At 39.2% G+C, this 57,671-nt stretch carries 51 protein-coding genes (1 of these 51 running past the window's edge); 24 read left to right on the forward strand and 27 right to left on the reverse strand.

Going from position 1 to position 57,671, the window contains the following annotated elements:
- Positions 1-131: 131 nt before the first annotated feature.
- Positions 132-1,469: an amidohydrolase family protein gene (locus ABXZ32_RS11895; RefSeq protein WP_354618898.1), complete on the forward strand. Its 1,338-nt coding sequence runs from the start codon at positions 132-134 to the stop codon at positions 1,467-1,469.
- Positions 1,469-2,119: a PAQR family membrane homeostasis protein TrhA gene (trhA, locus tag ABXZ32_RS11900; RefSeq protein WP_354618899.1), complete on the forward strand. Its 651-nt coding sequence runs from the start codon at positions 1,469-1,471 to the stop codon at positions 2,117-2,119. The genes ABXZ32_RS11895 and trhA overlap by 1 nt, the downstream gene beginning before the upstream one ends.
- On the opposite strand, the gene ABXZ32_RS11905 is transcribed toward trhA, so the two are convergent.
- The gene (locus tag ABXZ32_RS11905) at positions 2,116-2,544 is read right to left on the reverse strand and encodes a DUF4268 domain-containing protein (protein ID WP_354618900.1); all 429 of its coding nucleotides are present in this window, start codon (positions 2,542-2,544) and stop codon (positions 2,116-2,118) included. The genes trhA and ABXZ32_RS11905 overlap by 4 nt on opposite strands.
- On the reverse strand, positions 2,545-3,216 hold the full coding sequence (locus tag ABXZ32_RS11910; RefSeq protein ID WP_354618902.1) for a ZIP family metal transporter: 672 nt from the start codon (positions 3,214-3,216) through the stop codon (positions 2,545-2,547).
- A gap of 89 nt (positions 3,217-3,305) precedes the next feature.
- On the opposite strand from ABXZ32_RS11910, the gene ABXZ32_RS11915 reads away from it, so the two are divergent.
- Together ABXZ32_RS11915 and ABXZ32_RS11920 are read left to right on the forward strand one after the other, a co-directional pair.
- Complete coding sequence (locus ABXZ32_RS11915) at positions 3,306-4,469, forward strand: THUMP domain-containing class I SAM-dependent RNA methyltransferase (protein ID WP_354618903.1); 1,164 nt, start codon at positions 3,306-3,308, stop codon at positions 4,467-4,469.
- A gap of 3 nt (positions 4,470-4,472) precedes the next feature.
- Positions 4,473-4,703, forward strand: coding sequence for a hypothetical protein (locus tag ABXZ32_RS11920; RefSeq protein WP_354618904.1), 231 nt, complete (start codon positions 4,473-4,475; stop codon positions 4,701-4,703).
- A gap of 1 nt (position 4,704) precedes the next feature.
- Here the strand turns inward: ABXZ32_RS11920 and ABXZ32_RS11925 are convergent, their stop codons facing one another.
- Genes ABXZ32_RS11925 through rlmD form a run of 3 tightly spaced genes read right to left on the reverse strand, consistent with a single transcriptional unit; the run spans position 4,705 to position 7,382 of the window.
- Positions 4,705-5,451, reverse strand: a complete 747-nt coding sequence (locus ABXZ32_RS11925; protein ID WP_354618905.1) for a DUF6048 family protein — start codon at positions 5,449-5,451, stop codon at positions 4,705-4,707.
- The gene (locus tag ABXZ32_RS11930) at positions 5,432-5,938 is read right to left on the reverse strand and encodes a DUF6452 family protein (protein ID WP_354618906.1); all 507 of its coding nucleotides are present in this window, start codon (positions 5,936-5,938) and stop codon (positions 5,432-5,434) included. The genes ABXZ32_RS11925 and ABXZ32_RS11930 overlap by 20 nt, the downstream gene beginning before the upstream one ends.
- A gap of 31 nt (positions 5,939-5,969) precedes the next feature.
- Positions 5,970-7,382, reverse strand: a complete 1,413-nt coding sequence (gene rlmD / locus ABXZ32_RS11935; protein WP_354618907.1) for a 23S rRNA (uracil(1939)-C(5))-methyltransferase RlmD — start codon at positions 7,380-7,382, stop codon at positions 5,970-5,972.
- 404 nt (positions 7,383-7,786) lie between these two features.
- Between rlmD and rocD the strand changes: the two genes are divergently transcribed.
- Positions 7,787-9,073, forward strand: coding sequence for an ornithine--oxo-acid transaminase (gene rocD / locus ABXZ32_RS11940; protein WP_354618908.1), 1,287 nt, complete (start codon positions 7,787-7,789; stop codon positions 9,071-9,073).
- Positions 9,074-9,183: 110 nt separating this feature from the next.
- Here rocD and ABXZ32_RS11945 read toward each other — a convergent pair whose 3' ends face one another.
- The 3 genes from ABXZ32_RS11945 to ABXZ32_RS11955 form a co-directional block, all read right to left on the reverse strand.
- The gene (locus ABXZ32_RS11945) at positions 9,184-10,515 is read right to left on the reverse strand and encodes a carboxypeptidase-like regulatory domain-containing protein (protein WP_354618909.1); all 1,332 of its coding nucleotides are present in this window, start codon (positions 10,513-10,515) and stop codon (positions 9,184-9,186) included.
- Positions 10,516-10,713: 198 nt separating this feature from the next.
- Entirely contained in the window at positions 10,714-11,280 is a 567-nt protein-coding gene (locus ABXZ32_RS11950) for a PepSY domain-containing protein (RefSeq protein WP_354618910.1), read from the reverse strand.
- Between the two features lie 38 nt (positions 11,281-11,318).
- Positions 11,319-13,766: a M14 family zinc carboxypeptidase gene (locus ABXZ32_RS11955; protein ID WP_354618911.1), complete on the reverse strand. Its 2,448-nt coding sequence runs from the start codon at positions 13,764-13,766 to the stop codon at positions 11,319-11,321.
- Positions 13,767-13,893: 127 nt separating this feature from the next.
- On the opposite strand from ABXZ32_RS11955, the gene bshC reads away from it, so the two are divergent.
- On the forward strand, positions 13,894-15,498 hold the full coding sequence (bshC, locus tag ABXZ32_RS11960; protein ID WP_354618912.1) for a bacillithiol biosynthesis cysteine-adding enzyme BshC: 1,605 nt from the start codon (positions 13,894-13,896) through the stop codon (positions 15,496-15,498).
- Positions 15,499-15,537: 39 nt separating this feature from the next.
- On the opposite strand, the gene ABXZ32_RS11965 is transcribed toward bshC, so the two are convergent.
- Positions 15,538-16,083: a pyridoxamine 5'-phosphate oxidase family protein gene (locus tag ABXZ32_RS11965; RefSeq protein WP_354618913.1), complete on the reverse strand. Its 546-nt coding sequence runs from the start codon at positions 16,081-16,083 to the stop codon at positions 15,538-15,540.
- Positions 16,084-16,348: 265 nt separating this feature from the next.
- Between ABXZ32_RS11965 and ABXZ32_RS11970 the strand changes: the two genes are divergently transcribed.
- The 3 genes from ABXZ32_RS11970 to ABXZ32_RS11980 all read left to right on the forward strand — a co-directional run bounded on the left by ABXZ32_RS11970 (position 16,349) and on the right by ABXZ32_RS11980 (position 21,483).
- A complete protein-coding gene (locus ABXZ32_RS11970; protein WP_354619071.1) occupies positions 16,349-17,719 on the forward strand; it encodes a pyridoxal phosphate-dependent decarboxylase family protein in 1,371 nt (456 codons plus the stop codon).
- 75 nt (positions 17,720-17,794) lie between these two features.
- Positions 17,795-19,327, forward strand: coding sequence for a glutamine-hydrolyzing GMP synthase (guaA, locus tag ABXZ32_RS11975; RefSeq protein WP_354618914.1), 1,533 nt, complete (start codon positions 17,795-17,797; stop codon positions 19,325-19,327).
- Between the two features lie 2 nt (positions 19,328-19,329).
- Positions 19,330-21,483 carry a LysM peptidoglycan-binding domain-containing protein gene (locus ABXZ32_RS11980; protein WP_354618915.1) on the forward strand — a complete coding sequence of 718 codons (2,154 nt, stop codon included), beginning with the start codon at positions 19,330-19,332 and terminating at the stop codon, positions 21,481-21,483.
- Between the two features lie 105 nt (positions 21,484-21,588).
- Here the strand turns inward: ABXZ32_RS11980 and ABXZ32_RS11985 are convergent, their stop codons facing one another.
- Positions 21,589-22,455: a hydroxypyruvate isomerase family protein gene (locus ABXZ32_RS11985; RefSeq protein WP_354618916.1), complete on the reverse strand. Its 867-nt coding sequence runs from the start codon at positions 22,453-22,455 to the stop codon at positions 21,589-21,591.
- A 50-nt stretch (positions 22,456-22,505) separates the two neighbouring features.
- Here ABXZ32_RS11985 and ABXZ32_RS11990 point away from each other — a divergent pair, with 50 nt between their 5' ends.
- The 6 genes from ABXZ32_RS11990 (at position 22,506) to ABXZ32_RS12015 (ending at position 30,936) form a co-directional block, all read left to right on the forward strand.
- A complete protein-coding gene (locus ABXZ32_RS11990) occupies positions 22,506-22,742 on the forward strand; it encodes a DUF3820 family protein (protein WP_354618917.1) in 237 nt (78 codons plus the stop codon).
- Between the two features lie 60 nt (positions 22,743-22,802).
- The gene (locus ABXZ32_RS11995) at positions 22,803-24,419 is read left to right on the forward strand and encodes a CTP synthase (RefSeq protein ID WP_354618918.1); all 1,617 of its coding nucleotides are present in this window, start codon (positions 22,803-22,805) and stop codon (positions 24,417-24,419) included.
- Between the two features lie 109 nt (positions 24,420-24,528).
- Positions 24,529-26,379: a membrane protein insertase YidC gene (yidC, locus tag ABXZ32_RS12000; protein ID WP_354618919.1), complete on the forward strand. Its 1,851-nt coding sequence runs from the start codon at positions 24,529-24,531 to the stop codon at positions 26,377-26,379.
- Positions 26,380-27,153: 774 nt separating this feature from the next.
- On the forward strand, positions 27,154-28,344 hold the full coding sequence (gene mnmA / locus ABXZ32_RS12005) for a tRNA 2-thiouridine(34) synthase MnmA (protein ID WP_408017160.1): 1,191 nt from the start codon (positions 27,154-27,156) through the stop codon (positions 28,342-28,344).
- A gap of 1 nt (position 28,345) precedes the next feature.
- Entirely contained in the window at positions 28,346-29,995 is a 1,650-nt protein-coding gene (locus ABXZ32_RS12010) for a S8 family serine peptidase (protein WP_354618921.1), read from the forward strand.
- Positions 29,995-30,936: an NAD(P)H-dependent flavin oxidoreductase gene (locus tag ABXZ32_RS12015; protein WP_354618922.1), complete on the forward strand. Its 942-nt coding sequence runs from the start codon at positions 29,995-29,997 to the stop codon at positions 30,934-30,936. The genes ABXZ32_RS12010 and ABXZ32_RS12015 overlap by 1 nt, the downstream gene beginning before the upstream one ends.
- A gap of 25 nt (positions 30,937-30,961) precedes the next feature.
- On the opposite strand, the gene ABXZ32_RS12020 is transcribed toward ABXZ32_RS12015, so the two are convergent.
- From ABXZ32_RS12020 to ABXZ32_RS12030, 3 genes are all read right to left on the reverse strand, one after another.
- On the reverse strand, positions 30,962-31,615 hold the full coding sequence (locus tag ABXZ32_RS12020; RefSeq protein ID WP_354618923.1) for an SCO family protein: 654 nt from the start codon (positions 31,613-31,615) through the stop codon (positions 30,962-30,964).
- A gap of 67 nt (positions 31,616-31,682) precedes the next feature.
- Positions 31,683-33,413, reverse strand: a complete 1,731-nt coding sequence (locus ABXZ32_RS12025; protein ID WP_354618924.1) for a hypothetical protein — start codon at positions 33,411-33,413, stop codon at positions 31,683-31,685.
- Positions 33,414-33,698: 285 nt separating this feature from the next.
- Positions 33,699-35,012, reverse strand: a complete 1,314-nt coding sequence (locus ABXZ32_RS12030; protein ID WP_354618926.1) for a Zn-dependent hydrolase — start codon at positions 35,010-35,012, stop codon at positions 33,699-33,701.
- A 171-nt stretch (positions 35,013-35,183) separates the two neighbouring features.
- Between ABXZ32_RS12030 and ABXZ32_RS12035 the strand changes: the two genes are divergently transcribed.
- The gene (locus ABXZ32_RS12035) at positions 35,184-36,227 is read left to right on the forward strand and encodes a GMP reductase (protein WP_354618927.1); all 1,044 of its coding nucleotides are present in this window, start codon (positions 35,184-35,186) and stop codon (positions 36,225-36,227) included.
- A gap of 95 nt (positions 36,228-36,322) precedes the next feature.
- On the opposite strand, the gene ABXZ32_RS12040 is transcribed toward ABXZ32_RS12035, so the two are convergent.
- The 4 genes from ABXZ32_RS12040 to ABXZ32_RS12055 all read right to left on the reverse strand — a co-directional run bounded on the left by ABXZ32_RS12040 (position 36,323) and on the right by ABXZ32_RS12055 (position 40,515).
- Positions 36,323-37,942 (reverse strand): ATP-binding protein, encoded by a 1,620-nt coding sequence (locus ABXZ32_RS12040; protein WP_354618928.1) that lies wholly within the window; start codon positions 37,940-37,942, stop codon positions 36,323-36,325.
- A gap of 206 nt (positions 37,943-38,148) precedes the next feature.
- Complete coding sequence (gene miaE / locus ABXZ32_RS12045; protein WP_062053284.1) at positions 38,149-38,730, reverse strand: tRNA-(ms[2]io[6]A)-hydroxylase; 582 nt, start codon at positions 38,728-38,730, stop codon at positions 38,149-38,151.
- 99 nt (positions 38,731-38,829) lie between these two features.
- Positions 38,830-39,225 (reverse strand): hypothetical protein, encoded by a 396-nt coding sequence (locus ABXZ32_RS12050; protein ID WP_354618929.1) that lies wholly within the window; start codon positions 39,223-39,225, stop codon positions 38,830-38,832.
- Between the two features lie 51 nt (positions 39,226-39,276).
- A complete protein-coding gene (locus ABXZ32_RS12055; RefSeq protein WP_354618930.1) occupies positions 39,277-40,515 on the reverse strand; it encodes a pyridoxal phosphate-dependent aminotransferase in 1,239 nt (412 codons plus the stop codon).
- 284 nt (positions 40,516-40,799) lie between these two features.
- Between ABXZ32_RS12055 and ABXZ32_RS12060 the strand changes: the two genes are divergently transcribed.
- Positions 40,800-41,408: a trimeric intracellular cation channel family protein gene (locus tag ABXZ32_RS12060; protein ID WP_354618931.1), complete on the forward strand. Its 609-nt coding sequence runs from the start codon at positions 40,800-40,802 to the stop codon at positions 41,406-41,408.
- On the opposite strand, the gene ABXZ32_RS12065 is transcribed toward ABXZ32_RS12060, so the two are convergent.
- Positions 41,401-42,114 carry a peptidylprolyl isomerase gene (locus ABXZ32_RS12065; protein ID WP_354618932.1) on the reverse strand — a complete coding sequence of 238 codons (714 nt, stop codon included), beginning with the start codon at positions 42,112-42,114 and terminating at the stop codon, positions 41,401-41,403. The genes ABXZ32_RS12060 and ABXZ32_RS12065 overlap by 8 nt on opposite strands.
- Between ABXZ32_RS12065 and ABXZ32_RS12070 the strand changes: the two genes are divergently transcribed.
- Complete coding sequence (locus ABXZ32_RS12070) at positions 42,113-42,754, forward strand: NUDIX hydrolase (RefSeq protein WP_354618933.1); 642 nt, start codon at positions 42,113-42,115, stop codon at positions 42,752-42,754. The genes ABXZ32_RS12065 and ABXZ32_RS12070 overlap by 2 nt on opposite strands.
- 38 nt (positions 42,755-42,792) lie before the next feature.
- A complete protein-coding gene (locus ABXZ32_RS12075) occupies positions 42,793-43,596 on the forward strand; it encodes a lysophospholipid acyltransferase family protein (RefSeq protein ID WP_354618934.1) in 804 nt (267 codons plus the stop codon).
- Here ABXZ32_RS12075 and ABXZ32_RS12080 read toward each other — a convergent pair.
- From ABXZ32_RS12080 to ABXZ32_RS12090, 3 genes are all read right to left on the reverse strand, one after another.
- A complete protein-coding gene (locus ABXZ32_RS12080) occupies positions 43,593-44,240 on the reverse strand; it encodes a hypothetical protein (RefSeq protein WP_354618935.1) in 648 nt (215 codons plus the stop codon). The two genes, ABXZ32_RS12075 and ABXZ32_RS12080, sit on opposite strands and share 4 nt — an antisense overlap.
- A 1-nt stretch (position 44,241) precedes the next feature.
- A complete protein-coding gene (locus tag ABXZ32_RS12085; protein WP_354618936.1) occupies positions 44,242-44,736 on the reverse strand; it encodes an RNA polymerase sigma factor in 495 nt (164 codons plus the stop codon).
- A 109-nt stretch (positions 44,737-44,845) separates the two neighbouring features.
- Positions 44,846-46,273 carry an amidohydrolase gene (locus ABXZ32_RS12090; RefSeq protein ID WP_354618937.1) on the reverse strand — a complete coding sequence of 476 codons (1,428 nt, stop codon included), beginning with the start codon at positions 46,271-46,273 and terminating at the stop codon, positions 44,846-44,848.
- Positions 46,274-46,376: 103 nt separating this feature from the next.
- Between ABXZ32_RS12090 and ABXZ32_RS12095 the strand changes: the two genes are divergently transcribed.
- Positions 46,377-47,669, forward strand: a complete 1,293-nt coding sequence (locus ABXZ32_RS12095; protein ID WP_354619072.1) for an NAD(P)/FAD-dependent oxidoreductase — start codon at positions 46,377-46,379, stop codon at positions 47,667-47,669.
- A gap of 16 nt (positions 47,670-47,685) precedes the next feature.
- Here the strand turns inward: ABXZ32_RS12095 and xerD are convergent, their stop codons facing one another.
- Positions 47,686-48,624: a site-specific tyrosine recombinase XerD gene (gene xerD / locus ABXZ32_RS12100; RefSeq protein ID WP_354618938.1), complete on the reverse strand. Its 939-nt coding sequence runs from the start codon at positions 48,622-48,624 to the stop codon at positions 47,686-47,688.
- A 169-nt stretch (positions 48,625-48,793) separates the two neighbouring features.
- On the opposite strand from xerD, the gene ABXZ32_RS12105 reads away from it, so the two are divergent.
- A complete protein-coding gene (locus ABXZ32_RS12105; RefSeq protein WP_354618939.1) occupies positions 48,794-49,327 on the forward strand; it encodes a DUF3575 domain-containing protein in 534 nt (177 codons plus the stop codon).
- 379 nt (positions 49,328-49,706) lie between these two features.
- Complete coding sequence (gene aroQ / locus ABXZ32_RS12110; protein WP_354618940.1) at positions 49,707-50,126, forward strand: type II 3-dehydroquinate dehydratase; 420 nt, start codon at positions 49,707-49,709, stop codon at positions 50,124-50,126.
- Here the strand turns inward: aroQ and ABXZ32_RS12115 are convergent.
- From ABXZ32_RS12115 to ABXZ32_RS12135, 5 genes are all read right to left on the reverse strand, one after another.
- Positions 50,118-50,399 (reverse strand): DUF3817 domain-containing protein, encoded by a 282-nt coding sequence (locus tag ABXZ32_RS12115; RefSeq protein ID WP_354618941.1) that lies wholly within the window; start codon positions 50,397-50,399, stop codon positions 50,118-50,120. The genes aroQ and ABXZ32_RS12115 overlap by 9 nt on opposite strands.
- Before the next feature lie 83 nt (positions 50,400-50,482).
- Entirely contained in the window at positions 50,483-51,874 is a 1,392-nt protein-coding gene (gene lpdA / locus ABXZ32_RS12120) for a dihydrolipoyl dehydrogenase (protein ID WP_354618942.1), read from the reverse strand.
- A gap of 252 nt (positions 51,875-52,126) precedes the next feature.
- The gene (gene msrB, locus ABXZ32_RS12125; protein ID WP_354618943.1) at positions 52,127-52,531 is read right to left on the reverse strand and encodes a peptide-methionine (R)-S-oxide reductase MsrB; all 405 of its coding nucleotides are present in this window, start codon (positions 52,529-52,531) and stop codon (positions 52,127-52,129) included.
- Between the two features lie 103 nt (positions 52,532-52,634).
- The gene (gene msrB / locus ABXZ32_RS12130) at positions 52,635-53,126 is read right to left on the reverse strand and encodes a peptide-methionine (R)-S-oxide reductase MsrB (protein WP_354618944.1); all 492 of its coding nucleotides are present in this window, start codon (positions 53,124-53,126) and stop codon (positions 52,635-52,637) included.
- 172 nt (positions 53,127-53,298) lie between these two features.
- Positions 53,299-53,853 (reverse strand): collagen-like triple helix repeat-containing protein, encoded by a 555-nt coding sequence (locus ABXZ32_RS12135; RefSeq protein ID WP_354618945.1) that lies wholly within the window; start codon positions 53,851-53,853, stop codon positions 53,299-53,301.
- Between the two features lie 184 nt (positions 53,854-54,037).
- Between ABXZ32_RS12135 and glgB the strand changes: the two genes are divergently transcribed.
- Both glgB and ABXZ32_RS12145 read left to right on the forward strand, forming a co-directional pair.
- Positions 54,038-55,933 carry a 1,4-alpha-glucan branching protein GlgB gene (gene glgB, locus ABXZ32_RS12140; protein WP_354618946.1) on the forward strand — a complete coding sequence of 632 codons (1,896 nt, stop codon included), beginning with the start codon at positions 54,038-54,040 and terminating at the stop codon, positions 55,931-55,933.
- A 100-nt stretch (positions 55,934-56,033) separates the two neighbouring features.
- Positions 56,034-57,671, forward strand: partial view of a glycoside hydrolase family 31 protein gene (locus ABXZ32_RS12145; RefSeq protein ID WP_354618947.1) — the 5' portion only. Its footprint extends 762 nt past the window's final position; 1,638 of the gene's 2,400 nt are visible here — the first part of the coding sequence; the start codon lies at positions 56,034-56,036; its stop codon lies beyond the right edge, outside the window.

A 57,671-nucleotide genomic window follows, 5' to 3' on the forward strand; every position in this document is an offset into this window, starting at 1 on the left:
TCGCCGCCTTTTTTTGAAGAACCCTTCATCTAACGATGAGGGGTTTTTTTATGCCTTAAAGTGAAATACCATCACATTTGTGGTCGGGATTTTTTTTTGTTCTATATTTAGGTGTAACAATATCATACCCAATGAACAGAAAATTATCCTCCTTCCTTCTTATTTTCACCTCCCTTTTATCCCTAGCACAAGAAAACCAATTAAAAGCCTTGGTAGGAGGCACCCTAATTGATGGTTTTGGCTCAGATCCCATAAAAAATAGCGTGGTAATCATCGAAGGGGAAAAAATAATCACCGTGGGTACCATAACAGATACCCCAATTCCTTCCAATGCGGAGGTGATATCTACGGAAGGCATGACAGTTCTTCCTGGATTATGGGATATGCACGTGCACACCATGATCAACGGACATGCAGATTACGATTATTGGGACAAAACATATCCTCCTTTACTTAAAGATGTGATCATGCCCTCTAGTGCCCATCAATTATTAATGGCCGGTGTTACCAGTGCGAGAGACTTAGGAGGCCCGTTGGAAGAAAGCATAGCCGTGAGGGATGCCATAAACAAAGGAGAAATCCCAGGTGCTACCCTCTATGTGTCAGGTCCCTTTATACAACATCAACCCTACCCAGGGACAGAAGATTTTAGATGGGGAGTGACAAGTCCGGAGGATGGCAGGGCGAAGATCAGAAAGCTTGCCAAAGCAGGAGTAGACATGGTTAAATTAATAGATCACGACCAAATGACCATGGCAGTGCTACAAGCAATTGTGGACGAAGCACATAAAAATAAATTAAAGGTAGTGGCACACGGTCACAGGCCCAATGAAATTAGAAGAGGATTGCAAGTAGGGGTTGATTGTTTTGAGCATACGGGCTTGTCCTCCGCACCGGAATATCCTGCAGATATAATGGAACAGATCAAGGAAAGGACCGCACAAATGAATTTAGGTCCGTTATTTTGGTGTCCCACAGTTGAAGGGCTGTACAATTATGAATATGTGAGAGACCATCCTGAAAAGTTGGACAATGATTCCTGGCATTTGGGATTGCCCGATAGTGTCATTGTTGACATCAAAAACAGCATCACCCACCCAGATCGCTTGCCCTATTTTCAATTAACACCCATTAGAAAGCCTACTTTGAAAACGAAGATCAAGCAACTTATGGATGCTGGTGTCGTGTTAATGATTGGCACGGATAGTGGTATCCCTATGAAATTTCACAGCCAATCTACATGGAACGAATTGGATGTTTGGGTAAATGAGTTTGGGATAGATCCCATGTACGCCATTAGGGCAGCAACGTATTGGCCTGCACTATGGATGGGGGTGGCAGATGAAGTGGGTACCATCACCCCTGGTAAATATGCAGATATCATTGCCGTTGACGGGGATGTATTGCGCTACATTAGTTTACTTCAAGATGTGGATATGGTCATTAAGCATGGGAAACGTTATAAATAGTGGGGAGTAGTAATGACACCATAAACAATCGGTCTATTGAAAAAGTGGAAAGGCTACACGCCTATTCCCACGCATTGGGTATTTTTCTTGGTATTTTAGGCGCCTTTTTGCTTCTGTTGAAAAACAATGGCAAAACCAAGTATGCAACTGTTGCTATTCTTATCTATAGTTTCACAGTGATCTTATTGTTTTCAGCTTCTACGTTCTATCACTATTTCTCCAATTTGGAACTCAAAAGAAGGTTGCGGATCGTAGACCATGTAAGTATATATTTTTTAATTGCTGGGACCTATACTCCTGTGGCGTTGATATCCTTAATTAATGGAAATGGCTTTCTTATTTTTTATACGGTTTGGGGGATAGCTCTTGTCGGTACCCTCTTTAAGGTATTTTATACAGGTAAATTTGAAATACTCTCCTTGATCCTGTATTTGGCCATGGGCTGGCTAATTGTTCTGGATTACCCTAATTTATTGGAGAATACCACCCAATTGGGTATAGATCTACTCATGTTGGGCGGCGCATTTTATACCATTGGAATTTTGTTTTACGCCATCAGAAAAATACCCTATAATCACCTTATATGGCACTTTTTTGTATTGGGCGGTGCCATAAGCCATTGGCTGTTTATTTATTTGGATGTGGTTTAACTAATTAGAATGTCTTTGTACTCTTCAAAAAAAGCTTCAAATTGTAGCATATGTTCATTTAAAAAAACCATGGTCTCTTGCCAACTATTCTTGTTGTGAATAGAAACCCCCTCTAGAACCACATAGATTCTTGATATTTCCTTTTGATTTTCCAAGACATAGGAATCATTGAATATAGCTCCCGGTAGATATTCTTCAATCAGAATGGATTTTAAGGAAAGTAGCTTCTCCCATAATTCTATCCTTTTTTCTAAATCATGGTGATCTAAATCCAAAGAAACCATGGCAGTTTTGGTGTCAAAATGGAATTTAAAGGCGAAATCTTTAACTGTTGTATTGTATAGGATCCATTTTCTAGGAAAGGATTTTCCAAAGGAAATCCAAAAGTCTTCCCGTAGTTTTCGCGATGCTTCCTTACTGAACATTTATAAGAGATAGGCTATGGCGATCCCAAAGATGATCACCACTAATTTTCGTAAATTAAACTTATGCCCCTCCGAACTTTCAAAGAGGATGACGGTGGAGATATGCAGAAACACTCCAATAACCACAGCTGTAATAGGCGCATAGTACTGTTGTATGAACGGCATATTGGCCGCCAATAGACTTCCCAATGGGGTCATTATGGCAAACAACACTATAAAAAATACGGCATTGCGCAGTTTAATCTTCGAATTGATAAAAAATATACTTAGAATAATGGCAATGGGAACTTTGTGCACCAAGATGCCATAAAGTATTGTTTGGTGTTTCTCAATGGGGATTCCTTCCAATAGCGAATGAAGGGAGAGACTGATGAATAACAGCCAAGGAAAGTTTGTTTTTTCAGTATCCAAATGAACATGCCCGTGTTCTGCACCCTTGGAGAAAAACTCCAGGAAGATCTGAAATAAAATTCCAAGCATCACACAGAGGCCAATTGTCTTTGGGTCAGAATTTGCGTAGACTTCAGGAAACAATTCAAATACCGTAAGGGCCAACAGAAAGGCCCCACTAAATGCCAAAACTAATTTGAAGGCTTCCTTGTTTTTTGGTTTTACCATTAGAACAAAGGCAAAACTTAATAATACCGCTAGAATGGGTAATAAATAGATCATGTAAAATTGGTTAATGCTCGGTACTATTTAAATGTACTGTGTAATTGGGGTAAAATTAATGTATTTTTGCGGTATTCTTTAAAGTAAGTATGGACAATAATTTTAAAATGGTAGCCAAAACCTTATTTGGTTTTGAGGAGATATTAGCAAAGGAATTGCGTAATCTAGGCGCAGCAAATGTAGAGGAAGGAGTTAGAAGTGTTTCTTTTGAAGGCGATAAAGGTTTTATGTACAAAGCCAACCTTTGTTTAAGGACCGCAATAAAAATTGTGAAGCCGGTTCATTCTTTTAGTGTAGTTGATGAGAACGACCTGTACAAGAAAATATATCGAATGGATTGGAGTGAATACCTTTCGGCGGACACTACTTTTGCCATTGATACCACGATCAATTCAGAGAATTTCACACACTCCCTTTATGTTTCACAAAAAGTTAAGGATGCTATTGTGGATAAATTTAGGGACACCGATGGTCGTAGGCCAGATGTGGATATAAAATTCCCGGATGTTCGTCTGAATATTCACATACAAAAGGAGCACTGTAATGTTTCCTTGGATACCTCAGGAAGATCCCTACACCAAAGGGGATATCGTACGGCCACCAATATAGCCCCGATAAATGAAGTTTTGGCTGCGGGATTACTGCTTTTAAGTGGTTGGGACGGACAATGTGATTTTCTTGACCCTATGTGTGGGAGTGGTACTTTTTTAACGGAAGCCGCCATGATTGCCTGTAACATTCCAGCAAATATTAATAGAAAGGAATTTGCCTTTGAAAAATGGTCAGATTTTGACGAAGAGCTTTTTGAAAAGATAGTGGATGTCAGTCTAAATAAGACAAGAGAGTTCCATTTTAAGATCGTTGGGTATGATAAGGCACCTTCGGCTGTGGCCAAGGCAAAGGATAACGTAAAGAATGCCAACTTATCGGAGTACATTACTATTGATAGAATGAACTTTTTTGAGACGGATAAGTTTACTGAAAAGCACTTACATATGGTGTTCAACCCTCCGTATGGAGAGCGATTGGATATTGAAATGGAAAGTTTCTATGCTTCCATAGGAGATACCCTGAAACAAAAATATCCAGGAACTGATGCATGGTTTATAACTTCCAATTTGGAGGCGTTAAAGTTTGTAGGATTGAGGCCATCAAGAAAAATAAAGGTTTTCAATAGTCATTTGGAATCAAAGCTGGTGAAGTACGTCATGTATGAAGGAAGTAAAAAAGCCAAATTCAATCAACCTTCCTAATTTATGAAACCAAAGTATAAGGCCTTTCTTTTCAATTTTATTGGGTTTGCCGTCCTTTTTGTAATTATCAGGTCTATCATGTGGTTTCTATTGTCTAGCGATAGTATTGTTTTGGCAATAGTAGCAGCTGTATTGGCTTCTGTCCTGTCGCCAAAATTTGCGGTCACCAGAACTAAAGAGGGAGAAAAACTGTTTATGAAGTGGGTGTTTATAAAAGGGGTGAAAGAGGTTTGATCTATTTTTTAACTTCTTTCTTTGCCGACTTTTTTACCTTTTTGTAAAGCGGGATAAAATAGGAAATGGAATAGTTGTAACTGGCACCAAAGTTACTGCCATCGGTAACCTTATTGAATCCCGGTATCCACAGGGTTGGAAATTCATCGGATTGTTTTTGGGTAACCAAAAAGCCCAAACGGACACTGGCTCCCAAGTAAATGTTGGCAAATAACTCCACCTTTGTGCCAAATACCAGTTCTAACCATGATGCATTTAAACCACTGAATTCTCGACCGGGCAATTGGCCATCGGCAAAACCGTCTGGGTTCCAATATCTATTACTGTCAAATACGGAGTAATCGTTCAAAGTTTGGCTAAATGTGCTTACAGCATACCTGCCACCCAAAAAGATTGTATTGTCCATCCCATACCAATTCTGGTAGGTATTGTAATCTACCCCTGCTTTTATATAACTACCTGAGGAAGTGAAATTGTATAAATCTTCTTGTTTGGTGCGGTCTTCATTACCTAGCTCTGCTGCTAGGAATAGTTTTTGGGTTAGTCTGTAATCTCCCACGAGTTCCAGTCCCGTATAGTCATCATTGTAAAAAGACAGTGCCAATTTACTGAGGTCAGCCCCTACACGTAGGCCATAAGTCTCTTTTTTAACTATGGTGTCCTTTGGTTGTAGGTCAATGGATTTGCTCTGAGAGTACCCTACAATGCAGCCCATAAGGAAGAAAATACTAATGAAATATCTTAACATGGGCTGTAGCTTGATCGTTAATAGTGGTTTGGACTATCTCTATTCCTTTTATCCAGTTGTCAGTATCTGTAGTGAGCGCTCCATTTAGGCTATCGTAATTTGCTATAAAACCACAGGCACGCGACACGAAAACTTCCTTGGTTTCATAATTGAAGGTGACAACATCTGCATTTCCAGTTTCCTCATTTGAGCTATTGGTGGCGGAATTTGATATTAATACGAATGAGGTGGTTGGACTATTGATCCGTAAAGGTATTTCTATTAGATCCTGGTCGGTTCTGTCTGCCACCGTATTAACGGTAAACTCTTGATCCATACCGGCAACTCTTAATTTGGACACTTTTTTGGCCGTAGTGGTATCATTGACATCGTAAAAACCTATAACCAAGAGTGGGGTATCCCCATCTACGCAAATATCATCTTTCTCACAGGCGGAAAAAGAAATGATTATCAGTAAAATAGCGCCAATGGCCAGTATTTTTTTCATGAACAAAATTGAATAGTTCTACAACCAGTGGTTAGGTTCTTTTTTCCAAAAGTACAACATTTTCCACATGGTGTGTTTGTGGAAACATATCTACAGGTTGTAATTTGGTGATTTTGTATAGGTCTTTCATTAATTCCAGATCCCTTGCCTGTGTGGCACTGTTACAACTTACATAAACCACCTTTTTGGGGGCAATATTCAAAATTTGTTGTACCACATCCTTATGCATTCCATCCCTTGGGGGATCCGTGATTATCACATCTGGTTTTCCGTTAACAGCAATAAACCCTGCGTTGAAGATATTTTTCATGTCCCCTGCAAAAAAGGCAACATTTTCTATGTTGTTTAGTTTGGCATTGGCTTTTGCATCTTCAATGGCCACTGGAACTGCCTCTATTCCTACTACTTTCTTGGCTTGCTTTGCCACAAATTGGGCAATTGTCCCGGTACCGGTGTATAGATCATATACCAGTTCGTCTCCTGTAAGTCCAGCAAAATCCCTAGTGATCTTATAAAGTTCGTATGCCTGGTCCGAATTTGTTTGATAAAAGGATTTCGCGTTTATCTTAAACTTTAACCCTTCCATTTCTTCAAAAATATGATCACGTCCGGCATAACATTCAATCTTTTGATCGTAGATCGTATCATTTTGCTTTTGGTTGATCACGTATAACAATGAAGTGATCTCAGGAAAAGATTCTTTCATGAAATCCATCAAAAGTGTTCGTTGTTCCTTGTTATCTTCAAAGAATTGAACCAATACCATGATTTCACCATTGGAGGAGGTTCTGATCATTAACGTGCGCAATAATCCTTCTTGATTTCTGGGATTAAAAAAAGGAAGCTCGTGTTTATTTGCAAAATCCTTGACAGCCAAGCGTATGGCGTTGGAAGGATCTGCCTGTAAATGACATTTTTTGATGTCCAAAATTTTGTCCCACATGCCTGGTATATGAAAGCCCAGCGCATTTCTGTCCTCTATTTCGTCTTTTGAATTAATTTCATCATAGGTAAGCCATCGGCTATCCGAGAAAGAAAATTCCATCTTGTTCCTGTAAAAATATTGTTTTTCGGAACCTAGGATTGGGGTAATTGTCGGTAATTCTAAATGCCCTATGCGTATTAAGTTATTTTCAACTTCCTTTTGTTTGTAGAACAATTGGTGCTCATAGGCCATATCTTGCCATTTGCAGCCACCGCAAACCCCAAAGTGCTGGCATTCAGGTTTTGTTCTCTTATCGGATAAGGTGTGGAATTTTATTGCGGTACCTTCAAAATAAGCCTTTCTCTTTTTGGTGGTCTGTACATCAACTACATCCCCTGGAACTGTATTGGTTAGGAATATTACCCGTCCGTCCGGGGCCTTGCCTATTGTTTTTCCCTTCGCCCCTGCATCTATTACCTGTACATTTTCGAAGATCTGTCTTTTGTTCTTTTTGCGCATGTGGCAAAAGTAAAATCTTTTTGCAGAACTATAAAGACCTCAGGCCTAAAATCTATCTAAAGATTTGGTTGTATTCATATTCTAAGTGACATAGTTTAGGCTAGAATTTATCCTATTGATTTTTGAATTTACTTTAAATCACAAATACTCGCCTTAATATGAATTTTTTAGAATATTTTTTTTGGAATTTAAATTGGAGGGCTGGTTTTTCCTCAAGGCATAAATCTATTTACATTAAAATGGGCTATGGACCAATTCGCCTTATAAATTAAGGGGTTTGGGATATAACAAAGCGTTAATAAACTTTATAATCCCCATAATTATTTGTAATTTGCAGCCACTTCATAGGATGATTTCTCTCCTTAAGCAGGAATCATATTAGTTTTATTTAAAAAGTAGAAATCATGTCAGTTTTAGAACGATTAACTTCTGAGGATGCCATAGCATTGGAGAATGAGTACGGAGCACACAATTACCATCCATTACCTGTTGTATTAAGCAGGGGTGAAGGTGTTTATGTGTGGGATGTTGAGGGTAAGAAATATTACGATTTCCTCTCGGCCTATTCCGCGGTAAACCAAGGGCATTGCCATCCGAAAATTGTTGGAGCCATGGTAAAACAGGCGCAAACGTTAACATTAACATCAAGGGCATTTTATAATGATATGCTCGGGAAGTTTGAGAAATACGCATCGGAAACCTTTGGATTCGATAAATTGTTACCCATGAACACAGGTGCCGAGGCGGTAGAAACTGCGCTGAAGATTTGTAGAAAGTGGGCTTATGAGAAAAAAGGGATCCCTGAAAATGAAGCTGAAATAGTTGTTTGTGAGAACAATTTTCACGGCCGTACCACTACAATCATCTCTTTTTCCAACGATGAAGTAGCAAGAAAACATTTTGGCCCTTACACTCAAGGATTCATCAAAATAGAGTATGATAATCTACAGGCCTTGGAAACAGTCTTGAAAAGCAATAAAAATATTGCAGGATTCCTCGTGGAACCAATTCAGGGAGAAGCAGGAGTTTTTGTGCCTTCTGAGGGATATCTTGCCAAGGCAAAGGCCTTGTGTGAGGAACACAATGTTCTTTTTATTGCCGATGAAGTTCAGACTGGTATAGCGAGAACGGGAAGGTTATTGGCCACATGTGGTAACTGTAGTTGTGCTGATAAGCACTGTAGTGGAACACCAGAAGTAAAACCAGATATTCTAATTTTGGGAAAAGCTCTTTCTGGAGGTGCCTACCCCGTCTCAGGAGTATTGGCAAATGATAATATTATGGGGGTTATTAGACCTGGTAACCATGGAAGTACATTTGGTGGTAACCCAGTAGCAGCTGCTGTAGGGATGGCTGCATTGGAAGTTGTAAAAGATGAGAAGTTAGCACAAAATGCATTTGATCTTGGTGAGTTGTTCCGTGAAGAATTGAACAAATTCATTCCAAATTGCTCTTTGGTAAATGCTGTACGAGGAAAAGGTCTATTGAATGCCATTCTGATCAATGATACAGAAGACAGTTCAACCGCATGGGACATTTGTATGGCCTTAAAAGAAAACGGACTTTTGGCAAAACCAACACATGGTAACATCATCCGTTTTGCACCGCCTTTGGTTATGACCAAGGAACAGTTACTGGATTGTGTATCCATTATAACCACTACCTTGACAAATTTTGAAAGTGAATTATAAGCAATAAGGAATTAAAAAGCCGCTGTTCTTTGGATCAGCGGCTTTTTTTATTTTTAAAACTGAGATTTAATTGAAGCTAAGGGAATCGACCCAAACTCTTGCAAACGCCATTAAAAAGCTGAAGTAAGATCTCCTCTTGACCTAGATCTTTTTAATTGTCGTTGTATTTTCTTAATAGCCGATTCGATCGATTTTTCAGGTTCTATAATATTGTACTCCCCCCAAAATTCCGGATCGGAAAAGCCACTGGCCTCATCACTTAAGATAATACGGGACTTCATTTTTTCCCTTGCCTTCAAATTGGCCTTTTCTGTATTTAGTTCCCAGTCGGTTATGGCCATTTCTGCAGTCATACTATACACAGAATTAAAAAAACGGTCGTCCCAATTAATTTTAAATTCCAGCAATACATTACTATAGCCGTAATACCACCTTCCATCTTTTTCTCTATAATCTACCCTGTAAGCCACATCGGTTGGCCATACTTTGGCATTGGCAGGCTTTTTACGGACAAATAATTTAGAGGCCTTGTCCGGGTCGGTAATATTTAAGGAATAAATGGCACTGGTGAGAATTTTATTTTCAGAATCTATGTACAGTTTCCCTTTGTACAAAGGTTCGTAAATATAATTGTGTTGTTCAAAATTAACCACATAGATCAATCGGTCATTTACCCTGGTGGACTGATCGAAACTAAAAGAATATTTGGAAATATCCTCATCGGTGAATATATATTCGGGATATTTCATAATATCCACATACAACGTATTAAAAGGCCCACCTTCCAATTTAAGGGCAACCGTATCCAATTTACTGTAATCCGTGCTCTTGCGGGCTTTGTATAGTTGTATTGCATCTCTTTTGGGTGTATTGTATGGTGCCTTATAAATGGTGACCACCGCTTCTGAAAGGGATACATTTTTTCTTCTCTTCTTTATGGTCTCCCTGTAAAACGCCGTCATGATGGTTGGATCATTAAAATAGTTGTCTCCTTTTTTGGCCAATGTTTCACGCACCAATCCTTCTGCACTTTTAGGAACAGTTAGGTTTACCTCAGATAATTCAATGCTGGCAATGTCCAATAGAATCTCATTATTTTCGGGTCGTAGCTCATTCAATGAAACTATTTTAGTTTTATAACCTAAGAAAGAGATGCTGATATTGCCTTGTACGGTGTTTTTGGGGATTTTTAGTGAGAATGTACCCTCTGTGTTAGTAACGGTGCTGATATTGGTCCCTTCCAAAGTAAGTGTAGCAAAAACCAAAGGTTTTTTAGAGTCGCTATCCAAGATTTCCCCACTATACGAATTGTAATTTATCTCCTGTTCCTCTTCTTGGAAATAAAAAGAAGCATAGGAATTATCGTGGATTCCAATAAAGGACAATACCAATAATGCCGTTATTAGGTGTTTTCTTATAAATATGAAGTTACATCGTAACATAAGAGCAATTTTTTTTATAAGCAGTACTTCTCTGGAAATGAGAAGCATACTCACTCTAAGTTAACGAAAATTGACCTAATTTACTATTATTTCAGTCGATTTCTATACAGTTATAGACTATAGTATCTACGGTTATATAGATTTGTGAAATGCTGCGCCTTAATTTTAATATTGAAGAAAAAAGTAATGAGATATCTGTTAATTCTTCCGCATACGTTTAGGACCGTACCACAGCCAAAAACCGGTAGTGGTAAAAAGAAAAAGGGCCACGCCCATAATTGAGGTATACACTAGTTTAAATTGTCCACTTTGAGTCCCAAAATAATAGTCGAGCAGGGAGCCATCGTGCAATTTTTCTATGTAGTCACCACGTCGTTTTTCTATTAGCAGTAAATTTCCAGTGGTACCATCCAATTGGACACCCCAAAAATCATCTACAAAGGTAAATTTGACTATGCCCTTGTCCTTTCTAATTTCCATTCGGTCTACCTCTACATTTGGATTCGCTGAAATGGAATCACTATAGACTTTTAATGCCTTTTGGTGCAGCATATCTAAAGGTTGCCAATCTGCCAAATTGGTAGAAACTCCTTTTTGGGTCTCGGCCAAGATATAGCCACCACTATTTTTTTTCCATCCCAGTAGGATGCCAGAGATGGAGATTATAAAGAAAAAGGAAAAAAGCAAAGCGCCCATCGTCCGATGCACTTTTCTGAAAATCCTTAATATTCGAGCTTGTTGTTGTCTTTTAGTAGGATTGGACATGTATATTTATAAAGAATTTAAAGGAATTTGGGTTGGTATTAGTTCACCATAAATAAGGCATTCACAAAAAAGAGTTTACCATTTTCCCAAAACCCTCTGAACAAAGGGTTGTCTACCATATATACAACTTGACCACGACCGACGTTCTCCACACCAAAAATTAAGGTTTTCCCAATTTTCTTCTGTGCTTCGCTTCCTGCGAATCCGGCAACGGGTACAGTATCCTTATCTAGATGAACCACGGTTCCCTTATCTAAGTATTCATAAGCATCATCCCCTAATTTTAAGGAAAAATACGTGTCTTTATAACCATACGCTAAAGGATGTGTTGTGTCTACTTTGGTTTTGAAAATAGCACCTGTAATTGCGTTTTTAATACCTTCTCTTTCAGAAATATCATAGGATTCCAAGGATAGAGTAGTGTCTTTTTTCATTTCCCTTGCTTTTATTCCAAAGCCCTTTTCTCCATCAATACCATTGATAGCTCCTCCCATAGCGATAAGCTTTCCTCCACTTTTAACCCAGTCCTTTAAACGTTGTAACTGATCATCATCAAACGAACTTCCGTACCAACCGTCGGGCAATACCAAAACATCATATTTTGAAAGATCCACTTGTTTCCAATAATCACTATACAGAATAGAAACAGGATAATTAAGTTGTTGCTCAAAAAAGTGCCAAATTTCCCCAAACTGTAAGGTACTTGTAGGTTCCCCAGAGAGTACTGCTATTTTTGTATCGGTTACCATCTGTACTGATGAAGAGCCAAAATCCTTACCACCATCTACAAAACCTGTTGTGGTAGCAGTTAAGGTCTTATGATTTTTTTTAGCTGATGCCTCCAAAAGTCCTAGGAACCCTTTCTTTTTCTTATTGTCCGCATTGGTGATGATCAAGCTTCCCCTATCGTATTTTTTACCACTTAGGGTAAAGGGTTTATCTGTATATCGTACGCGTATTCCTTCTTTTAAAAGTTCTGCCATAAAACGTGCGTCGTCCATACTGTTCCAATCGGTTATATAGGCATACGCTTGAGGATCAAGTGGCGTGACTGTATTTTTTTCCGTGGTAGATGTACTGTTAGCCACTAAACTTTCGGAAGCAATTGCGTCCAATCCATAGGCATAGGGCAAGGACCAGGCGGTAATGTCGTAGGTCAAGGAATCGCTTAATTTTGCATTGGGCTCAAATAACACTTTGACCAAAGTTCCTTTTGTTTGATTGGTGGAGATAACCAAGCTGTTTGATGATGTTTTTGAGGTTCCTGATTTTCCCGAGGCATAATCAAAACCTTTAACAGAAGAGCCGTTGCCAGAACCGTAAACTATTTGATGTTGGTCTAAAAGTGTTGTAAGTGCCCTTATTTTATCTGCGTCTCCATTAAGGACATAACTCTTGTACTTGTAATTCTTGGGCTGGTAAAATTTCCTGAATTCATCGTTTAATTTCTGGGAGTTTCCGGCAGCTACTTCAACTGTAGAAATCCCTGTGGTAAAGTGGTGATCAATTCTGTCCTTTAGAGTAAGGGTATCTCCAATACCGGTGATTATTCCCAATCCTGCTCGTCCACTGCCTCCTTGTTCGTAGGTCATTCCAATGGAACCATTGTACATAGGATAAGTGTCCCCATAACTGGGGTATAAGAGGTCAAATACTTCCTTAGTGAAGTAGAACCAGCCTTTGGCATCAAAGTATTTTGCATGGTTCTTGCCTATGGTGACCTGAAAATCTCTTTGAAAATCGGTGATCACTTCATGAAATGGTTCTGCGGCCGGTGCAAAATAATATGGATTGTTCACCCCTTGTTCGTGGAAGTCCACATGAACATGTGGAAGCCATTGGTTGTACATTTTTAAACGCTGTTGGCTTTCTACTTGTGTTAGCCATGCCCAATCGCGGTTTAGGTCGAACATATAGTGGTTAGCTCTACCACTCAACCAACCCTCACGGTGTTCTTTGCTATTAGGGTCTACGTTGTTGGGCGTATTTTTATTTTCGTTATACCAGTTGACATAGCGATCACGGCCGTCGGGATTGATACAGGGATCCATGATCACAACCGTATTTTCCAAATAGTCCGCTTTATTGGTCAAAAGCTCGTAAATGGTTTGCATGGAGGCTTCGGTACTTACGCTCTCATTGCCATGCACGTTATAACTCAACCAAACAATGGCTTTTGAAGCATTTCCTGTACCTGTGGTACTTTTTAGATGGTCCTCCCTGATGCTCTCCAGGTTATTAATATTGGCAGCGGAGGAAACATAGGCCAGTATCAAAGGTCTACGCTCATTTGTTTTGCCATAAGAGGTTAGTTGTACACGATCAGCCGCAGCTTCAGCCAGATATTCGTAATAATCCACTACCTCATGATGACGGGTGAATTGAGTTCCCAATTCGTATCCCAAAAATTCCGATGGGGATTTAATTTCTTGGGAGATATTGGAGATGGAATATAAAAAACAGGCAAGGAGTAATATTTGCTTCATATTGGGAAGAGTGGTTTGTTATTTTCCAAATCTAACAATAACTCTACAATTTGTAAACAACTTAACGTATTTTTAGGAACTCAAAATTTCAATAATTTTAACTTTACCCAGATTTTAAGCTGCCTCTATGAAAAGCGACTGTATACCTTTTAAAAAAACAGGTTATTTTTCCAATTTGATATGTGATTACTTGGACCAAAAGGAAAGTCTGCAGCCTTTTTATAATAGATTCCCAAACCTAGGTGATTTTAAAGACCAAATATTGGAGAAACAGGCCAATTTTCCAAAGGAAAATAGGGTAGTGCTTCATGGTGCCATAAAGGAGCAGTATGCCAGTATCGGTATTTCTAGATCAACAGAATTGCATTTAGAATTATTAAAGGACAATTCTACCTTCACCGTTGTAACCGGACATCAATTAAATCTTTTTACCGGTCCGCTTTACTTTTTATATAAGATTATTTCAACTATTAACCTAACACAGCAACTAAAGGAAGCATATCCCAATTACAATTTTGTGCCTGTTTATTGGATGGCCACTGAAGATCATGATTTTGACGAGATCAACTACTTTAATTTCAAGGGTAAAAAATTACAATGGAACAAAGAGGCATCGGGAGCCGTAGGCCACCTAAATACAGATGGTCTGGATGATGTATATGATATGTTATCCATGGAAATTGGAATAGGTCAAAATGCAGAAGAGTTAAAGACCTTATTCAAGAGGTCTTATTTGGAACACGATAACCTTACAGATGCAACACGATTTTTGGCCAATGAGCTTTTCGGAGATTATGGATTGGTCATTATAGATGGCGATAATAGGGAGCTCAAAAAATTACTGGTGCCCTATGCGAAAAAAGACATTCTTGAAAATGTATCATACAAGGCTGTTCTTAATACTGCACAAAGTTTAGAGCAGTTACCGGAGAATTACGGTATTCAGGTAAACCCGAGGGAAATCAATTATTTCTATTTAAAAGATGGACTTAGGGAACGTATCATTGAAAAGGACGGATTGTATTACATTAATGATACTGATTTAAGTTTTACCGAAAAGGAGCTGTTGGAAGAACTGCATAGTTACCCAGAGCGTTTTTCTCCCAATGTGATTTCCAGACCCTTGTATCAAGAAATTATTTTACCCAATCTATGTTATATAGGGGGAGGCGGAGAGCTGGCCTATTGGTTGGAATTGAAATCCTCCTTTGAAGAAATGGGTATAACTTTTCCAATCTTGCTATTGAGAAACTCAGCCTTGATCATAACACAAAAACAAGATGACAAATTAACCAAGCTAAATTTGGATATCGCTGATCTGTTTTTAAAGCAAAGTAGTTTTATCAATAAAAAGATCAGGACCATATCTAATATCGATATAGACTTTTCACCACAAAGACAACATTTGCAAGAGCAGTTTCAAGGACTTTATAGTCTTGCAGAACAAACCGACAAATCTTTTTTAGGGGCTGTGAAGGCACAAGAGGTAAAACAGCTCAAAGGTCTTGACAATTTAGAAAAGCGACTTTTAAAGGCCCAAAAAAGAAAGTTAAAAGATCATGTAGTACGTATGACGGAAATACAGAATGAGTTGTTTCCCAATAAATCGCTACAAGAACGCAATTTGAATTTTTCGGAACTTTATTTGGAGTACGGGAAAGAACTGATTCCCACCCTGATGAGTGCTTTAAAACCACTGTCTGGAGAATTTGCCATACTGACATTAGATTAATTGTTTAACGTGTAGGTGCAAATTTTATGGGATTGAATTTTAAGGCACCAAAAATTGTCCTTCCCAATCCGAATCTTCCTTGGAGTATCGGACCCTAATATGATTGGGTCTTTTTAGTTTTAAATATTCTATTTTGAAAGGATGGATCTCCACCACGCAAAAATGATTCTCATCATTTAAATATTCAATGATATCAGGATTTTTGATTTCCTTTCCTGGTGCTTCAGAGGTAGTGTAATCTCTTTTAGATTCTTCAGGTACCGCATCCCAGAGTAATTTTTTACTTTTAACGTCATTGTTCACTATGGCTAAACCTTCAATCCGTAATTGCATTAGTTTTTCCGGATGATAAAAAAGTAAGCTTACTTTTTTGTTTTCTTTTATATGCGTAACTTTTTTTGAACGTTTATCGGTGAAAAACGTGAGCATCAATTCATCAGTGGCCTTGCGAAGAACAATAGTCCGTAACCTGGCTATATTGTCTAATCCTACCGTAGCTAGAGTACAGTATCGGAAAGGATGCCCTGTTTCGGTTGCTCCTTTTCGCAGTTCTTCCTTAAGTTCGTTAAAAAAAGTCGATTTCATGTGCCTTATTTTCTCTAATAAAGATAAAAAATAAAAGAACAGGGTAGGGTATTTTGTTTATAAGTTGTTTAGTGTATAAACAGTGCATAAAGCATAAGTTTCAAATAATAGTAGTTAGGTTAGTTTTCCCAATGGAGATTGGGATCGATTTAAAAGCTCGGGGTGGTTTCCGGGCTTTTTTTTGTTTGGGATTGAAGTAAATCAGGGTCTCCTTCCGCTTAAAAAGTGGCTCAAAACATTACCTTTGCCAAAAGACCTAGGCCAAATGCACAATATAGATATACAACTGGTGGAAATGACGTTGGATGTCATGAAATATGTCATCAACAGAATAACTAAAACAGCTCCAGAATTGGGGCAACCCAAAAAAGAAGAGGAACTGAGAAGTTTGGTGGGGGAAACCATTACTTCAGCTGGTATAGGTGGAGAAAAAGCCTTTGATCTTTTCAAAGATGTTCTTATAAAGGCAACAGTCCCTATTGACCACCCCAGACATTTGGCATTTGTACCGGCATCCCCCACAAGAGCTGCTATTATGTTTGATTTGGTCACATCCGCTTCCAGTATCCATGGGGCCTATTGGATGGAAGGGGCAGGAGGTATTTTCTGTGAAAATGAGGCCATGAAATGGTTGGTATCCTTAACCGGACTTCCAGAACCGGCCTTTGGGGTATTTACAAGTGGCGGTACAGCAGCTAATTTGTCGGCCATGGTAACGGCACGTGAGAACTGGAGAAAGAACAAGGACAATCTTAATGAAAAAGCCCTTATAATTACTTCCAGTGGGGCACATTCCTCCATAAAGTCCATGGCAAAGGTGATAGATGCAGATGTTATTTTGGTGGAAACCGAAGACAGTATGTCTGCAGAAATGTTGTCCAACGCTTTAAAGGAGCTTACCCCTCACCAAAGAAAAAGACTGTTCGCCATTGTTGCCACCGGGGGCACTACCAATGCAGGCATAATAGATGACCTAGATGGGATTGCCACGATTTGTGAGCAGGAAAATATTTGGTTTCATGTTGATGCTGCCTATGGGGGTGGAGCTTTGGCCTCTAAATTGGCCAGACCCCTTTTTAAAGGGATAGAACGTGCCAACAGTATTACCATAGATCCCCATAAATGGCTGTTCTCGCCATACGACTGTGGGGCAATACTTTATAAAAACCCAGAATTGGCAAAAGAGGCACACTCCCAGGAAGGGTCCTATTTGGACATTTTCAAGGATGAAGGAGCACACGGATTCAATCCTTCTGATTACCAGATCCAATTGACCCGAAGGGTAAGGGGACTGCCCTTGTGGTTTTCCTTGGCCATGCACGGAACCGATAAGTACGAATGGGCCGTTCAACAAGGCATAGAACTTGCTAACCTTGCAGGAAGGATCATTCAAGATAACCCTATAGTGGAACTGGTAAGGGAGCCTAGTCTATCTTGTGTGCTTTACAGAAGAAAGGGTTGGTCGCCAGACGATTACAGAAATTGGACCTATAAAAACCATAGGGACGGTTTTGCTTTGGTTACGCCTACAAAATGGAAGCATCAAGGCGCTTATGAAACCGTTGCCCGTTTCTGTTTTATAAATCCAGATACGACCGAATCGGATATAAGGGCTATTTTAGATTCTATGAAATAGTCCTAATAAAGAAAATTACTAAAAAATTATTGCCCTCTAAACTTTCCATTTTTCAATTTAATACTATTTTTGCCCATGCAAAATAACGTCCTCATTTTAGATTTTGGTTCTCAGTACACACAACTCATCGCAAGAAGGGTTAGGGAACTTAATATTTTCTGCGAAATTAAACCTTACAACCATTTACCTGAAGATCTTTCAGAATACAAAGCGGTAATCCTATCTGGATCTCCTTTTTCTGTTAGGGCTGAAGATGCTCCTCATCCGGACTTATCTCAAATTAGAGGTAAAAAGCCACTTTTGGGTGTGTGTTATGGGGCGCAATATTTGGCGCATTTTAATGGTGGCAGTGTGGAAGGATCCAACACCAGAGAGTATGGTAGGGCCAAATTGTCCTATGTGAAGGAAAACGAACCGTTTTTTGATAAAATCTCCATCGGAAGTCAAGTTTGGATGAGCCATGCTGATTCTATTAAGGAACTTCCTGAGAATACAACAAGATTGGCAAGTACGCACGATGTGGAAAATGCTGCTTATAAGTTTAATGGAGAGGATTCTTATGCCATACAGTTTCATCCTGAAGTCTACCATACAACAGATGGCAAGCAGTTATTAGAGAATTTTCTTGTACATATTGCTGGAGTTGCACAGACATGGACACCTGATGCTTTTGTGGAGACAACCGTAACGGAACTGAAAAGAAAAATAGGTCAGGATAAAGTAATATTGGGACTTTCAGGAGGAGTAGATTCTACTGTGGCGGCCATTTTATTGCACAAGGCCATTGGAAAGCATTTACACTGCATCTTCGTGAATAACGGGCTTTTGAGAAAAAACGAATTCGAGGATGTTTTGCACCAGTATAAGGATATGGGGCTTAATGTTAAAGGAGTAGATGCTTCGGCACGCTTTTTGGATGCTTTGGCTGGAGAGAGTGATCCAGAGAAAAAAAGGAAAGCGATCGGAAGGGTCTTTATTGAGGTTTTTGATGATGAATCACATTTGGTCGAAGATGCTAAATGGTTGGCACAAGGAACCATTTATCCGGATGTTATAGAATCGGTTTCGGCAACCGGAGGACCGTCGGCAACTATAAAAAGTCATCATAACGTAGGTGGTCTGCCCGATTTTATGAAATTAAATGTAGTGGAGCCATTACGAATGTTGTTCAAGGATGAGGTTCGTAGAGTGGGTGCCAGTATGGGAATAGATAAGACATTATTAGGAAGACATCCCTTCCCTGGCCCTGGATTGGCAATAAGAATCCTAGGGGATATTACCCCGGAAAAAGTTGCTATTCTACAAGAAGTTGATGCTATTTTTATCAATGGGTTAAAAGAATGGGGACTTTATGACAAGGTGTGGCAGGCCGGAGCTATGCTTTTACCCGTAAATAGTGTAGGGGTAATGGGAGATGAAAGGACTTACGAAAAATGTGTAGCTTTAAGAGCTGTGGAAAGTACAGATGGAATGACGGCAGATTGGGTTAATTTACCTTATGAGTTCTTGCAGAAAACGTCTAATGATATTATTAATAAGGTGAAGGGGGTAAATAGAGTAGTTTATGATATAAGCTCTAAGCCACCTGCAACCATAGAATGGGAATAGGAATGAACAGTACACGTTTTAAAATACTTATTACAGGCTTCTTTATGCTGTTTTTATGTTTACACATGAATGCACAGCAATTTGTAACCCATGCGGTAAAGAAGGGTGAAACATTAGAGAGTATTGCAAAACAATACAGGGTTACCCCATTCAACATCTTAAAGTACAACAAGGAAATTGTTCAAGGAAAGCCCCTGATAGCTAATACTGTATTGGTAATTCCAATGGAGGCCAAGTCTACTAACGCTAATGTTCCTGTGGTAAAAAGCAAGGTAAATGTAGTGGTCAAGGAAGAAAAAGTGGCCCAAGAAAACCCGATTGGTTTTACCAGTTATAGGGTAAAACGAAAAGATGCACTCTATGGAATTGCCAAGAGATTCAACATTTCCATAGAAGATATTAAGCGATATAATAAAGAATTATACTCCGGAAATCTCAAGAAAGGGATGAATCTGCGGATTCCTAAGTTTAGACGCGTGAGTCCTGAGGACGTTGCCAAAAGCAACGATGATTTTGAAATGTACACCGTAAAGCCCAAAGAAACTAGGTGGAGCATAGCAAATACGTATGGGATTACAATAGATGAACTTCTGGAACTAAACCCTGATCTTTCAAAGTCCAATAACTACCTAATGGAGGGGCAGCAATTGAAGTTGCCAAAAATTAAAGGGAGCACAGTAGATAATCAGAAAATTCAATTATATAACTCTTATGTTATCACGCCAAAACAGACATTTTATAATCTGGAAAAACAGTTTGGAGTTACGGAAGAAGAAATCAAATCGTTAAATCCCGAAGTAAAAGTTCGAGGTCTACAGGAAGGGATGATCATTCGCTTGCCCAAAAAAGATACGGCCCCCATAGACGTGGTTAATACAGATAAATATGTTTTCTACGAGGTGAAGTCGCAAGAAACTGAATTTAGGTTAACCAGAAAGCTTAATGTTACTTATGCAGAACTTTTGGCCTTAAATCCAGAACTCAGTGATGGCTTAAAAGCAGGGATGATTCTTAAAATCCCAAAAGCAAAGGCTCAAGATCTAGAGATAAAAAACTCCTTGGTGCTTGATAGGTTCAGTCTTATAGATAGTATTCAAACCAAGAATAGGCCCAATTTACTTTTCTTACTTCCTTTTAGAACGGATAAAATAGATGTTACCGATAAGGAGTTGGCCAAACAGACAATGGCCAATAGGAATGATAGTAAATATAGCATTGGAATGTATACTGGCGCTATGGTAGCTTTAGATTCCATAAAAAAATTGGGAGTTTCTGTCAATGTAAGAACCTTTGATACCCAATTGAATGTGGACAGGGTCAAAGATATTATGTTGCGTGAAAGATTAAACGATGTTAGTGCTATTATAGGGCCCTTAGATGCCAAATCCCTAAAAGAGGTGGCTTTGGCCGCTGGGCAATACAATATTCCTGTAATTGCTCCTATAGCTGCGGAAAGTGATATTAGTTTGCGCAATGTTTATTTTACCTTACCTACCGAGGAAGTTTTAAGGAATAAAATGATTGCTTATGTGAACGAGCATAGGAAGGAAGAAAATATAGTCATCATTGCTGATGACAATAACAAGAAAACCCAAAGTCTGCTTTTGGAGAAATTTCCAAAAGCTAAAATTCTTAACTTAAAGAACAATATTTCATTGGATATTGATAAGGTAAGGCAGATAGTTTCAGCCAAACAAAATTGGGTGTTCCTGGAGTCTGATAATGCCAATACTATTTATCACGTAAGTTCTGTGTTGAATTCCACAATTAAGGATTCTGTAAGGATTAGAATGTTTACGACCAATAAGAACAAAGCCTTTGATAATGATGTTATTTCCAATTCACATCTTTCCAATCTTGGGTTTACCTATCCGTCTATTGAAAAGGAAATAGGGACCAATTCATTTGTGAAAATGTATAGAAGGAAATATGGGATTGAACCAGATCGTTATGCTATTAGAGGGTTTGATATCACATTTGATATCCTCTTAAAGTTGGCCTACAAAAATAACTTGTTCGAAGCCGGTAAAAAAATCGGGGAAACTTCCTATACAGCAAATAAGTTCAACTATAGAAAAGATGCATCATCGGGGTATTTTAACCAGTCGGCCTATATTATGTCCTACAATAAAATGATGATCGTAGAGGCCGAGTAAGGTCCTGGGGCAGAACGTGCTAAAATATGGTCAATTCTTTAAAGAGTAATGTTTATAGATCTTGAGGGTTGACTATAAGTAACCTCAAAATATATTGACAAGCTTTTATACGTCACAGATCAGGAATCCCTGTTTCAAGGCTTCGATTTTGTCCTCGCTAGCAGGAATAAATTCTTGTGCCACATATCCTTTATAACCGGTATCCACAATAGCCTTCATGATGGCTGGGTAGTATAATTCTTGGGTTTCGTTAATTTCATGTCTTCCAGGTACCCCGGCCGTGTGGTAATGGCCAAAATAGGTGTGATTATCCTTGATGGACTGGATAATATCCCCTTCTTGTATCTGCATATGGTAAATATCGAAAAGGAGCTTAAAGTTTTCAGATCCTATTTGTTTGCACAATTCTATGCCCCAAGCTGAGGTATCACCCATATAATCGGGATGGTTTCTTTGGTTAAAGAGTTCCATTTGTATTACTACCCCATGCTTTTCTGCCAAAGGCATTAATTTTTTTAAGGCTGTCGCGCAGTTTTGTAAGCCCGTTTCATCGTCCATTCCCCTTCGGTTACCGCTAAAGCAAATTAAATTGGTATATCCTGCCGCTGCCACTAAGGGTATCATTTTGGTATAGTTGTCTATTAGGGTCCCATGATATTTTGTATCGTTGAAGCCTTCGGTCAAACTAATTTCAGCCCCATTGCACATGGCTGAGTGTATATTGTATTTTTTTAAAAGGGGCCATTCCTTAGGGCCCATTAAGTCAATAGCTTTAATATTCAATTCGTTTAACTTAATCAAGAAGTCTTCCAAGGGGATATCGGCGAAACACCAGTGGCACACACTATGGTTAATATTGTTTTTTAGTTTAAATCCCATATCTTGCTTTGTTTCTTGGGCATTTGTGGTTTGATAAGCTAAAACTCCAACAGTAGCGGCAGCTGAAGTGCCAATAAAAGTGCGCCTTTTCATAATAAATGTATTTTGTACGTGTATAAAGATAAGTTTTTAGTTCTAAATAAATGAACATATATCCTGATAAAAAACAGTTGATAGAACTGGCTCATTATAAAATGCCGTTTGGAAAATTTAAGAATAGATATCTGGTAGACCTTCCAGAGCCATATTTGGTATGGTTTAATCAAAAAGGTTTTCCCGATGGTAAACTTGGAAATTTGTTGAAAGCCATGTTGGAAATCAAAATAAACGGCCTAGAAGGATTAATTCGGAAAATTCAAAAAGATTTTCCTAGAGATTAACAGTGTTATCGGACTGCAATTTGTACTTTTGCCTGCGTTAAGAAAAGAACCTAACGCTTCATGTCACAGACTAAATATATTTTTGTAACCGGTGGGGTTACATCTTCCCTTGGAAAAGGGATTATTGCAGCTTCATTGGCCAAATTACTTCAGGCCCGCGGTTATAAAACAACTATTCAAAAATTAGATCCTTATATCAATGTGGATCCCGGAACTTTAAATCCTTACGAACATGGTGAATGTTATGTAACGGATGATGGTGCGGAAACGGATTTGGATTTGGGACATTACGAACGTTTCTTAAATGTTAGGACTTCCCAGGCCAACAACGTTACAACGGGAAGAATTTACCAAAGTGTCATTGACAAGGAAAGAAGAGGTGAATTTTTAGGGAAGACGGTACAAGTAGTTCCGCATATTACCAATGAAATAAAGGAACGTATTCAGATTCTTGGTAAAAGTGGAGAATATGACATAGTGATAACCGAGATTGGAGGAACCGTTGGGGATATAGAATCTTTACCCTACATTGAGGCGGTGCGTCAGTTATTATGGGAATTAGGCGATACCAATGGCATTGTTATACATCTAACCTTAGTGCCTTACCTTTCTGCCGCAGGCGAGCTAAAGACAAAGCCTACCCAACACTCTGTAAAGACTTTAATGGAGAGTGGGATCAAAGCTGATATTTTAGTATGTAGAACCGAACATGAAATTTCGGACGATATCAAGGATAAAATTGCTCTTTTTTGCAATGTTAAAAGAGATGCCGTCATTCAGTCTATTGATGCCTCCACCATTTATGATGTGCCCATCCTGATGCAAGAAGAGGGATTGGACACGGTAACCCTTCGTAAATTGGGCTTGCCGGATAATGTTGTCCCGGATCTGACCAATTGGAACGAATTTTTGGACAAGCATAAAAATCCAAAAGATGAGGTCAATATTGGGTTGATCGGAAAATATGTAGAATTACAGGATTCCTATAAATCCATCCTCGAAGCCTTTATTCATGCCGGAGCAGTAAACGAAGTGCGGGTCAAGATAAAATGGATCCATTCCGAGCATATCACCGATCGCAATTTGGTGAATAAAATGAAGGATTTGGACGGAATTTTAGTAGCTCCAGGTTTTGGTGAAAGAGGAATTGAAGGAAAAGTAAAGGCCGTAAAATACGCCAGAGAGCAAAATATCCCATTTTTGGGAATATGCTTGGGAATGCAAATGGCCGTTATAGAATTCGGTAGAAATGCGCTTGGCCTAGTCGATGCAAATTCTACTGAAATGGACGCGGATACGCCTAACCCGGTCATAAGTTTAATGGAAGAGCAAAAGACCATTACCAATAAAGGGGGTACCATGCGTTTAGGGGCGTGGGACTGCGATTTAAAAGATGGTAGTTTGGTGCAAAAGGTCTATGGGGGGGAAAAAACCATCTCGGAAAGACACCGTCATCGATATGAGTTTAACAACCAGTACAAAGAGACCATGGAAAAAGCCGGTTTGGTGGCTTCAGGTGTAAATAAAAAAACAGGTCTTGTTGAAATTGTGGAATTGCCAACACATCCATGGTTTATTGGAGTGCAATACCATCCAGAATATAAAAGTACCGTTGCCAATCCTCACCCATTGTTTGTGGGGTTTGTTAAAGCAGCGTTGGAGCATAAATTAAAGTAACCTAATGTCGCACAGGCGTTAAATCCACAATTGGACATATATTTGCGTATTAAAAATTAAACAGACCTGCACGGTGATACCTCTTTGAGGGTTTGTAAATGAAACTTAGATGGAAGAAAAAAAATTTGATGTAAAATCTATAATTGGCTTTGTACTGATATTCGGTATCCTCATATTCATGTTTTACCAAAATCAGCCTACTCCCGAGGAGCTAGAGGCACAAAAGGCAAAGCAAGAGCAGGTAGAGGCCCAAAATAAAGCTGCGGAAGCCGTTGTCGAAACTCCAGCTGCTGAACCCAGTATGAATCTGCAGGACTCCACTTCTGTTGCAGGCTATAAGAATGCTGTGGGAGCTTTTGGTTTTAATACCCCATCTGAGGCTACAACAGTATTGGAAAATGATCTGGTTGTTTTAAAAGTGAGCAACAAAGGAGGACAGATCGTTGAAGCAAAGATGAAAAAATTTGTTACCTATGATTCTATTCCGGTGTATTTGGTAAAAGATGGGAATTCATCCTTTGATATAATGTTCAAAACCAATGAGAATAGATCCCTTAATACCAAAGATCTATATTTTGAACCCACTTTGACCAATGATGGTGATGTGCAAGTGCTCTCCATGAAGGCAAAAGTATCTCCTTCCCAATTTTTGGAGTATCGCTATGAAATGAAGCCGAATGATTATTTGGTCGATTTTATTGTGAGATCCCAAGGACTTAATGGCATAATCAATCCGAGTGGTGCTATTAATTTGGAATGGAAACTAAAGGGAATCCGTCACTCTAAGAGTATTCAGTACGAAAACCGATATACGAGATTGACCTATAATCATGAAGATGGAAAGATCAGTAAGCTTTCTGAAAGTAGTGATGATGATGAATCGGAGGATACGGATATTAAATGGCTTTCGTACAGGCAGCATTTTTTCAGTTCCATTTTGGCAACCCAAACACCATTTGAAACAGCTCAATTAAATTCTGTCAACTTGGTTGAAGAGGAAAGCAAAACTGCCGGATACACAAAGGAATACAGTACTGTGGCACCATTGAAATTAGAAGGAGGAGAACTTTCTTACACAATGGACTGGTATTATGGACCTACTGATGTAAAGGTTTTATCGCAATATAAGGAGTTAGGTCTAGAAGATTCCATTCCTTTTGGATGGGGTATTTTTGGATGGATCAACAGGTACATATTTACACCAACCTATACCTTTTTGAGCTCTTTCTTTCCCTTCGGTATTGCCATTGTGGTCATGACTATTTTGGTCCGTCTACTAATGTCCCCGGTGACCTATAAATCTTACCTGTCTCAGGCCAAGATGAAGGTCCTGAAGCCAGAGATTAGCGAGCTAAATGAGAAGTACAAGGACAATGCCATGAAAAAGCAGCAAGAGACCATGAAGTTATATGGTAAGGCTGGGGTAAGTCCAATGAGCGGCTGTTTGCCGGCAGTGGTACAACTGCCCATATTTTATGCGCTCTTTATGTTCTTCCCAACCTCTTTTGCCCTTCGCCAAAAATCGTTTTTATGGGCAGATGACCTTTCGTCCTATGATACCATAGCGGAATTGCCGTTTAATATTCCATTTTACGGGGATCATGTGAGTTTATTCCCAATCCTGGCATCGGTTGCTATCTTCTTTTATATGATGATGACCACAGGACAGAATATGCCATCGCAACCAGGTATGCCAAACATGAAATTTATCATGTACCTATCGCCTTTAATGATGCTATTCTTCTTTAACAGCTATGCTAGTGGATTGAGTTTGTACTACTTTGTTTCCAACTTAATTACCATTTTTATCATGCTGGCTATCAAGAAGTTTATTATCAATGAAGATAAAATTCACGCCCAGATACAAGAGAACAAGAAAAAGCCGAAGAAAGAAGGAAAGTTCCAGAAGAAAATGCGTGAGATGATGGAGCAGGCAGAAGCCCAAAAGAAAAACAAATAATCTATATAGTATAAAGAAAAAAAAAGCTCCCTTTTAAAGGGAGCTTTTTGCATTAAATAGGTTTAGTTTGGAAAGATTTGGGGTTGTAAATATGGGGGATAGAAACGCGTTTTAAAAAATATAGTTGTAAACGGTCCATATTTGTATGTTAAAAGAATCCTCCTTGTTGTTGAGCAAAATTAATTTGGTTGTTAGGGCAAATAAAATCCACATTGATGAACAGTATGGTTTAATTCTAGATTCTAATTAGTGTACTAGGTCATACAAAATCATTCCAGAATTAATTGAGGGCATAGAAGGTGAATATTCCGATAGTCTTACCAGAATTGTCGTATCACAAGCATTAGCGAATACATTTTGGGGGTTAGATCTCAGGGTATTAAAATGTTCTTCAATAATACCTCTCGTGGCAGAGAGTTAACATAAATGACATTCACCATTCAATATAGCTTCCAAACAGGAATCTGAATGTAATAATACACCAGCCAAATTACTTAGTTAGGAGCTTATTATGCTTGGACCGACAATATTCAATTAGGTGGAGAAGTCGTTTTTCATTGGAAATTTACTCGAAGACTAAAATATTATACTGTAAAAGTTAAATAAAAATATCATCATAAATAAATTCTGTCATTTACATTGATTTGGAGCGACAAAGAGATTTAGTATGATAGAGGTTGTCAATTTCATTTGGTAAAACCTATAGATAGGTATTGCCAAAAAGAGATTATAACATCTGCGAATTTTGTATTTTTGCATATTGATTTGAAGAAGATGAAAAAAGTTGTAGTAGGACTTTCTGGGGGAGTGGATTCCAGTGTAACCGCATACTTGTTAAAAGAACAAGGTTATGAGGTGATTGGCTTGTTTATGAAAAACTGGCACGATGATTCAGTGACTATTTCTGATGAGTGTCCATGGTTGGAGGATAGTAATGATGCGCTTATAGTTGCCGAAAAATTGGGGATTCCCTTTCAAACGGTAGATTTAAGTGAGCAATATAAGGAGCGGATAGTGGATTATATGTTCCACGAATATGAAAAGGGAAGAACCCCCAATCCAGATGTTTTATGCAATAGGGAGATCAAGTTTGATGTCTTTATGAAAATCGCACTTCAATTGGGAGCAGATTATGTAGCTACTGGACATTATTGTAGGAAAGGGACCATTACCAATCCAGATGGTACCGAGACCTATCAACTTTTGGCAGGAGTAGACGGTAATAAGGACCAATCTTATTTTCTTTGTCAATTATCTCAAGAACAGTTGGCCAAAACGCTCTTCCCAATTGGGGAGCTAACCAAGCCTGAAGTCCGTAAAATTGCAGCGGAAAACGATTTGATCACGGCAGATAAAAAAGATTCCCAAGGACTTTGTTTTATTGGTAAAGTGAGGCTTCCTGATTTTTTACAGCAAAAACTGAAACCCAAAAAGGGTGTGATCGTAGAAGTGCCATCGTCTTTGGCCCATTATCAAACAGACGTACCAACGTTTGGTTCAAAAAAGGAAGAATTGGCCTATTATGCCATCAAACCAAATTACCAACTTGAAGACGGGAGGGTAGTGGGAGAGCACCAGGGGGCACACTATTTCACCAAAGGGCAACGTAAAGGTCTGGATGTGGGAGGAACAAAAGAACCTTTATTCGTCATTGATACCGATGTAGAAGACAATATTATTTACACGGGACAGGGAAAGAGCCATCCTGGATTGTACAGACGAACCCTTTTTGTGAGCAATGAGGAATTGCATTGGGTGCGTACAGATTTGGCTTTAAAAGCGGATGAGACCATGGAAGTGATGGCCAGAATACGTTACAGGCAACCGTTACAAAAAGCTACGTTATATCAAACTGAGGGAGGTATGTATGTAGATTTTGAAGAAAAACAATCAGCCATAACCGAAGGCCAATTTGTGGCCTGGTATCTGGAAGAGGAACTAATAGGATCAGGAGTGATCTCATAATATGGTAAAAAACATCCTTATCCTTATATTCTTTTTCACCCTTTTTGGAGCAGGAGCCCAGGAACATGCCTGGGTTTATTTTAAGGATAAAGTTGGAGTAGATGAGGCCATGGCCAATCCAGAAACTATTCTAAGTGCCCGTGCTTTGGCCAGAAAGAACAAGTTTAATATTCCAATAGATGAAAGGGATGTCCCGGTCAATGAAAGTTATATCGCCCAGGTAAAAGGGCAAGCTGGTATTGCCGTAAAAGCCAAATCCAAGTGGTTCAATTGCGTGCATGTCATAGGAAGTATTAATGATATTGCGTCACTTTCCAGTTTGGATTTTGTAGATCGCATTTTTTATGCCAATAGAAGCCTCAATTCAAAAGCTGGAAAATCTCCCAAATATAAAAGTAAACCCGATAACCATAAAAATAAGTTTTTAACCCAGAAAGCTAATTTTATCTATGGGCAAAGTGAAGCGCAAATTTCACAGTTAAAGGTTGAAGCCCTCCACCAATCTAATTATACAGGGGAAGGATTATGGATTGCTGTGATGGATGGGGGTTTCCCAAATGTAGATCAACTTGCTGCATTTTCCCGATTACGTTCCAATAATGATTTATTAGGGGGGTATGATTTTGTAGGACGCACTACCAATATATACGCTCCAGATGGCAATAGCCACGGTACAAGGGTCTTATCGGATATGGGGGGATATGTAGAGAATCAGCTTGTGGGGACAGCGCCAGATGCCAGTTACATGCTGTTTAGAACCGAGGATGGTGTTACGGAGACCCCAGTAGAAGAAAGTTATTGGGTGGAGGCAGCTGAAAGAGCTGATAGTTTAGGAATAGATCTTATTAATACTTCTTTAGGGTACAGTACTTTTGATAACCCTAATTATAGTTATACCCCTGCAGAGATGGATGGCAATACCGCTTTTATTTCCCAAGGGGCAAACATTGCCACCGCTAAAGGAATGTTGGTCGTTAATTCTGCGGGTAATTCCGGAAGCTCCTCTTGGGGGGTTGTTACGGCTCCGGCAGATGCCAATGTTTATACAGTAGGAGCCGTTGATATGGACGGCACCTATGTAAGTTTTAGTTCTAGGGGCCCAAATGCCCAAGGAGTGGTAAAGCCAGACGGGATGGCCATGGGAAGAAATGCGGCTGTGGTAGATGAAAATAATACAATTGTACGGAATAATGGAACGTCTTTTTCTTCGCCAATAATGGCAGGTGCCATTGCTTCATTCTGGGGCGCTTTGCCCGATAAAACCAATCTGGAAATAATGCAGCTGGTACGGGAAAGTTCTTCCATGTATCAGAATCCAAATGCCCAAATGGGCTATGGTATACCAAATTTTGATTTGGCAATGACATTAAACGGGGTAGAAGGCCAAAATGGGGGAGAAGATGAAGGGGAACAAACCCTTGACTATATTCTGTTCCCCAATCCAATGGAAACCAATGTTCAGATACGGTTGCCTCAGGGAAGTACCACGGCAATCCTAAGGTTGTACGATATTTATGGAAAACGTATCTTGGAAAAGCAAATCACCGAAACTGATAACCAAATATCCGTAGAGCAATTGAGTCAGGCGATGTATATAGTTCAATTGGAAATGGAAGGAATCAGTAAGGAATACAAGTTGATCAAAAAATAATGGAGAATAGGATTACGGAACTTTTTAAGATACAATACCCCATCATACAAGCAGGAATGATTTGGGCCAGTGGCTGGCGATTGGCCTCAACTGTGTCCAATGCAGGAGGTTTAGGAATCATCGGTGCAGGCTCTATGTACCCTGAGGTATTACGGGAACACATTCAAAAATGTCAAAGGGCAACCAAGAAACCTTTTGCAGTAAATATCCCCATGCTTTATCCGGACATAGATCAATTGATGTCCATCGTGGTTGAGCTGGGAGTCAAGATTGTTTTTACATCCGCTGGAAACCCTAAAACATGGACCTCTTATCTAAAAGAAAGAGGCATCATCGTGGTACATGTCGTCAGCAGTGTAAAGTTCGCTGTTAAGGCCCAGGAAGCTGGTGTTGATGCCATAGTTGCGGAAGGTTTCGAAGCAGGGGGGCACAATGGCAGGGATGAAACAACAACCTTGACCTTGATACCGGCCGTTAAGGAAAAAATTACGATCCCTTTGATAGCGGCAGGAGGAATAGCTACAGGTAGGGCAATGTTGGCGGTAATGGTCCTCGGTGCAGATGGGGTACAGGTTGGGAGTCGATTTGTAGCAAGTTACGAAGCTTCCTCCCATGAATTGTTCAAGCAAAAAGTAGTGGAGGCAGGTGAAGGGGATACCATATTAACTTTAAAAGAGTTGGCGCCTGTACGGTTGATCAAAAATAAATTCTTTCAGGACATTCAAAACCTTTATGCTAAATCTCCCTCGGTAGATGAGTTGAAACAACTATTGGGAAGGGCAAGGGCCAAGAGGGGTATGTTTGAAGGAGATATGGAAGAAGGTGAGTTGGAAATTGGCCAGGTATCGGCAATTATCCATGATATTAAGCCTGCCGCAGAAATTGTCGCCGATATGGTGGAAGAGTTTGAAGAAGCAAAAAAATATTGTACTCAACTTTAAAAGTGTCCTAATATTTTATTTAATTCTAAAAGTTGGTTCTCAATATATTGATATCCTTAATCAATCGATCTACTTCAGAAGTTTTGGTGCCATCATAGACGCCTCTTATTTGTTTCTTGGTATCAACCAGGATAAAGTTAGGGGTATGGATAAAATCTTGCAATCCTCCATCTCCCTCATCAACTGCGGCGAAATAACTTTTACGGGCCAAGTTGTAAATGTGTTTCTTATCCCCAGTTGTAATATTCCATTTATTTCTAATTGCATTATTTCGATCTGCATATTCTTTTAAAATGGGTACGCTATCCATTTTAGGGGTTACCGAAATAGATAGAAATGCAACCTCTTCATCATTGTTAAATACCTTCTGTAGCCTTTGAATATGATTCGTCATTATTGGACAGATTGAAGGACAGCGAGTGAAAATAAAATCCGTAACATAAATTTTGTTTTGATAATCGTGCTGAGTAATGGTGTCCCCGTATTGATTTATTAGGCTAAAGTCAGACACCATATGGTTTTTGCGTTGGGAATGCATACTACTATCAACCAATAGTGGATTGAAATCAATTGGATTATATATAGGCAATTGCTCTTTTGATGACGTGTTGCAGGAAACTACTATCCCGCAAAATATTAAATAAAACATATAGATGGGAACCACGGAATAAATTTTCATGTATTACCTATAAAATGATTATTTCTCTTTATTCAATAAAGCAATGTATATGTACCCGTTACTAGAATCACAATATTGAAGTAGTTATTTTGATATCTGAATGTTTCCATGCAGCTTCAAACTCTTCCTTTACAGCTTTGGCCTCATCCATTTTACCTTGGCCAATTAAACTATGGTAAAGTCCAATCAAAGACCAACCATTTTGTCTAAGAATGGCGAGATCTTCTTTATAAATTTTTTCCGCTTCTTCTAGTTGTCCATTCTTCAACAAAATGGCGCCCAAGTTCTGACGTGTCGGGATATGCCATGCCGCAGGTTCGGTGTAAACCAATCTATCTTCAGCTAATACCGCTTTTTTTAAATGTAAAATAGCTTCTTCCGGAAGGCCGTTCAGGTTGGCCAATTCCCCTGCAACCACTTCATAGGCAATCTCTGCAATATGGGATGATGGGTTGTTTGCGGTTGCAACCAATTTCCCCATTTCTGGATCATCTTTGAAAAGGGCAATAGCATCCAATTCCTCTTTTGCCTCTTTTGCATTTCCTTTGCGTATAAAGGCTATTCCTCTGGCGTAATTGCGGATTAATCGCAGATGTTTAATGTCTATATTGGGACTTGGTATTGTCAATATTTCATTCCATTTTCCAAATCTAGTATAAGCTAAATAAGGAGTTGCGGCAAAATCCTGTAAGAAGGTAAGCGTAACCAGTTCCCCATTTGGAACCTTTTCGGCAGTTTTAGTGGCCGCATTAATTGCAATTTGGCTATTGCCCAACATACTTGAGGCCGACCATAAAAAGTGAATGTTATGTGGATAATATCCAAAAGGATAAAGCCCTTGGGAATAACATTGGGAAATATAATCCTCATCTGCCAAAATAGCTGCTTGATTTACCTTTACAGCATCCATATAACGCCCTACTCGGATATAGATATGTGAGGGCATATGAACAATATGTCCTGCACCTGGCATTAAAGTAACTAATTTATCTGCACTGTCAACAGCCATATCTGGCATTGGCAGTTCCATTAGATGGATGTAATAATGATGAGCTCCTGGATGCTCCGGATTTAGTTTTATGGCCTCTTCAAGGGCTATTTTAGCCTCCTTAATAAATGGAGAAGGATTGCCGTTCTTGTCCCAATAATTCCAAGGGACAGTGTTCATAATGGCTTCTGCATACAAAACTTTAATGTCCGCATCTTTGGGGAATCTTTGTGCAACCTGGGCCATAGCGTGCATATATTCCAAATTCAATACTGTAATCTCTTTTGTTAGGTCTTCGCTATATCGTTTTTGAAGAGCCTCTATCAATGCCTGCTCCTTTTTGGAGGAGTTGGAAGCCAACGCTGTTGCCTTCTCTATTGCCTTATAAGCAGCTATTTTCCTCTCATCGTCTGGTAATGGATCATTAATATTGGGACCTAAGGCCCATGCCTGACCCCAATAGGCCATAGCCGCATTTGGATCAAGTCTTGAGGCTTCCATAAATGAACGGTGGGATTCTGCATGGTTAAAGGCATATGCTAATTTTAATCCCTGATCGAAAAAGGCATGCCCCCTATTATCTTTTATGGTTATTGGGTAGTGAAGGTTTCCTAAGTTATCAAATAATGGAGCTATTTGCCGGGTTGTATCCACGTTTTGTAATACGTATTGGGCAACGGTACATTTAATAAAATTAAAAGATGCATTTTGCGATTTTTCCGAAGTGTTTTCCTCTTGGATTAGATCCACATATACAACAATGGATAATATCGCAATTGCCATTACCAAAAAGCTGATTTTTGCTTTCATAGGAATATAGGTATTAGTAGTTTATTAATATTTAATGGTAAAACCTAACGCCTTAGAAGGAATATGCGCGGGTTCAATATCCAATGCAAAAGAATTAAGTATTCTATATGCAAAACAAGGTCACCAGGTGGGGGACATTGGATGTTTTTATTCATTTAAGCAATGGCTCAATTGCCTTACTTAAAGATAATATTTTTCTCTAGAGAAATAATGATATAACAGCTTTTTTCTACTTGTAGAAGGATTTAATGTATTGATTACTTGTTATTTAGTGTAACTGGAGGATTATTTCAATTCCCTATCCAATTTTAAAATGGTATGCAATAGAACATTGGCACCATTTGCCATATCCTCAGCGGATGTGAATTCTCTGGGTGAGTGGCTAATTCCATCTTTACTGGGTACAAAGATCATCCCTGACGGAGCTATAAGTGCCATATCCTGAGCATCATGACCCGCTCCACTTTGCATCTGTTTTTGGGTAAGCCCTAAGTTCTTGGCTGAGGTAGCTATAGCTTCTTGTATGGTCTTATCCGTTAAAGCCGGTTTTGCATTGGCATCGATTGGATGAAATTCTATGGTTGTATCTGATTCTTCCGCTATCGCCTGTGCCCTTTGCTGTATTCCACTAAAAACCTGAGCAATTTTATCGGAAGAAAGATCGCGTATTTCCAGGCTTAAAAGTACCTTCCCCGGTATCACATTGGGTGCTCCTGGTTCTGCGCTAATTCTACCCACTGTCCCTACTTGTTTCCCTTCAAAACTGTTGGTGACCTCATTGACGGCAATGATAAATTTAGAAGCGGCCAATAGGGCATCCTTTCTCATGTTCATTGGCGTTGTTCCCGCGTGGTTGGCAAACCCGGTAATTTCTACATCCCACCATTTGATACCCACAATTCCTTCAACGATACCAATATCAATGTTTTCTCCATCTAAAATGCCGCCTTGTTCTATATGTAATTCCAAAAAAGCAGCCAATTCTCCTTTTTTCCTTGCGGCTTCCTCAATTCTGGATACATCGCCCCCGAGTCGGTTAGCCCCTTCCCCTTGCGTATATCCTGAGCTGTTTTTAACCAATAGTGCTTCTGGACTCAATGCACCTGCTAGAGCGCGACTGCCTAACAGACCGCCTTCCTCATTGGAGAAAATGATAACCTCCAATGGATGAATGGTAGCCACATTATTCTCAAAAAGAGTCAAGGCTACTTCCAATGCAGCCATTGAGCCAACACATCCGTCATAATTTCCTCCATCGGGAACCGTATCCGTATGGGAGCCGAATGCAATAACTTTTTTAGAGCCGTCTGTGCCTTCCCGGCGACCAATAATATTTCCGGCAAAGTCAATATGAACCTCTAGTCCGGCATTTTTCATTAGGTTGATTAGATATGTTCTTGAAGCAATATCGGCATCGGTGAACGCCACCCTACTGGTTTCTCCATTGGCTTTCAGTCCAAATTTGGCTAATTCGAATATACTGGCCTCCAATCTATCCTGATTAACGGTCAGTGTTTTTTCGATTGGAGATGATTTTTTCTGAGCGAAACTGGCCTGATAAACTAGGACCAAAATAAGGGCAATGTATTTGTAGGACATTTATAGCGATTTTAGTGACTAGTAAGATAGAAAAAAATAAAACACTTATGTGTACAAAATGGTGTGCTTCCGTTGGAGCAATTATCACTTTTAAAATCGAAATAATAAAAATTGCGCTTTGACTTTTGGGAGGAAATCGTACTTTTAAAAGTAACCAAATACGTTTGAGAGATGAGAATAGAACAAGATATAAAACTGGGATTTAAAGATGTGCTGATCCGTCCTAAGCGATCTAATCTAAAAAGTAGGGCACAGGTGCAACTGGAGCGCGACTTTAAATTTCTCCATAGCGATTTTAGTTGGACAGGTGTTCCCATTATGGCTGCGAATATGGATACCGTGGGAACTTTTGAAATGGCATTGGCTCTATCGGAGAATAAACTCTTTACGGCCATTCATAAACATTATAGCCCTTCTCAATGGAATCAGTTCTTGAAAAATGCACCGGCGGACATTGTAGATTACATTGCGATAAGTACTGGGACAGGTCCTAGCGATACAAAGCGTTTGGCGACCATTTTCAATGATAATCCTACCCTAAAATTTATCTGTATCGACGTCGCCAATGGGTACTCAGAACATTTTGTGAATTTTGTAAAACAGTCTAGGACCCAATATCCTAATAAGGTCATAATTGCGGGTAATGTAGTAACTGGGGAAATGGTGGAAGAGTTATTACTCGCTGGGGCGGATATAATAAAAGTAGGCATCGGTCCAGGATCTGTATGTACCACGAGAGTTAAGACCGGCGTAGGTTACCCGCAATTATCTGCGATCATAGAATGTGCAGATGCCGCCCATGGTCTAGGTGGCCAAATCATTAGTGATGGCGGCTGCACGAGTCCTGGTGATGTTGCCAAGGCTTTTGGTGCAGGAGCTGATTTTGTGATGCTAGGGGGCATGCTGGCGGGACATGATGAAAGCGGTGGTGAGCTGATTGAACGTCACGGTCATCCATACAAACAATTTTATGGGATGAGTTCCACAACAGCCATGGATAAACATGTTGGCGGTGTGGCAGATTACAGGGCCAGCGAAGGAAAGACTGTAGAAGTGCCCTATAAAGGTAAGGTGGAGCATACACTACAGGATATATTAGGAGGTTTAAGAAGCACCTGTACCTATGTGGGAGCCCAACGTCTAAAAGAGTTGACAAAACGCACCACCTTTATTCGCGTGGCAGAACAGGAAAATAAAATTTATTCGGAAAGGTAATCTCAAGGGTACAAATTATTATTCCTATTCCCAAGTGAGGTCTTTATAACAACGTTCCTTAGCAAACCTAATAGCTGCATTGTTATTTAAAGCAGTTATAATTCTATTGGCATCTCCTCTTTATAGGGGATAGTGAAATAAAAGGAACTACCCTCATTTGGTTCTGAAGTTACCCAAATTTCCCCTCCATGGAGCTCAACAATTTTTTTGCAATGGGAGAGTCCTATTCCATTCCCTTCATTTTTGCTGGAAATCCCTAACCTTTTGTAAATAATAAATATATCCTCCAGGTCTTCTTTGAGCATGCCAATACCATTATCCTGGAATTCAAATTTCCAAAACTGGTCTTCTAAAGTTGCTGAAATTGTTATTTTGGGGGCTACTCCTTCTCTTTTAAATTTTAAGGAATTGGCAATAAGATTTTGAAAAAGCAAACGAATGTCCGTTTCGCCTCCATATATTTTGGGTAAAGTACCTACATTAAATGAGGCTTGGGATTCTTTTATTAAAACTGAAAGGTCTTCTTGTACCATTTCAAGAATTTCATGGGTATCTAACCATTGTGATTTCAGATCGGCCCCCACTCTGGAATAATCCATTAATATCTTTATGGTCTTATGCATCCTATCAGACGACTTCTTAATAAATTGTAGGTATTGTTTCCCTTTGGAATCCAGTTGCTCTTGGTGCCTATTTTCTAGAAGTTCGGTAAAACTGGATATGGAACGTAAAGGTTCTTTTAAGTCATGTGATGTAATGTGGGTATATTGTTCCAGTTCCTGATTTTTTAAGGTCAATAAATTATGGGCCTCCTTTAAAGAAACTAGCCTTTCCTCAGCAACACGAAATGTTTTTATATAAAAGATGCCCAAGCCAGCAAATGGCAGTACATAGGATATAATTTTAAGGAAATGCCCAATATTGAAATGATTGTCATATAATTCAACAGAACCAAATGTCATGTGTAATTGCGTTGCAATCGCAGGAAGCATGCTCCACATAAGAGCTTCGGTAAAAACATTCTTATGAAATTTGTAAAATGCTGGTAATACAAATAGTCCAAGTACAGTATAAATGATCAAGGGGATGAAATCAAAAGGCCTTGAAATAAAATTATCTGGGTACACAGATATCGGAAAAACATCACTTTGGGTACATACTTGAATAATGATATATGATAAACCTACAAAGGTTACCCCGACGATAGAAACTAGGGTATTTGATTTTTTATATTGTGGTCTGTATTTATTTTTTACAAGGAAAACACTAACACCAACCAATAATATCAATGAATTGAACAATCTGGAAAGTCCCCATGTGAAGGGGCTGAAATTTTTTATTTCTGCATTGGAATGAATAAGGTTTGTGGCAGCCAAAGTATGAAAGGCATCTATACTTCCAGCGCAAAAAAGTGCTATTCCAATAATTGAGGTGACCGGATTGCCAGTGATCCTATATTGGATCAAGGCCAAGGTGCCAATACCGAAGGCAATTGCTACTGCGCTCCATTCCAATAAAGAGTGTATGATAGCTCCCCCCAAGTAATATTGAATATTATTTTCAAAATTTGATGGGTTGATTGCAGCAAAATTTGCCATGTCAAAAGGGACAATTTCATAACCAAAATCAAAACCTATTATGTTTAAAACTGTAGGTAAAAGGCATATGCCTATGGTTCCAAATATGATCCATAAGGGCAATTCACCTTTGTGCATAATAGTATTTTTTGCTTGCAATGGCTTCAAATTTTTATGTGAAATAAATCACTGGAAAAGTAAGCTAATTTATTCGTTTTATCAAGGTAAGATGTAATAATGTATGGAGCTTATTTCGTAAGATAATCCCTTGGAGTATACCCATATTAAAAGTGGGGACTAAAAATAATATCGCAACATACATTACAGTGATAACATGCTTATTATCAACCGTGTATGGTCTCTGATTTGCCGTAATTTTTTATTACCTCACCTTCAAATTTGATCAGTTCCGCCCAACGTTTATTTACATCCAGTCCTTCTCCGTATTGTCTTGCAAAGCCAATAAAGGTGGTGTAATGGCCAGCTTCACTAATCATAAGGTCATGGTAGAATTTAGCTAATTCCGGGTCTTTTATTTTTTTGGACAAGAGTTTAAAACGTTCACAACTACGGGCTTCAATCATCGCGGAGAATAATAGTCTATCCACCAAACTTTGTTGGTGTGTTCCTCCTTTGATCATGAATTTAAAGAGTTCGTTCACATAACTGTCCTTGCGCTCTCGGCCTAAGGTGTATCCCCTTTTTTTAATGATTTCATGGACCATTTCAAAATGTTGCAGTTCCTCTTGTGCTAAGGTCAATAGATCGGTGACTAAATCTGTATGTTCCGGGTTTTGAATGATTATGGTAATAGCATTGGTGGCAGCTTTTTGCTCGCACCAGGCATGATCCGTTAATATCTCTTCAATATTCGATTCTACTATATCCACCCAACGTGGGTCGGTCTCCAATTTTAAACCAAGCATCTGTATTTTTTTTAGGCTACAAAGTTAGTCAATCTGATCATTCTTTAACAGAAGGCACATTTAGAGTAAATCAATTTTAATAAGCAGTATAGATCGCGATCACTCTTTAAAAAATAATTGTTTTACTTCAGGCTTGGACAGGTCAATAATGGTGAAAATTCCCAATAGGATCCCTAAAATGCCAGTTAGGCAATTCAGGACAGCCATCACAAAGATAAAATTGTAGTTCCTGACATCCTTTAAATATTTGGACGCCATTAAGGTTAAAATGCCAATAATAACAGAAATAATAAACCCTATACCCCCAATAATAATAAAGATCAGTCCGGGATTAACGGGGAACGACCCTGTTTCATGCGACCATTCTTCTGAGTGACCTATAATAATTCCTATGCATCCATAAAGAATAAAAAATAAAGAAAAGCATAAGGTCAAAATACCTTTGACCAGAAATAAGGTGCTAAAGGTGCTTAGATTAGTGTTGGTGTTGTTCATGATTATTTTATTGATTCATTAAAAATTCCAATGTGTTCCTTCCAAATAAAGTTAGGATAAAATATTTAAGGTGCCGATCCAGTTGACAATCAAGTTAATTCCTTTTATGATTCTCGGACAATCCTTAGTTAACATAAATTCCTCTTTGTTATCGGGCTCATCAAAATCTACAAACGCCAATCTGGCGCCCAAGAAATCTTTACTGAAACCAAAGGCAGAACTTGGTAAAATCATGACCCCCGTCTCTTTGAGAAGACCTTCACAGAGGTCATTTGATGAGGTGATCCCTTTTCTGGACAAGGCCGCCCGATGCTTTGAAAAATCCAAAAAGATATAAAATCCACCTTGAGGGGGATGAACACCAATATGTACGGCATTTAATTTTTCGGCACAGTACAAACCAATTTTTTGAAGTATCCCTGTTTGTTCATTCAAATAATCTTGTATACCGTAGTAACTTGTATATGCTTCTTTAGCAGCTATTTGCACAGGAGTTGGAGCACAGGAATAGGTTTCTGAACCTATGCCTATCAAGGCTTGTTTAAATTCTATTTCAATGCCGTCATATAAAAATGCAGCACCCAACCTCCAGCCTCCAGCACCGCACCATTTAGACAAACCTGTAGTGGTGATGGTTCTTTCGGGATAATAGTTGGAAAAAGATGTATGGGATTTATCAAAAGTAAGAAGGCCATATATTTCATCGGATATGACCAAGATATTATGAGCTCTAGCTATTACCGCTATTTCTTGTAATTCAGAAGGGGAATAGGTCAAGCCATCTGGATTCCCGGGATAATTTAAGATCAAAATAGTGGCTTGGTACTTCTTATTTTTTATCGCCTCTTCAATGGCTTTAGGATTTATTCGCCATCGTTCTTCAAAGTAAGTATTTACTTTAATCAAATGATGTCCTGCTAAAATAGCTTGAGGGGCATAGGAAACCCAAGAGGGCAGAGGAATTAGAACATCGGCCTTTTCAAAGGCAAGCATTATGGTATAAAGTAAAATTTTTGATCCTGGAGCCACCAATATATTATCTGGATCAACCTTTAGGCCATTATGTGCCAAGTGGAAGGCAGACATCAATTTTCTTAGATCCAAATCCCCCTGAACAGAGGAATATTCTTTTCGATGTGCAGATTCTTTTAGGGCACGGATTACCTTGGGAGGTGGGAGAAAAGGAGACTGACCAAAACCAAATTTGATAATCTCCTTATTTTGGGCCTCCAAGGCCTTTGCCTGGGTGTTTATCAATAAGGTTTGTGACTCTTCTACCTTTCTAAACATCTTACCATTCTTTTGTAGTTAATATCGCCTGTATAAATGAATGCTGTGAATCCTTACCGCTGCTTTTCTAAGATAATACATTGTAGTGGTTTTACCAGCTCAAAAGACAATGTAGCCAATGGTTATTGTTTTTAATTTGGAATAAAAAGAAAGTTAATCGCCCGCTGTTTATATAATGCCAAGCATTTTTCTTTATTTTGTCCTCGTAGTGGTTCATATCCATTTATTTTACGGGCCACAAAACAATTAAACGAACTATTTACCAGAAAATCAGGCGTTAATCCATGTTTTATTTCATCATAGATATTTTAGGTACCATCGCCTTCGCTATTTCTGGCGTATTAGTGGCCATTGATAAGAAGTTGGATCTATTTGGGGTTTTCATTATCGCCTTTGTAACTTCTGTGGGAGGAGGTACCCTTAGGGACCTTTTAATTGGTAATACCCCAGTATTATGGTTGAGGGATCCGGTGTACCTCTATACTATTTTTGGTACAGTTGTCTTTGCTGTTGCCTTTAGGGCACGCTTAAAATATATTAGAAAATCACTTTTTTTATTCGATACCATTGGGATTGGCCTGTATACCATGGTGGGTATAGAAAGAGGGATTGCTGTTGGTCTGTCCTCTATTATGTGCATTGGACTGGGAACTATTACCGCTTGTTTTGGAGGGGTGATTAGAGATATCCTTTGTAATGAGATACCGGTAATCTTTAGAAGGGAAATTTATGCCACGGCCTGTATTTTTGGCGGAGTAGGATATTTCTTGTTGAGGCGACTACCTTTCGACGATGCCTATGCATTTATGGCTGGTATTATTATCGTAATCGGGATCCGATTAATAGCTGTCCGTTTTAAGATCGCGCTACCAAGTATTTATAAGACTACTTAATAACTTCGGCATTTAGGATATAAATGTTTTGTAGGGGCCAATCACCTTGGCCTACAGGTTGACTGTTTATTTTATCCACCACATCCATCCCTGCTATGACTTTTCCAAAAGGAGTATAATCCCCGTCCAAGTGATAGGAACCTGGTTTGGTCACTACAATAAAAAATTCGAATGGAGATGCCAACATATGTGGATTATCTATTTCACTACTTGGCATGGATACAGTTCCACGGTGATGTTTGTGCCCTTTTCTGGTATCTGGAGGCAATAGGTATCTTCCAATTTGGCCCCTTTTTCTGCCAGTTTCAACATTATCGGCATTGCCACCTTGTATGATGAAATTTTTCACGATCCTATGGAAGAAAGTGTCGTTGAAATATCCTTTTTTGGTCAAGTAGATGAAGTTTGCTTTATGGTAGGGCACATCATCGAAAAGTTCAATGGTGATGTCGCCAAAATTAGTGGATAATTTAACTGTGTCCTCCTTTAGTGTCTTGTTGTAGTTAAAAAAGAATTCTATGGCATTCTCCTCTGTAAGTACAAATTCCTCTTTCTCCTCTTCAATTTTCCTGCTTTCAGCAACAGTATCGGTAACAATGGTTTTTTGAGGTTGTACTGGTGCTTTTTTTGCATTGGTCGTATCTTTGCAAGAAGCCAAAAGAAATAATGGTACTATTGTATAGAATGTGAATGTTTTAAGTGTCATGGATTTTAATGATTTTTCTCAGCGTATCTCAAAAATAAAAAATCTCCCACTTCCGGGAACGGAATCCCATTTTAAAATGGCACCGTTGGAGCGGATCAATACCTTGCAATCTATAGAATTAAAAAGAAAAAATGCCAAAAAAGCGGCGGTAATGGCTCTTTTTTATCCCAATCAAAGTTCTAGTACTAATTTACTGCTAATTTTAAGAAAATCGTATAAAGGTGTCCATTCCAATCAAATTGGCTTTCCTGGAGGCAAGGTAGAAAAAGAGGATAAGGATCTTTTGCATACGGCCTTAAGGGAGACCTATGAAGAAGTGGGAGTGGCTCCGAAGAAGGTACAAGTCATTCGTTCTTTAACGGAACTGTATATCCCTCCAAGTAATTTTATTGTGCATCCTTATGTAGGATTGTATCCTGAAGTCACTCCTTTTAAAATCCAAGAAAGTGAAGTAGAGGCTTTGGTGGAGGTTTCTTTAGATGAATTTATGGATGATAGGACCATCATTTATCAAAAATTGACCACATCCTATGCACAGAATATTGACGTACCTGCCTTTAAATTAAATGGTTATACGGTTTGGGGGGCAACCGCCATGATGTTGAGTGAAGTTAAAGAGCTTTTTAAACAGGTACTATAATGCCTTATTTTGTAATTTTGAATTTCTAACCACTAATTATGACCCTTTTTAAAAGAAACCCCTTCGGACATATTTTATTTTTAAAGAAATGGCTAATACGCATCATGGCGGTTATTACGCACCAGAGGTACAAGAAATTTAATAAGTTGGAAATTGAGGGTTCTGAGATTATTAGAAGCCTTCCAGAGCGCAATGTGCTTTTTGTGAGCAATCATCAAACCTATTTTGCGGATGTGGTGGCCATGTTCCATGTTTTCAATGCAAGCTTAAGCGGCAGGGAGAACACTATTAAGAACATAGGATATATATGGCAGCCAAAATTGAACATGTACTACATTGCGGCTGCAGAAACAATGAAGAAAAGTTTACTTACCAAAATTTTCGCCTATGCCGGTTCCATTAGTATAGAACGTACTTGGAGGGCAGAAGGTAAAGATGTGAATAGGCAGGTAAAAATGAGCGATATTTCCAATATTGGGGTTGCCTTGAACGATGGGTGGGTCATTACCTTTCCACAAGGGACCACTACGCCATGGAAACCGTTGCGCAAGGGTACCGCGCATATTATTAAAAAATACAGGCCAATTGTTGTTCCGGTAGTAATTGATGGTTTTAGACGTTCTTTTGATAAAAAGGGATTGCGCGTTAAGAAAAAGGGAATTCTTCAATCCATTGTGATCAAAGAGCCGTTGGAAATTGATTATGAAAATGAATCCTTTGAGTCTATCATTGAAAAGTTGGAATATGCAATTGAACAGCATCCATCCTTTCTTAAAGTGATATCCAAGGCAGATCTTTTGGCTTACGAAGAGGAGAATAAGCAACGAAAGTGGAAGCCCTAGACTTCCAACTCTCTCAGTTCGTTATAATTTTTTCGCAGTCTAGTTAAAAGGAGCCCATAGAGTACTTTGTAAAAGAGCCAGATTACTCCTAGTAAAATAGCTACGGCAAATATACAGACTCCAACAATGATGGTCCAGAAAATGGTTTCATTACCTGCTTCAGATGCCGCATTGATAATCTTATCACTATCGGGGCCGTATCTGAGACTTCCATAAATCCCGGAGATCAAAGAGATGGAAAACATAATTAAATTGAACCAGACATATTGGGTCACCGTTCTTTTGACCTTTAGAATGGCTTGCATGAGGTCTTTTGATGAATCTGTAAAGGATATCTTCCTATAATTCACATAGAACTTATAAATGAAATAAAGTAGGATGATATAATTCAACACCATCAAGATTATCGTAAATTCATAAATATGCCATGATTTGATCATCTCCCACGATTCCCCATCGGTAAATACGACATTAATGGCAGTCCAGAATACAAATTCCAGAATACTGATATAAAAAATCCATTTCACAATGGAAGAGGATTTTTTCCATATCATCTTATAGATTTCCGCATAGGATACTTTGGGAAGGTGTCCTTCCTTTTTTTGCCAGTCCTTTTTTAATAGCTCCAGTTCATCCATCATCATCTTAAGGATTAAGTATGGTTCTTAATTTATTTTTTACCCTGTTCATCTTCACCCTCGCATTTACTTCTGAAATACCTAAGGTTTCGGCTATTTCAGTATAATTTTTATCTTCCAAGTATAGGAACACTAATGCTTTATCTATATCTCCCAACTCCTTAACGGCATTGTACATCAATTTTAATTGTTGTTCCTGTGTTTCATCATACTCATCGGCTTTAATTTTAAAAATGACCGATTCATAATCTTGTGTTTTTATGCTTTTTTTCGATTTACGATATAGTGTAATAGCAGTGTTCAAAGCTACCCGGTACATCCAAGTACTAAATTTTGAATCACCCCTAAATTTTGGATAAGCCCTCCATAATTGGATGGTAATTTCCTGAAAAAGGTCTTTGTGGGAATCCCGGTCATTGGTATACAATGAGCATACCTTATGAACAATGTTCTGATTGTTTTCTAATTCGCTTACAAATTGATGTTCCTGGTCCTTAGTCACTTTCTAATGGTCGGTTGTCTATTGGTATGAAGAAGTCGTTTTTTGTTACAGGGCTAAACAAAAAAACCGACAATAAAAATATCATCGGTTTGTGTTTGGTTGTTGTCCTTTACTTTCTGTAGTCCAAGGCAGGAGCCCTATCACCTAGTAACGGAATATATTTAAAGTCCTTTCCCCGTCTTTCTATCAGTTCTTGTTGGGCCTTCATTATAATGTCCTTGCTCTTAAAGATATCGATGGCTGTAAGCGTCAAGGTTTTTGCCGCTACCATCATTCCTTTTTTGCCAATTGTAGTTCCGCCTGCTGCTACTGCTTGCCAGCTGTGAGCAGGGGTTCCGGGAACCCAGGTTGCAGTGCCCAATCCTACTGTTGGCACGGTAAAGCTTACATCGCCAACATCTGTAGAGCCATAGGCTTTAGCTTCTGTTTTATAGGGTTCAATATTTTTGGCAAGGTCCAGGTTCGCTTTCTCATATCCTAGGCTTACGGCAATTTTATCCGCAAATTCCTTTTCCTCCGGTGAATAGGTTACACCGCCAACCTTCACCAGGTTGTCGTACATCAATTTTTGGAGGGTTAGGTTGGGCAATAGCTCATGCGTCCCGCCAATCATCTCATAATCCATAGTGGTTCCCGTACCTAGGGCTGCACCTTCCGCAGCTTTTACAATTCTATCAAATATATCAATAACCACATCCCTTTGACCATGTCTGGCATAATAGTACACTTCCGCAAAATCTGGTACCACATTAGGAGCTTTTCCTCCTTGGGTAATCACATAATGGATACGTGCTTCAGATGGGATATGCTCCCGCATCATATTCACCATCATATCCATTGCCTCCACGCCATCCAAGGCGGACCGACCTTTTTCCGGAGCTCCGGCAGCATGGGCAGAAATTCCATGGAACCTGAATTTTGCCGATTTGTTGGCTAGGGCAGCACCGGCACTTGCTTCATTTTCTGCTCCCGGATGCCAATGTAAGGCAACATCTACATCATTAAATAAACCTTCCCTTACCATATATACCTTTCCTGATCCCCCTTCTTCCGCTGGGCAACCATAAAATCTAATGGTTCCTTTGACCTTGTTGGCTAGCATCCACTCTTTCACTGCTATAGCGGCCGCTGTAGAGGCCGTGCCGAACAAATGATGCCCGCATGCATGTCCAGCTTCTTTGTCCGCTGAAAGTTTTTCTGGAACCGCCTGTTGGGATAGACCAGGTAAGGCATCAAATTCACCAAGGATGGCTATGATCGGCCCACCATTGCCATACTCAGCTATGAAAGCGGTAGGAATTCCTGCAACCCCCGTATTTATGGAGAAGCCCTCATCGCTCAATGTCTTTTGCAATAAAGCAGAACTTTGCTCCTCTAAATAGCCCATTTCTGCAAATTCCCAGATATTCTGGGCAATGTTGCCATAGGTTTCACTTTTCTTGTCCAAGTTCTTTAAAATGTCCTGGGTGGTTTTCTGGGCATGGCCCATGAAAGAAAAAAGGCTTGTCAATACCAAGCTGCAAAATAATTTTCTCATAATAGGAAAGGTTTGTTCAAGGTTTGGATAAATATAATAAAAACTACATATGGAATAGGGTGAGAAACGTTTGAATGTTTAATTTAGGCCTATGATTTGTGATATGAACATTTCAAGGACCAGTTTTCCACGCATAGTAATCATAGGCGGAGGTTTTGCTGGAGTATCCTTGGCTAGAAAATTGAGCAATAAAGATGTGCAGGTAGTGCTGTTGGACAAACATAATTACCACACTTTTCAACCCTTGCTCTACCAGGTATCAACAGGAGGGTTGGAGCCTGACTCCATTGCATATCCCATTCGTAAGATATTGCAAAACTATCCCAATTTTATTTTTAGGCTTGCCGAAGTAAAGGAAATTGATACTACAGAAAAAAATATTATCACCAACATAGGAAGTCTTAAATATGACTATTTGGTAATGGCCACCGGTTCGGAAACTAATTTTTATGGTAATGTGGAATTGGAAAAACACAGCATGGCCATGAAGTCCATCATCCAATCCCTTAACCTTAGGAGTCTCATACTAGAAAATTTTGAACAAGCCTTATTGACCGATGATATTCATGAAAGGGACGCTCTTATGAATTTTGTGATCGTAGGTGGGGGACCAACAGGGGTAGAACTAGCTGGTGCTCTTGCAGAAATAAAAAAAGGAATCCTTCCCAAGGATTATCCAGATTTGGATACCCGCAGGGCACAGATCCATCTGGTGCAGTCAGGTCCCCGGATTTTAAAGGAAATGAGCGAAAAGGCCTCAGAAAAGGCGGAGGAATTTTTGGAAGGTTTGGGAGTTCAGGTATGGAAGGAGACCCGCATCACCAATTATGATGGGAAACTGGCCACCACCATGACCAATGTTGTATTTGAAACGGCAACCCTTGTTTGGGCGGCAGGTGTAAAAGGGGCTTTGATCAAGGGGATGGATGCCAGCGAGTTGACCGTTCCCGGAAACCGGTTAAAAGTAAATCAGTTCAACCAAGTTGAAGGTGTAGAAGATGTTTTTGCCATTGGTGATATTGCCTGTATGGTAACCCCGGAATTTCCCATTGGTCATCCTATGATGGCGCAACCAGCTATGCAGCAAGGTGCAAATCTTGGAAATAATCTAATTAAACTTTTAGAGAACCAGCCATTGACACCATTTCAATATAAAGATAAGGGCAGTATGGCCACGGTAGGGCGGAACAAGGCCGTGGTTGACCTTAAAAATTACAAGTTCCAAGGAATATTTGCCTGGTATGTTTGGATGTTTGTACATCTTTTCTTTTTAATAGGATTTAGAAATAGAATAGTGGTTTTCGTGAATTGGGTGTACAATTACATTCGTTTTGATCGGGAAGCCCGACTTATTATAAGACCGTACAATAAGGATTACACCAGGTTTAAGGATTAGTAAGAGATTAAGACTTTCAATTGAGGTTAATGTTTTTCTCTTCTTTATCTTCTTCTTTATCTTTTCTTGGATGGTATTCGTTGAGGACCTCGGAAAGTTTAGTCCTGTCTAAATGCACATAGATTTCTGTTGTAGTAATGCTCTCATGACCCAACATCTGCTGGATGGCCCTTAGGTCGGCACCGTTACCCAATAAATGTGATGCAAAGGAATGCCTAAAGGTATGAGGACTAATGGTTTTGTTCAGTTCTATTTTTTCTGCCAATTGTTTAATGATGGTAAATACCATGGCCCTTGTCAGTTGCTTGCCCCTACGGTTGAGAAAAAGGATATCTTCATGGCCTTTTTGAATCTTAAGATGAACCCTTTTTTCATTCTTGTAGATATCGATATATTTTTTATTGATGTTACTGATGGGAACAAAACGTTGTTTGTCTCCTTTGCCGGTAACCTTTATAAAGTCCTCCTCAAAATACAGATCGGAAATCTGTAGGCTTACCAATTCCGAGACCCGTAACCCACACCCATAAAGGGTTTCCAAAATAGCTCTATTGCGTTCCCCTTCGTCTTTTGAAAGATCTATAGCCGCAATAAGATTATTGATCTCATCTTCCGAAAGCGTGTCAGGGAGCTTGCGACCTACTTTGGGGGATTCTATTAAATCCATGGGATTATCACTTCGGTAATCCTCAAAAATCAAAAAATTAAAAAAACTCTTTAAACCGGATATGATTCTAGCCTGGGATCGGGGATTGACGACTTTGGCGATTTCATAAATAAACTGTTGTACGGTTTCCCTGCCAATTCCAATGGGATTTTCTTGGATGGTATTGGAATTGAGGAAAAGGATTAGTTTTTCAACATCCAAGGTATAATTATGGATGGAATTCTTGGAAAGTCCCCGCTCTATTTTGAGGTAATCTTGATAATCTTTGAGCCCTTGTTGCCAATTCATAGGATAAAGATACAACTATGATTTTGCCTTAAATAACCCCCTCTATAATTAAAACCACAAAAAGGATATATTTTACCAACAAAAATTGTCTATTGACAACAATAAATATAGAAAACAATCATCATGGTTTAGGTTCGCACCAAGTTAAAAACAACCTAAATTTTTTTACATGAAAAAAGTATGTATTGCAGTATTGGCCTTAGTTGCCTATGTCGGAAATGTGAATGCCCAGGATAATGCCGTAAAGGCAAATCCACTTGGTCTGATCTTTGGAACAGCACAATTTGGATATGAGCGTGCCGTTACCGAGAAAACATCTATTGAAGTGTCTTTGGCCTATGCAAGTGTAAGTGCAACTGTTGATTCTGAAGATACCAAGGCTACCGGTTTCGGTGCCGAAGGAAAGTATAAATTTTACTTCTCTTCCACCCAACAGGGCATTAGGGGATGGTATGCGGCCCCAACTGTTGGATTCAACAGTGCCAAGGCTACATCAGGAGATAGTGAAGGTAAATTGTCTTGGGTTGCTGGAGGTGCAGTAGCTGGCTACCAATGGGTATTTGGTGGTGGAGATAGTGGTTTTGCTTTAGACTTAAATTTCGGAGCTCAATATGTTTCTGCAAAAACAAGTGGAGATATTTCAGGGGTAACCATTGATGGGATATTGCCAAAATTAGGATTATCGCTTGGTTACGCTTGGTAAGAGATTCTATTTGATATTGTTATAAGGAACGGAGACACTATGGTCTCCGTTTTTCTTTTTTATATTCGGCCATGAAATACTTTCTTCATTTATTGAAATTCCTTAAAAGGAGTTATTAAGAATACAAAAATGAGAAATTAATCTATTTGTTGGGAGCTCTATCTATACAATTTTATTTGGGCTAAAAACTAGTCCTTCACAGTTGGCAGATTCCGCCATATCAATATCTAAAACACCGGTACATAAGGAGTTGTGTTTAGAGGTAATTATTGGACTATTAGGGCAGCTTATAATTTATAATATTTTCAATCCATATAATTGTAAAGGGATACCTTATGGTTCTCTTTTTTTATGGGCGACAATTTGTTACATTTAGCCTATGAAAATTATTATTATCAACGGACCAAATCTCAACCTTTTAGGAAAAAGGGAGCCCGAAATTTACGGCAGTGCTACTTTTGAAGATTTTTTTACGGAATTGCAGTTCAAATATAAAGAAGTGCAATTAGAGTATTTTCAAACCAATATAGAAGGCGAGATCATCAATAAATTACACGATTGTGGATTTGCTGACTATAATGGTATAATTTTAAATGCTGGTGCCTATACCCATACTTCCATAGGCATAGGAGATGCTATTAAGGGTATCAAAACCCCAGTGGTTGAGGTGCATATCAGTAATACGTTTGCAAGAGAAGAATTTAGGCACATATCCTATATTTCGCCTGTAGCCAAAGGCGTTATCCTTGGCTTTGGTCTACAAAGTTATGACCTGGCCATTCAGAGCTACCTAAGCTGAATGTTTTAAATACTTCTTGTCTATATAAAATGTTCCAAATGGGAGTAAGGAGGCAGAGAAAAGTATGATGAACTTTTTAAGGCCCCATTTCTTTTCTATAGTCAATAAGAGGGCAAGGACTACGTATCCGATAAAAAGAAATCCATGGGCATAGCCAATATATATATTGGGTTCCGGAATTCCGCCTTTATATTTTAAAGGCATTCCCAATCCAAATAACAGAAGGAAAGATACTCCTTCCAAAATGGCAATCAATCTAAAAATTTTCAACATCCCTTAATCGTATATTAAAAAGATAAAAGGATTACAAATGTCCAAGAAATCCTAGACCTCTGTAATCCTTTTATAAAAAATTATTATAGGTGAATTACCTCGCCATAGGCATCGGCAACAGCTTCCATAACCGCTTCACTCATTGTTGGGTGTGGGTGAACTGCTTTTAAGATCTCATGACCAGTAGTTTCCAATTTGCGGGCCACTACTGCCTCTGCAATCATATCGGTAACTCCGGCTCCAATCATATGGCAACCTAACCATTCGCCGTACTTGGCATCAAAAATTACTTTAACAAAACCATCTGGCGTCCCGGATGCTTTGGCCTTACCACTCGCAGAGAATGGGAATTTACCAACTTTAAGTTCGTACCCTTTTTCCTTAGCTTGTTTCTCTGTAAGTCCAACTGAGGCTATTTCCGGAGTACAATACGTACATCCTGGGATATTGCCATAATCCAACGGCTCTACATGCATTCCTGCAAGTTTTTCCACACAAAGTATTCCTTCAGCTGAGGCAACGTGAGCCAGAGCCTGCCCAGGGGTTACATCTCCAATAGCGTAATAGCCTGGGATATTCGTCTGGTAGTAATCGTTAACAAGAATCTTATCACGGTCAACGGCAATTCCTACCTCTTCCAATCCAATGTTTTCAATATTGGATTTGATACCTACTGCAGAAAGAACGATATCCGCTTCAATTATTTCTTCTCCTTTACTTGTCTTAACGGTCACCTTAACGCCTTCTCCGGAAGTATCAACCTTGGTCACTTCAGAAGAGGTCATAATTTTTATGCCAGATTTTTTGAAGGTGCGCTCCAATTGTTTAGAGATATCCTCATCTTCTACAGGAACAACGTTCGGTAAAAATTCCACAACGGTCACCTCTGTGCCCATTGAATTATAGAAGTATGCAAATTCTATTCCTATAGCTCCACTCCCAACAACAACCATTTTCTTAGGTTGCTTGTCCAGGGTCATGGCTTTTCTGTATCCAATGATTTTCTTACCATCTTGTGGCAAACTAGGCAATTCCCTACTACGTGCTCCAGTAGCGATAATAATATTATTGGCGCTGTATTCAGTTTCCTTCCCATTGGCATCTGTAACCATCACCTTTTTTCCAGGCATCAATTTACCAAATCCGTCAATGACCTCAATTTTGTTTTTCTTCATAAGGAATTGAACCCCTTTGCTCATCCCATCGGCTACGTTACGACTACGTTTAACGACTGCATCGAAATCTTTATCGAATCCGTCAACGGTAAGTCCATAATCTCCCGCATGCTTCAAATATTCAAATACCTGAGCAGATTTTAACAATGCTTTGGTTGGGATACAGCCCCAGTTTAAACAAACACCACCTAGATTTTCTTTTTCAATTACAGCGGTTTTGAATCCTAATTGTGAAGCTCTAATGGCAGTTACGTAACCACCTGGACCACTACCTAAAACAATAACATCGAAATTGCTCATTTATATATATGTATTAAAGTGTCTATTTTTTGAAGTGTCAAAGTTACAAAACCAAACCTAAACCCCATAGCAGGGTTTTAAAAATAAGTGGGCCGTTTAACGTATTCATCGCCATGTGTTAATTTACCATGATAAAACCAATCTTTTTGTCTAGAAGCAAGATAAAAAAAACCGCCCGATCCATGGAGGAAGAGCGATTTTTTGATATTTAGTGGCAACCTAATGTTACCAATTGCTTTTTAATTCGGACAATTATTTTTCGGGATCAAAATCAATGCTTACAGAGTTGATACAGTAGCGTTGACCGGTTGTATCCCGAGGGCCATCGTCAAAAACGTGTCCCAAATGACCGCCACAATTGGCACAGACCGTTTCGGTCCGGATCATGCCATGGGTGTTGTCGCGGATATATTCAATGGCTCCCTCAACTGCTTGGTCAAAAGATGGCCAACCACAACCACTGTCAAATTTATGCTCACTTTCAAACAGTTTGGCGTCGCAAGCTCTGCAATGGTAGGATCCATCCTCGGAATGGATATTGTACTTTCCGGTGTGTGGGTATTCCGTTCCTTTTTTACGTAAGATTCTATATTCCTCATCCGTCAATTGGGATTTCCACTCTGCTTCCGATTTCTCTACGCTATATTTTTTATCCATGTCTTTCTAATTTAGGATCGCAATAAATTCATTAAATAGTTACTTATTGGCCGTGAATGAAGCTTGTTCGACACGAATTTTCTTTCATGCCATGAACCATCAACTACTTAGCTGGGACAAATTTCATGGCAGCACCATTAATACAGTGTCTTTCACCAGTTGTTTCTCGTGGACCGTCTTCAAATACATGTCCTAAATGACCTCCGCATACAGCACAGTGCTCTTCGGTGCGTTTATAGCCAATTTTATAATCCACATCATAGGCAACATTGCCTTCGATGGCTCTGTCAAAACTTGGCCAACCGGTTCCTGAATCAAATTTATGCTCGGATTTGAACAATGCGGTTCCACATGCGGCACATACATAAGTCCCTTTTCTTTTTTCCTTTAGCAGATCACTTGTAAAAGCTCTTTCGGTGCCGGCTTCCCTGAGCACATAGTACTGCATATCCGTAAGCTCCTTTTTCCATTCTTCCTTGGATTTTTCAATGGTATATTTTGCAGTAGTGGTGTTAGTAGCTTGTTTTTTTTCTTGTGAATTTCCATTACATCCTGTTAGGATGATACAGAAAATTAGAACTATATTCTTGAACATTGTACAATTTTTTGGGTTTCTTTTTTAGACGGAAATCTTCTTATTTCCTTTCAAATTTAAAGTACCTACGGGAATAACTGCGTTAAGGTTTTATTAAGTTGGTTATTTTGGAAAGCAAAAACCCCAATTCTTTTGAAGAATTGGGGTTTTTATTGAAATATTATTGTGACTTTTAATCCACTATGACTCTTTGGATATCTTTTTCTGTAACTCCTAAAGTTTGCATCACAGATGCTATATTGGATCTGTCCAATTTACCACTGGCAAAATCAGCAGGCATAATTGCAATTCTAAAGACCTGATCATCCGTATCACCTGGGGCCAAGGTGCCCAAATCAAAATCGGATTCCAAGAAAATACTTACATCCAAAAAGGTATGGTCATAATTGTATTGTAGAATCCCTTGGTTCAATATTCTGGTTTGTGGCAGTAATCTCCAAATATCTACAGCTTCACCATTACTGTCCTCTGTTTGGTCCCATAATATGAAGACCAATACGATATCCGATTCAAAAACTTCTACGGTTTGGGGAAATTCATAAAATATAGAATAGTCGTTACCAGCAGTAAAATCGCCTTGAATTTCTAATACCTGCCCAACCACGTTAACCCCGTCAAGGCCATCCTGGCCGTCAAAGCCATCAAATCCTGGAGGTCCTGCCGGACCTTCACATGCAATGATAAAAAGGGCAAAAAATGTTCCTAATGCTAAACTGAATTTTTTCATAATATACGGTTTAAAGTTTTTATATTTATCAAGGACTAATCCTTCTTTTGTATTCATTTATGCTAGGTTTCAAAAAGCGTTCCACTTTTTGATAAACGTAATAAAAATATAAAAGTTGTTGTAAATTATGGTCCTTCAAGGGAAATGAGCAAACTTGTTTTATATTGCAATAAATAACCAAACCATGCCAGGCGTACTATCTCATAGTCTATTTTCTAATTTTGACATACATTTATTCAGATCAGGAAAACATTACCGACTTTATGAGAAATTAGGATCCCATCCCATGAAGGTCGATGGAGTGGAAGGCACCTATTTTGCTGTTTGGGCACCTTCTGCCAATGCTGTTTATGTTGTGGGGGATTTTAATCATTGGCAACAGGACCATAAATTGAATGTTCGTTGGGACGGCAGTGGTATTTGGGAAGGTTTTATTCCCGGGACTGGGAAAGGCACATTGTATAAATATAAGATTCATTCCAATAATGATGGAATGGTTACAGAAAAAGCAGATCCTTTTGCAAGATCCTGCGAACATCCCCCGAGGACTGCTTCTGTTGTTTGGGAAGGGGACTATACCTGGAAAGATGAGGATTGGATGGAAACCAGGGAAACCAAAAACGGTTTGGATTGTCCGCATTCTGTATATGAAGTGCATTTGGGGTCCTGGAAGCGTAAAAGTGATAACTCGTTTATGACCTATAAGGAGTTGGCCGATGATTTGGTCAACTACGTGAAGGAGATGAATTTTACCCATGTGGAATTTATGCCCATTATGGAATATCCCTATGATCCTTCCTGGGGATATCAGCTAACTGGATATTTTGCCCCAACTTCAAGATTTGGAAGCCCAGAAGACTTTAAACTTTTGGTGGATAAACTGCACCAAAATGGCATTGGGGTTATTCTGGATTGGGTACCATCCCATTTTCCGGAAGATGCACATGGATTAGGGATGTTCGATGGTTCGCATCTTTTTGAACACCCCGATAAAAGAAGGGGATACCATCCAGATTGGAAGAGTCTCATCTTTAACTATGGAAGGAACGAAGTCCGAGCTTTTTTAATTAGCAATGCCTTATTCTGGTTAGACCAGTTTCACGCCGATGCCTTGCGTGTAGACGCCGTGGCTTCTATGCTTTATCTGGATTATTCCAGGGAAGAAGGGGAGTGGGAACCAAATATATATGGCAACAATGAAAATTTGGAGGCCATTTCTTTTGTAAGGGAGCTCAATGAAGCTGTTTACTTGAACTTTAATGGGGTACAAATGATAGCCGAGGAATCAACGTCATTTTCAATGGTCTCACGTCCGGTAAGTATTGGAGGGCTGGGATTTGGTATGAAATGGATGATGGGTTGGATGAACGATACCTTGGAATATTTTAAAAATGACCCGATTCATAGAAGGCATCATCAAAACGACATAACCTTTAGCATGACTTATACCTTTACGGAAAATTTCATGCTTCCCTTTTCACACGATGAGGTAGTTTACGGCAAACAGTCTTTGTTGTACCGTATGCCAGGTGATGAATGGCAACGTTTTGCAAATTTACGGCTGTTATATGGGTATATGTTTACCCATCCCGGTGCTAAACTCTTGTTTATGGGAGCCGAATTTGGTCAGTCGTCCGAATGGAACTTTCAAGCCAGTTTGGATTGGCATTTACTTCAATATGATGTTCATTCAGGAATTCAGAAATTGGTCAAGGACCTGAATACCTTATATCGTAATCATCCCGCTTTATACGAAAAACAATTTACGGATGAAGGTTTTCAATGGATAGATTATGGCGACCATGAGAATTCAGTTCTTACCTTTATACGAAAAGGGGTCAATAAAAAAGATGACCTGATCATAGCCTGTAATTTTACCCCTATTTTAAGGCTTAATTACCGTGTAGGGATAGAAAAAACAGGAAAATTGAAAGAAATTTTTAATACCGACGATCAGAAATACGGCGGCAGTGGAAGTACTAACAATAAAGCGCTCAAAGTGGAAAGTATCCCATGGCATGGGAATAAAAAATCCATGGAATTGGATATTCCGCCTTTGGGAGTAGTAATACTTAAATAAATCAAATAATTTATGTGGCACTAAAAGTTCATTCAGGTAATACTATCACTTTAGTATTCATCGTTAATGTATTTTTTTGTGTTTAATAAACCAGCATACTATGATCACTAATACTGAACTTGAATATAAAGGCAATTTATATCCCAATAATATCTTAGAGTGCAAAAGAGAAGGGGATAAGTTATCCTTCACTACTGAGAATGGCGTTATTTTGGAAATCACCGTTCTTAGGGACAGTGTTTTACGTTTTAGATATGCCACGGAAAATATATTTGAACCCGATTTTTCCTATGCCATTAGCGAAGATGCCAGTACTGGGTACAATGAGCTGGAGGTAGAGGAAACACCTACGGAATTTTTGATCATCACCGCCAAGTTGAAAATATTGGTGGATAAGCAGACCTTAAGAACCCAGATTTCCGATCTGGAAGGCAATATCATTAATGAAGATGAACTTGGATTTCACTGGGAGGAGAATTACGAGTATGGTGGTAATACCGTTAAAATGAGTAAAATCACCCAGTCTTCGGAGAGTTTCTATGGTTTGGGCGACAAGGCAACACATTCCAATTTAAAGGGAAAAAGAGTTACAAATTGGGCGATGGACCAGTATGCCTTTGCAAAAGATCAAGATCCGTTATATAAGGCCATTCCTTTTTACGTGGGGCTGCACAATAACAAGGCCTATGGTGTCTTTTTTGATAATTCTTTTGGCACCACCTTCGATTTTGCACACGAAAGAAGAAATATAACAAGTTTTTGGGCAGATGGAGGGGAGATGAACTATTACTTTTTCTATGGACCAAAAATCACTAATGTAGTCAAAGCATATACAGATCTCACTGGAAAACCAGAATTGCCCCCATTATGGGTTTTGGGGTTTCATCAATCCAAATGGAGCTACTTTCCGGAAAGTAGGGTTATGGAGATCGCTAATAAATTCAGGGACCTTAAAATCCCTTGTGATGCCATTTATCTGGATATCGATTATATGGAAGGTTTCCGATGTTTTACATGGAACAAAAATTATTTTCCCGAGCCTAAAAAAATGGTAAAGGAATTAAGTGATAAGGGCTTTAAGACCGTGGCAATAATAGATCCGGGAATTAAAGTGGACAAGGATTACTGGGTGTACCAAGAAGGAATGGAAAATGACTATTTCTGCAAAAGAGGGGATGGTCCCTATATGCGCGGAAAGGTATGGCCAGGCGAATGTAATTTTCCAGATTTCACCAACCCGGATGTTCGCGAATGGTGGGCAGGGCTTTACAAAGAATTAATTGCGGACATAGGCATCAAAGGGGTGTGGAACGACATGAACGAACCAGCGGTTATGGAAGTGCCAACCAAAACTTTTCCTTTGGATGTGCGCCATGACTATGACGGTAACCCGTGTAGCCATAGGAAGGCCCATAATGTCTATGGCACCCAAATGGCCAGGGCAACCTATGAAGGAGTAAAAAAATTCACTTATCCCAAAAGGCCTTTTGTAATTACAAGATCTGCTTTTTCAGGGGCACAACGCTACACATCTACCTGGACAGGGGATAATGTGGCAACTTGGGAGCATTTATGGATTGCCAATGTGCAGGTACAACGGATGTGCATGAGCGGGATGTCTTTTGTTGGGTCCGATATTGGTGGCTTTGCGGAACAACCCAATGGGGAGTTATTTGCACGATGGATTCAAATGGGAGTTTTTCATCCTTTTTGCAGGGTGCATTCCAGCGGGGATCAT

The organism is Sediminicola luteus (assembly GCF_040566555.1).
Classification (GTDB): Bacteria; Bacteroidota; Bacteroidia; order Flavobacteriales; family Flavobacteriaceae; genus Sediminicola.

What these genes read in the sequence shown, in the direction of transcription:
- ABXZ32_RS11895 (WP_354618898.1), top strand. Translation starts at nt 132, where the DNA reads ATGAACAGAAAATTATCCTCCTTCCTTCTTATTTTCACCTCCCTTTTA.
- ABXZ32_RS11905 (WP_354618900.1), bottom strand. Translation starts at nt 2,544, where the DNA reads ATGTTCAGTAAGGAAGCATCGCGAAAACTACGGGAAGACTTTTGGATT.
- ABXZ32_RS11910 (WP_354618902.1), bottom strand. Translation starts at nt 3,216, where the DNA reads ATGATCTATTTATTACCCATTCTAGCGGTATTATTAAGTTTTGCCTTT.
- ABXZ32_RS11915 (WP_354618903.1), top strand. Translation starts at nt 3,306, where the DNA reads ATGGACAATAATTTTAAAATGGTAGCCAAAACCTTATTTGGTTTTGAG.
- ABXZ32_RS11920 (WP_354618904.1), top strand. Translation starts at nt 4,473, where the DNA reads ATGAAACCAAAGTATAAGGCCTTTCTTTTCAATTTTATTGGGTTTGCC.
- ABXZ32_RS11925 (WP_354618905.1), bottom strand. Translation starts at nt 5,451, where the DNA reads ATGTTAAGATATTTCATTAGTATTTTCTTCCTTATGGGCTGCATTGTA.
- ABXZ32_RS11930 (WP_354618906.1), bottom strand. Translation starts at nt 5,938, where the DNA reads ATGAAAAAAATACTGGCCATTGGCGCTATTTTACTGATAATCATTTCT.
- rlmD (WP_354618907.1), bottom strand. Translation starts at nt 7,382, where the DNA reads ATGCGCAAAAAGAACAAAAGACAGATCTTCGAAAATGTACAGGTAATA.
- rocD (WP_354618908.1), top strand. Translation starts at nt 7,787, where the DNA reads ATGTCAGTTTTAGAACGATTAACTTCTGAGGATGCCATAGCATTGGAG.
- ABXZ32_RS11945 (WP_354618909.1), bottom strand. Translation starts at nt 10,515, where the DNA reads ATGTTACGATGTAACTTCATATTTATAAGAAAACACCTAATAACGGCA.
- ABXZ32_RS11950 (WP_354618910.1), bottom strand. Translation starts at nt 11,280, where the DNA reads ATGTCCAATCCTACTAAAAGACAACAACAAGCTCGAATATTAAGGATT.
- ABXZ32_RS11955 (WP_354618911.1), bottom strand. Translation starts at nt 13,766, where the DNA reads ATGAAGCAAATATTACTCCTTGCCTGTTTTTTATATTCCATCTCCAAT.
- bshC (WP_354618912.1), top strand. Translation starts at nt 13,894, where the DNA reads ATGAAAAGCGACTGTATACCTTTTAAAAAAACAGGTTATTTTTCCAAT.
- ABXZ32_RS11965 (WP_354618913.1), bottom strand. Translation starts at nt 16,083, where the DNA reads ATGAAATCGACTTTTTTTAACGAACTTAAGGAAGAACTGCGAAAAGGA.
- ABXZ32_RS11970 (WP_354619071.1), top strand. Translation starts at nt 16,349, where the DNA reads ATGCACAATATAGATATACAACTGGTGGAAATGACGTTGGATGTCATG.
- guaA (WP_354618914.1), top strand. Translation starts at nt 17,795, where the DNA reads ATGCAAAATAACGTCCTCATTTTAGATTTTGGTTCTCAGTACACACAA.
- ABXZ32_RS11980 (WP_354618915.1), top strand. Translation starts at nt 19,330, where the DNA reads ATGAACAGTACACGTTTTAAAATACTTATTACAGGCTTCTTTATGCTG.
- ABXZ32_RS11985 (WP_354618916.1), bottom strand. Translation starts at nt 22,455, where the DNA reads ATGAAAAGGCGCACTTTTATTGGCACTTCAGCTGCCGCTACTGTTGGA.
- ABXZ32_RS11990 (WP_354618917.1), top strand. Translation starts at nt 22,506, where the DNA reads ATGAACATATATCCTGATAAAAAACAGTTGATAGAACTGGCTCATTAT.
- ABXZ32_RS11995 (WP_354618918.1), top strand. Translation starts at nt 22,803, where the DNA reads ATGTCACAGACTAAATATATTTTTGTAACCGGTGGGGTTACATCTTCC.
- yidC (WP_354618919.1), top strand. Translation starts at nt 24,529, where the DNA reads ATGGAAGAAAAAAAATTTGATGTAAAATCTATAATTGGCTTTGTACTG.
- mnmA (WP_408017160.1), top strand. Translation starts at nt 27,154, where the DNA reads ATGAAAAAAGTTGTAGTAGGACTTTCTGGGGGAGTGGATTCCAGTGTA.
- ABXZ32_RS12010 (WP_354618921.1), top strand. Translation starts at nt 28,346, where the DNA reads ATGGTAAAAAACATCCTTATCCTTATATTCTTTTTCACCCTTTTTGGA.
- ABXZ32_RS12015 (WP_354618922.1), top strand. Translation starts at nt 29,995, where the DNA reads ATGGAGAATAGGATTACGGAACTTTTTAAGATACAATACCCCATCATA.
- ABXZ32_RS12020 (WP_354618923.1), bottom strand. Translation starts at nt 31,615, where the DNA reads ATGAAAATTTATTCCGTGGTTCCCATCTATATGTTTTATTTAATATTT.
- ABXZ32_RS12025 (WP_354618924.1), bottom strand. Translation starts at nt 33,413, where the DNA reads ATGAAAGCAAAAATCAGCTTTTTGGTAATGGCAATTGCGATATTATCC.
- ABXZ32_RS12030 (WP_354618926.1), bottom strand. Translation starts at nt 35,012, where the DNA reads ATGTCCTACAAATACATTGCCCTTATTTTGGTCCTAGTTTATCAGGCC.
- ABXZ32_RS12035 (WP_354618927.1), top strand. Translation starts at nt 35,184, where the DNA reads ATGAGAATAGAACAAGATATAAAACTGGGATTTAAAGATGTGCTGATC.
- ABXZ32_RS12040 (WP_354618928.1), bottom strand. Translation starts at nt 37,942, where the DNA reads ATGCACAAAGGTGAATTGCCCTTATGGATCATATTTGGAACCATAGGC.
- miaE (WP_062053284.1), bottom strand. Translation starts at nt 38,730, where the DNA reads ATGCTTGGTTTAAAATTGGAGACCGACCCACGTTGGGTGGATATAGTA.
- ABXZ32_RS12050 (WP_354618929.1), bottom strand. Translation starts at nt 39,225, where the DNA reads ATGAACAACACCAACACTAATCTAAGCACCTTTAGCACCTTATTTCTG.
- ABXZ32_RS12055 (WP_354618930.1), bottom strand. Translation starts at nt 40,515, where the DNA reads ATGTTTAGAAAGGTAGAAGAGTCACAAACCTTATTGATAAACACCCAG.
- ABXZ32_RS12060 (WP_354618931.1), top strand. Translation starts at nt 40,800, where the DNA reads ATGTTTTATTTCATCATAGATATTTTAGGTACCATCGCCTTCGCTATT.
- ABXZ32_RS12070 (WP_354618933.1), top strand. Translation starts at nt 42,113, where the DNA reads ATGGATTTTAATGATTTTTCTCAGCGTATCTCAAAAATAAAAAATCTC.
- ABXZ32_RS12065 (WP_354618932.1), bottom strand. Translation starts at nt 42,114, where the DNA reads ATGACACTTAAAACATTCACATTCTATACAATAGTACCATTATTTCTT.
- ABXZ32_RS12075 (WP_354618934.1), top strand. Translation starts at nt 42,793, where the DNA reads ATGACCCTTTTTAAAAGAAACCCCTTCGGACATATTTTATTTTTAAAG.
- ABXZ32_RS12080 (WP_354618935.1), bottom strand. Translation starts at nt 44,240, where the DNA reads ATGATGATGGATGAACTGGAGCTATTAAAAAAGGACTGGCAAAAAAAG.
- ABXZ32_RS12090 (WP_354618937.1), bottom strand. Translation starts at nt 46,273, where the DNA reads ATGAGAAAATTATTTTGCAGCTTGGTATTGACAAGCCTTTTTTCTTTC.
- ABXZ32_RS12095 (WP_354619072.1), top strand. Translation starts at nt 46,377, where the DNA reads ATGAACATTTCAAGGACCAGTTTTCCACGCATAGTAATCATAGGCGGA.
- xerD (WP_354618938.1), bottom strand. Translation starts at nt 48,624, where the DNA reads ATGAATTGGCAACAAGGGCTCAAAGATTATCAAGATTACCTCAAAATA.
- ABXZ32_RS12105 (WP_354618939.1), top strand. Translation starts at nt 48,794, where the DNA reads ATGAAAAAAGTATGTATTGCAGTATTGGCCTTAGTTGCCTATGTCGGA.
- aroQ (WP_354618940.1), top strand. Translation starts at nt 49,707, where the DNA reads ATGAAAATTATTATTATCAACGGACCAAATCTCAACCTTTTAGGAAAA.
- ABXZ32_RS12115 (WP_354618941.1), bottom strand. Translation starts at nt 50,399, where the DNA reads ATGTTGAAAATTTTTAGATTGATTGCCATTTTGGAAGGAGTATCTTTC.
- lpdA (WP_354618942.1), bottom strand. Translation starts at nt 51,874, where the DNA reads ATGAGCAATTTCGATGTTATTGTTTTAGGTAGTGGTCCAGGTGGTTAC.
- msrB (WP_354618943.1), bottom strand. Translation starts at nt 52,531, where the DNA reads ATGGATAAAAAATATAGCGTAGAGAAATCGGAAGCAGAGTGGAAATCC.
- msrB (WP_354618944.1), bottom strand. Translation starts at nt 53,126, where the DNA reads ATGTTCAAGAATATAGTTCTAATTTTCTGTATCATCCTAACAGGATGT.
- ABXZ32_RS12135 (WP_354618945.1), bottom strand. Translation starts at nt 53,853, where the DNA reads ATGAAAAAATTCAGTTTAGCATTAGGAACATTTTTTGCCCTTTTTATC.
- glgB (WP_354618946.1), top strand. Translation starts at nt 54,038, where the DNA reads ATGCCAGGCGTACTATCTCATAGTCTATTTTCTAATTTTGACATACAT.